Source organism: Brevibacillus sp. FW301-21C12A (assembly GCF_058788915.1).
In genome coordinates, this window is the sequence record NZ_JBYTBG010000004.1 from 1 (window position 1) to 57,671 (window position 57,671).

General features: G+C 54.3%; 55 protein-coding genes and 2 pseudogenes (1 of these 57 running past the window's edge). 6 read left to right on the forward strand and 51 right to left on the reverse strand.

What is annotated here, in order from left to right:
- Positions 1–366 precede the first annotated feature (366 nt).
- Positions 367–807 carry a hypothetical protein gene (locus AC3WQH_RS03960; RefSeq protein WP_100228564.1) on the reverse strand — a complete coding sequence of 147 codons (441 nt, stop codon included), beginning with the start codon at positions 805–807 and terminating at the stop codon, positions 367–369.
- Positions 808–1,037: 230 nt separating this feature from the next.
- Here AC3WQH_RS03960 and AC3WQH_RS03965 point away from each other — a divergent pair.
- The 3 genes and pseudogenes from AC3WQH_RS03965 to AC3WQH_RS03975 all read left to right on the forward strand — a co-directional run.
- Positions 1,038–1,205 (forward strand): annotated as a pseudogene (locus AC3WQH_RS03965) (IS3 family transposase); the annotation flags it as partial.
- A gap of 43 nt (positions 1,206–1,248) precedes the next feature.
- Positions 1,249–2,139: pseudogene (locus AC3WQH_RS03970) on the forward strand (aminotransferase-like domain-containing protein); the annotation flags it as partial.
- Positions 2,140–2,596: 457 nt separating this feature from the next.
- Positions 2,597–3,556 (forward strand): carbon-nitrogen hydrolase family protein, encoded by a 960-nt coding sequence (locus tag AC3WQH_RS03975; RefSeq protein WP_005834566.1) that lies wholly within the window; start codon positions 2,597–2,599, stop codon positions 3,554–3,556.
- A gap of 123 nt (positions 3,557–3,679) precedes the next feature.
- On the opposite strand, the gene AC3WQH_RS03980 is transcribed toward AC3WQH_RS03975, so the two are convergent.
- The 4 genes from AC3WQH_RS03980 to AC3WQH_RS03995 form a co-directional block, all read right to left on the reverse strand.
- Entirely contained in the window at positions 3,680–4,798 is a 1,119-nt protein-coding gene (locus tag AC3WQH_RS03980; protein WP_026557105.1) for a YheC/YheD family endospore coat-associated protein, read from the reverse strand.
- Between the two features lie 59 nt (positions 4,799–4,857).
- The gene (locus AC3WQH_RS03985) at positions 4,858–5,766 is read right to left on the reverse strand and encodes an RluA family pseudouridine synthase (protein WP_007785344.1); all 909 of its coding nucleotides are present in this window, start codon (positions 5,764–5,766) and stop codon (positions 4,858–4,860) included.
- Positions 5,767–5,795: 29 nt separating this feature from the next.
- Positions 5,796–6,143, reverse strand: a complete 348-nt coding sequence (locus tag AC3WQH_RS03990; protein WP_005834571.1) for a thioredoxin family protein — start codon at positions 6,141–6,143, stop codon at positions 5,796–5,798.
- Positions 6,144–6,236: 93 nt separating this feature from the next.
- Positions 6,237–7,124 carry a LysR family transcriptional regulator gene (locus AC3WQH_RS03995; protein WP_007785346.1) on the reverse strand — a complete coding sequence of 296 codons (888 nt, stop codon included), beginning with the start codon at positions 7,122–7,124 and terminating at the stop codon, positions 6,237–6,239.
- A gap of 115 nt (positions 7,125–7,239) precedes the next feature.
- On the opposite strand from AC3WQH_RS03995, the gene leuC reads away from it, so the two are divergent.
- Together leuC and leuD are read left to right on the forward strand one after the other, a co-directional pair.
- Positions 7,240–8,670 carry a 3-isopropylmalate dehydratase large subunit gene (leuC, locus tag AC3WQH_RS04000; RefSeq protein ID WP_025845610.1) on the forward strand — a complete coding sequence of 477 codons (1,431 nt, stop codon included), beginning with the start codon at positions 7,240–7,242 and terminating at the stop codon, positions 8,668–8,670.
- Complete coding sequence (gene leuD / locus AC3WQH_RS04005) at positions 8,667–9,260, forward strand: 3-isopropylmalate dehydratase small subunit (protein WP_005834576.1); 594 nt, start codon at positions 8,667–8,669, stop codon at positions 9,258–9,260. The genes leuC and leuD overlap by 4 nt, the downstream gene beginning before the upstream one ends.
- Before the next feature lie 228 nt (positions 9,261–9,488).
- Here the strand turns inward: leuD and AC3WQH_RS04010 are convergent, their stop codons facing one another.
- The 38 genes from AC3WQH_RS04010 to AC3WQH_RS04195 form a co-directional block, all read right to left on the reverse strand.
- A complete protein-coding gene (locus AC3WQH_RS04010; protein WP_025845614.1) occupies positions 9,489–10,001 on the reverse strand; it encodes a GNAT family N-acetyltransferase in 513 nt (170 codons plus the stop codon).
- Positions 10,002–10,110: 109 nt separating this feature from the next.
- A complete protein-coding gene (locus AC3WQH_RS04015; protein WP_492331916.1) occupies positions 10,111–11,769 on the reverse strand; it encodes an AMP-binding protein in 1,659 nt (552 codons plus the stop codon).
- A 119-nt stretch (positions 11,770–11,888) separates the two neighbouring features.
- A complete protein-coding gene (locus AC3WQH_RS04020; RefSeq protein WP_005834582.1) occupies positions 11,889–12,371 on the reverse strand; it encodes a hypothetical protein in 483 nt (160 codons plus the stop codon).
- A 93-nt stretch (positions 12,372–12,464) separates the two neighbouring features.
- Complete coding sequence (locus AC3WQH_RS04025) at positions 12,465–12,956, reverse strand: YajQ family cyclic di-GMP-binding protein (RefSeq protein WP_005834584.1); 492 nt, start codon at positions 12,954–12,956, stop codon at positions 12,465–12,467.
- A 45-nt stretch (positions 12,957–13,001) separates the two neighbouring features.
- Entirely contained in the window at positions 13,002–13,790 is a 789-nt protein-coding gene (locus tag AC3WQH_RS04030) for an SDR family oxidoreductase (protein ID WP_238500603.1), read from the reverse strand.
- Positions 13,791–13,920: 130 nt separating this feature from the next.
- Positions 13,921–17,016, reverse strand: a complete 3,096-nt coding sequence (locus AC3WQH_RS04035; protein ID WP_310669797.1) for an efflux RND transporter permease subunit — start codon at positions 17,014–17,016, stop codon at positions 13,921–13,923.
- Between the two features lie 3 nt (positions 17,017–17,019).
- A complete protein-coding gene (locus AC3WQH_RS04040; RefSeq protein WP_310669798.1) occupies positions 17,020–18,243 on the reverse strand; it encodes an efflux RND transporter periplasmic adaptor subunit in 1,224 nt (407 codons plus the stop codon).
- A 255-nt stretch (positions 18,244–18,498) separates the two neighbouring features.
- The gene (pepF, locus tag AC3WQH_RS04045; protein WP_007785361.1) at positions 18,499–20,310 is read right to left on the reverse strand and encodes an oligoendopeptidase F; all 1,812 of its coding nucleotides are present in this window, start codon (positions 20,308–20,310) and stop codon (positions 18,499–18,501) included.
- A 153-nt stretch (positions 20,311–20,463) separates the two neighbouring features.
- A complete protein-coding gene (locus AC3WQH_RS04050) occupies positions 20,464–21,750 on the reverse strand; it encodes a UDP-glucose dehydrogenase family protein (RefSeq protein WP_005834593.1) in 1,287 nt (428 codons plus the stop codon).
- A gap of 9 nt (positions 21,751–21,759) precedes the next feature.
- Complete coding sequence (locus AC3WQH_RS04055) at positions 21,760–22,836, reverse strand: glycosyltransferase (RefSeq protein WP_005834594.1); 1,077 nt, start codon at positions 22,834–22,836, stop codon at positions 21,760–21,762.
- Positions 22,837–22,861: 25 nt separating this feature from the next.
- Positions 22,862–23,812, reverse strand: coding sequence for an NAD-dependent epimerase/dehydratase family protein (locus tag AC3WQH_RS04060; RefSeq protein WP_005834596.1), 951 nt, complete (start codon positions 23,810–23,812; stop codon positions 22,862–22,864).
- Positions 23,809–24,612 carry a glycosyltransferase family 2 protein gene (locus tag AC3WQH_RS04065; RefSeq protein WP_007785367.1) on the reverse strand — a complete coding sequence of 268 codons (804 nt, stop codon included), beginning with the start codon at positions 24,610–24,612 and terminating at the stop codon, positions 23,809–23,811. Before AC3WQH_RS04065 ends, AC3WQH_RS04060 begins: the two co-directional genes overlap by 4 nt.
- The gene (locus AC3WQH_RS04070) at positions 24,609–25,655 is read right to left on the reverse strand and encodes a glucose-1-phosphate thymidylyltransferase (RefSeq protein ID WP_007785370.1); all 1,047 of its coding nucleotides are present in this window, start codon (positions 25,653–25,655) and stop codon (positions 24,609–24,611) included. Before AC3WQH_RS04070 ends, AC3WQH_RS04065 begins: the two co-directional genes overlap by 4 nt.
- Before the next feature lie 122 nt (positions 25,656–25,777).
- The gene (locus tag AC3WQH_RS04075; RefSeq protein WP_221842113.1) at positions 25,778–26,956 is read right to left on the reverse strand and encodes a glycosyltransferase family 4 protein; all 1,179 of its coding nucleotides are present in this window, start codon (positions 26,954–26,956) and stop codon (positions 25,778–25,780) included.
- Positions 26,937–27,365, reverse strand: a complete 429-nt coding sequence (locus AC3WQH_RS04080; protein WP_005834604.1) for a hypothetical protein — start codon at positions 27,363–27,365, stop codon at positions 26,937–26,939. Before AC3WQH_RS04080 ends, AC3WQH_RS04075 begins: the two co-directional genes overlap by 20 nt.
- Before the next feature lie 111 nt (positions 27,366–27,476).
- Positions 27,477–28,160, reverse strand: coding sequence for a DnaD domain-containing protein (locus tag AC3WQH_RS04085; RefSeq protein ID WP_005834606.1), 684 nt, complete (start codon positions 28,158–28,160; stop codon positions 27,477–27,479).
- A gap of 116 nt (positions 28,161–28,276) precedes the next feature.
- Entirely contained in the window at positions 28,277–29,566 is a 1,290-nt protein-coding gene (asnS, locus tag AC3WQH_RS04090; RefSeq protein WP_005834608.1) for an asparagine--tRNA ligase, read from the reverse strand.
- A 191-nt stretch (positions 29,567–29,757) separates the two neighbouring features.
- The gene (locus AC3WQH_RS04095; protein ID WP_005834611.1) at positions 29,758–31,773 is read right to left on the reverse strand and encodes a WIAG-tail domain; all 2,016 of its coding nucleotides are present in this window, start codon (positions 31,771–31,773) and stop codon (positions 29,758–29,760) included.
- Positions 31,774–31,784: 11 nt separating this feature from the next.
- Positions 31,785–32,195, reverse strand: coding sequence for a hypothetical protein (locus AC3WQH_RS04100; protein WP_005834613.1), 411 nt, complete (start codon positions 32,193–32,195; stop codon positions 31,785–31,787).
- Positions 32,196–32,376: 181 nt separating this feature from the next.
- Positions 32,377–33,891, reverse strand: a complete 1,515-nt coding sequence (locus AC3WQH_RS04105; protein ID WP_005834615.1) for an AAA family ATPase — start codon at positions 33,889–33,891, stop codon at positions 32,377–32,379.
- On the reverse strand, positions 33,884–34,411 hold the full coding sequence (locus AC3WQH_RS04110; protein ID WP_007785387.1) for a hypothetical protein: 528 nt from the start codon (positions 34,409–34,411) through the stop codon (positions 33,884–33,886). The genes AC3WQH_RS04105 and AC3WQH_RS04110 overlap by 8 nt, the downstream gene beginning before the upstream one ends.
- 159 nt (positions 34,412–34,570) lie before the next feature.
- The gene (locus tag AC3WQH_RS04115; RefSeq protein WP_007785389.1) at positions 34,571–35,050 is read right to left on the reverse strand and encodes a cell wall elongation regulator TseB-like domain-containing protein; all 480 of its coding nucleotides are present in this window, start codon (positions 35,048–35,050) and stop codon (positions 34,571–34,573) included.
- A gap of 30 nt (positions 35,051–35,080) precedes the next feature.
- Positions 35,081–35,776 (reverse strand): hypothetical protein, encoded by a 696-nt coding sequence (locus AC3WQH_RS04120; RefSeq protein ID WP_005834620.1) that lies wholly within the window; start codon positions 35,774–35,776, stop codon positions 35,081–35,083.
- 374 nt (positions 35,777–36,150) lie between these two features.
- Complete coding sequence (locus AC3WQH_RS04125) at positions 36,151–37,455, reverse strand: amidohydrolase (protein ID WP_005834622.1); 1,305 nt, start codon at positions 37,453–37,455, stop codon at positions 36,151–36,153.
- A gap of 15 nt (positions 37,456–37,470) precedes the next feature.
- Entirely contained in the window at positions 37,471–38,094 is a 624-nt protein-coding gene (locus AC3WQH_RS04130; protein WP_005836584.1) for a redox-sensing transcriptional repressor Rex, read from the reverse strand.
- Positions 38,095–38,108: 14 nt separating this feature from the next.
- The gene (locus tag AC3WQH_RS04135) at positions 38,109–38,999 is read right to left on the reverse strand and encodes a ComEC/Rec2 family competence protein (RefSeq protein ID WP_025843805.1); all 891 of its coding nucleotides are present in this window, start codon (positions 38,997–38,999) and stop codon (positions 38,109–38,111) included.
- 41 nt (positions 39,000–39,040) lie between these two features.
- Entirely contained in the window at positions 39,041–41,941 is a 2,901-nt protein-coding gene (gene dinG / locus AC3WQH_RS04140; protein WP_007785394.1) for an ATP-dependent DNA helicase DinG, read from the reverse strand.
- A gap of 92 nt (positions 41,942–42,033) precedes the next feature.
- On the reverse strand, positions 42,034–43,515 hold the full coding sequence (locus tag AC3WQH_RS04145) for a tetratricopeptide repeat protein (RefSeq protein WP_327990758.1): 1,482 nt from the start codon (positions 43,513–43,515) through the stop codon (positions 42,034–42,036).
- Between the two features lie 83 nt (positions 43,516–43,598).
- Entirely contained in the window at positions 43,599–43,982 is a 384-nt protein-coding gene (gene panD, locus AC3WQH_RS04150) for an aspartate 1-decarboxylase (RefSeq protein WP_007785399.1), read from the reverse strand.
- Positions 43,983–44,043: 61 nt separating this feature from the next.
- Positions 44,044–44,907 (reverse strand): pantoate--beta-alanine ligase, encoded by an 864-nt coding sequence (gene panC, locus AC3WQH_RS04155; protein WP_005831229.1) that lies wholly within the window; start codon positions 44,905–44,907, stop codon positions 44,044–44,046.
- Positions 44,904–45,758: a 3-methyl-2-oxobutanoate hydroxymethyltransferase gene (panB, locus tag AC3WQH_RS04160; protein ID WP_005831230.1), complete on the reverse strand. Its 855-nt coding sequence runs from the start codon at positions 45,756–45,758 to the stop codon at positions 44,904–44,906. The genes panC and panB overlap by 4 nt, the downstream gene beginning before the upstream one ends.
- Positions 45,759–46,025: 267 nt before the next feature.
- A complete protein-coding gene (locus AC3WQH_RS04165; RefSeq protein WP_005831232.1) occupies positions 46,026–47,009 on the reverse strand; it encodes a biotin--[acetyl-CoA-carboxylase] ligase in 984 nt (327 codons plus the stop codon).
- The gene (locus tag AC3WQH_RS04170) at positions 46,999–48,228 is read right to left on the reverse strand and encodes a CCA tRNA nucleotidyltransferase (protein ID WP_327990760.1); all 1,230 of its coding nucleotides are present in this window, start codon (positions 48,226–48,228) and stop codon (positions 46,999–47,001) included. The genes AC3WQH_RS04165 and AC3WQH_RS04170 overlap by 11 nt, the downstream gene beginning before the upstream one ends.
- 158 nt (positions 48,229–48,386) lie before the next feature.
- Positions 48,387–49,502: an N-acetyl-alpha-D-glucosaminyl L-malate synthase BshA gene (gene bshA / locus AC3WQH_RS04175; protein WP_005831236.1), complete on the reverse strand. Its 1,116-nt coding sequence runs from the start codon at positions 49,500–49,502 to the stop codon at positions 48,387–48,389.
- 20 nt (positions 49,503–49,522) lie between these two features.
- Positions 49,523–50,224 (reverse strand): bacillithiol biosynthesis deacetylase BshB1, encoded by a 702-nt coding sequence (gene bshB1 / locus AC3WQH_RS04180; RefSeq protein WP_007785406.1) that lies wholly within the window; start codon positions 50,222–50,224, stop codon positions 49,523–49,525.
- Complete coding sequence (locus AC3WQH_RS04185) at positions 50,221–50,631, reverse strand: methylglyoxal synthase (RefSeq protein ID WP_005831238.1); 411 nt, start codon at positions 50,629–50,631, stop codon at positions 50,221–50,223. Before AC3WQH_RS04185 ends, bshB1 begins: the two co-directional genes overlap by 4 nt.
- 50 nt (positions 50,632–50,681) lie before the next feature.
- Positions 50,682–51,434, reverse strand: coding sequence for a 4-hydroxy-tetrahydrodipicolinate reductase (gene dapB, locus AC3WQH_RS04190; RefSeq protein WP_005831240.1), 753 nt, complete (start codon positions 51,432–51,434; stop codon positions 50,682–50,684).
- Positions 51,427–51,774: a nucleotide pyrophosphohydrolase gene (locus AC3WQH_RS04195; protein WP_005831242.1), complete on the reverse strand. Its 348-nt coding sequence runs from the start codon at positions 51,772–51,774 to the stop codon at positions 51,427–51,429. Before AC3WQH_RS04195 ends, dapB begins: the two co-directional genes overlap by 8 nt.
- Before the next feature lie 232 nt (positions 51,775–52,006).
- On the opposite strand from AC3WQH_RS04195, the gene AC3WQH_RS04200 reads away from it, so the two are divergent.
- The gene (locus tag AC3WQH_RS04200) at positions 52,007–52,864 is read left to right on the forward strand and encodes a YitT family protein (RefSeq protein ID WP_005831244.1); all 858 of its coding nucleotides are present in this window, start codon (positions 52,007–52,009) and stop codon (positions 52,862–52,864) included.
- 90 nt (positions 52,865–52,954) lie between these two features.
- On the opposite strand, the gene AC3WQH_RS04205 is transcribed toward AC3WQH_RS04200, so the two are convergent.
- From AC3WQH_RS04205 to AC3WQH_RS04240, 8 genes are all read right to left on the reverse strand, one after another.
- The gene (locus tag AC3WQH_RS04205) at positions 52,955–53,770 is read right to left on the reverse strand and encodes a sporulation protein YpjB (RefSeq protein WP_026557099.1); all 816 of its coding nucleotides are present in this window, start codon (positions 53,768–53,770) and stop codon (positions 52,955–52,957) included.
- Between the two features lie 49 nt (positions 53,771–53,819).
- The gene (locus tag AC3WQH_RS04210) at positions 53,820–54,419 is read right to left on the reverse strand and encodes a DUF1405 domain-containing protein (RefSeq protein ID WP_005831247.1); all 600 of its coding nucleotides are present in this window, start codon (positions 54,417–54,419) and stop codon (positions 53,820–53,822) included.
- Between the two features lie 75 nt (positions 54,420–54,494).
- Positions 54,495–55,292 (reverse strand): menaquinol-cytochrome c reductase cytochrome b/c subunit, encoded by a 798-nt coding sequence (locus AC3WQH_RS04215; RefSeq protein ID WP_005831249.1) that lies wholly within the window; start codon positions 55,290–55,292, stop codon positions 54,495–54,497.
- A gap of 29 nt (positions 55,293–55,321) precedes the next feature.
- On the reverse strand, positions 55,322–55,993 hold the full coding sequence (qcrB, locus tag AC3WQH_RS04220) for a menaquinol-cytochrome c reductase cytochrome b subunit (protein WP_005831250.1): 672 nt from the start codon (positions 55,991–55,993) through the stop codon (positions 55,322–55,324).
- Between the two features lies 1 nt (position 55,994).
- Positions 55,995–56,513: a Rieske (2Fe-2S) protein gene (locus AC3WQH_RS04225; RefSeq protein ID WP_005831251.1), complete on the reverse strand. Its 519-nt coding sequence runs from the start codon at positions 56,511–56,513 to the stop codon at positions 55,995–55,997.
- Between the two features lie 222 nt (positions 56,514–56,735).
- Positions 56,736–57,161: a DUF2487 family protein gene (locus AC3WQH_RS04230; protein WP_005831253.1), complete on the reverse strand. Its 426-nt coding sequence runs from the start codon at positions 57,159–57,161 to the stop codon at positions 56,736–56,738.
- A gap of 88 nt (positions 57,162–57,249) precedes the next feature.
- Positions 57,250–57,465, reverse strand: a complete 216-nt coding sequence (locus AC3WQH_RS04235) for an IDEAL domain-containing protein (RefSeq protein ID WP_025843796.1) — start codon at positions 57,463–57,465, stop codon at positions 57,250–57,252.
- Between the two features lie 9 nt (positions 57,466–57,474).
- Positions 57,475–57,671, reverse strand: partial view of a hypothetical protein gene (locus tag AC3WQH_RS04240; protein WP_492331917.1) — the 3' portion only. Its footprint extends 922 nt past the window's final position; the window shows 197 of its 1,119 coding nt (coding positions 923–1,119); the start codon falls outside the window, past its right edge; the stop codon is at positions 57,475–57,477.

Sequence of the window (57,671 nt, forward strand, 5' to 3'; positions counted from 1 at the left end):
AAAAAGCATCGTAGGTGGTCAACTCGAAGATGAGCGTTTGCTCCAAAAATGGTCAACTTTTTGATTAGCATTCACAGATGTTATCCAAATGGATAAGGGTGAAGATACAGCTTGACAAGATAAGGGGGGATGACTCAAATCAAATTTCGGGGCTTGAATATTTGGCACTACTATCTTCAACTATCGAATCCAGTTAACTAACCAAAAGCTGCCGTTAAAACTTAGGCAGCCTTTTCAATTCTTCTGTTATTCTTAGCTTGTTTTTTATTGTATTCAATTTTGTGAGGGAATAATAATTTCTCTCCAGAAACATCTTGATTAATTACGTTAAATAGAAAATTACGAATGATTTAAGTCTCTTTATAATCATCCAACGTAATCCTCAATCTCAAGTAGACAGGAAAGTTCATAAGACTGAATACCATGTACTTCGTTCTCAAAATCCACTTCACATTTCATCGACATTCTTATGGAGCGATCCGTTCTCTCCCCGAATTCCATGTTAGTAACGCAGACTGGACTATGGTAATAGGACAAATAAATTGACGCATCAGGCATAGGAACTTCGTAATCCTCGAAAGCGACGTCGGTAAACTCGTAAGCCTTATTCTCCAAATCCCTCCAACTCCGAACACCTGGCAATTCACGAAAATCAATACTGATCTTTGTATGTATTGGGTTATCTATACATTCATTTCCTTCCAGCTCAAATGGGCTCAAATTTACTTCGATTGAATGATATAACTTCCCATCAAATAAATTTGAGGAGTATTTACCACCAATTGCTACTAGTTTTACAGGTTTCATGACTACCCCCAGCATTTTCACGATTTTTTTGCAGTAATTAGTTTGATTATACATCCAAAAGTTGGATTTTTCATCAGATAAAAAACGCTCACTCTGGCTAAAAAATGAAAGTTTAGCGCAAGGCCGATGCACACTTGTTTAATGAAAAAAGTGGATCAGCTACACTAAATTGGATAGAAAAATAAGGGCTTGGAGAATAAACCTATCATGTTACGGAGCGGAACTCTACAATGCCAAAACAACGACGACGTACCTTTACCTCAGAAACAGAGTTTGTGAATCAGATGAACTCGCAGAATCTCCGTCATCTGGAGCTGGAATTATACGATTACGTGAACTGGTTTAACAAGCATCGCATTCACGAAACCTTAGACTACATGACGCCTGTTCAGTATCGCCAAGAAGCCCTAAAAAAATTGTCTGATTTGCTGTTGACAATCCACCTCTGGAGCACAGCAGGCTCTATATTTAATTGTCCAGTGCTTGCTTCAACCAGGGGATGCAGTTGCGATTGAAGATCCTTCATATTGCTATTCGCTGCCCTTATTTAAATCAGCTGGACTAAGACCCTTTTTGTTACCTGCTGATAATCATGGGATTAATCCGGATGATATCGTGCAATTGCATAAGCAGCATCGCATAAAAATGGTATTTCTTAACCCCAATTTTCAAAATCCCAATGGGTCGTTACTCGACCTGGAACGTAGAAGAAGGGTACTGGAAATTTCGTCTTACTACGGAATACCGATTATTGAGGATGATCCATATAGTTTAACTGCTTTTGATAAAACACATATTTCAACGTTAAAATCCATGGACCAAAATGGTACCGTTCTCTACGTCAGTTCTCTAAGCAAAATCGTCGCGTCAGGATTGCGAATCGGATGGATTTTTGGCCCACAAACAGTAATTGAACGCTTGGCGGATGCAAAACAACAAATCGATTTTGGACATAGCATTATTCCTGAATGGATCGCAACCCAGTTTTTATCGTCTGAGGATTTCTCGATACATATGCACAAGCTTCGTGACTCACTCGCATTGAATAGAGACAAAATCGTTTTCTCGTTATATGACCAACTTGATGACCAGGTAGAGTTTCTAATACCTGAGGGAGGCATTCATATCTGGTGCAAAGTGAAGGAAGACGTTAGCGAACAACAATTATTTAAGGAGGCAATCAAAAGAGGAGTTGTTTATGTACCTGGAAGTGTGTTCGGGACACAGAAAGGATATGCTCGCTTTACATTCGGCCGAGCTAAGGAAGAACATATACATGAAGCAATTTCTCGCTTTGCAGATGCATTACGTAGTTTCAAAAAAGGCAAATGATATCTCATAAGCAAGGGCTGCCCAAAAGCAGGTTTTCTACTGGCAGGTAGCAGCCATTTTCTTTATCGCTTTGTTGAACAGGTAGGTTGTGATTGCAGTGGATGGTTTAATCGATATAACATTGGATGGTTTGTTTTCATACTTTTTCTTTTATCATAGATAGCAAGTCGGGATTCATTGAGGAGTGATCGTACTTGACTATTTAAGACAAAAAAGAATCCAAGATCAAAATGCTCAAACGACCAGAGGGTGCTCAGCCTGAGTTGTTACTGCATTTCGAATTTGCTAGAAACAACGGTTATTATCTGGAGATTAAAGAAGGATATTGGCGGGCCGAAGCATGGAAGGAGGAAGGGCTCAGGCGAATATTAGCCCATGAAAACGAATGGATGCCATGATTGCAACGCTTTCCCATTATTACTCTGAAAAAATTTAAAAATAAGGGGAACTTACTAAAATGAATAGAAGAGCTATATGTGTAGCAGTTGTCCAATCCGCACCTATTCTTTTTAACAAGCAATCATCCTTGGACAAAATTGTAAGGATGACGAAGGAAGCTGCTGGAAAAGGAGCGAATTTAGTTGTCTTTCCGGAAGTTTTCTTGCCGGGTTATCCGAGAGGGTTATACTTTGGTACACGTGTCGGGAGCCGGAATACCGCTGGACGAAGTGACTGGGAACGATACTGGGAAAATTCGATTGACGTACCTGGCGTAGAAACGGAGCTTCTAGGTGAGCTTGCCAGAGAGACCGGAGTCTATCTAGCTATAGGCGTCGTGGAACGGGATCGGGAATTCAGTAGAGGAACTTTATACAATTCCATTGTGTATATAGGCCCGGACGGGAATGTTCTGGGCAAACACAGAAAACTCGTGCCAACAGGTTCTGAGCGACTGTTATGGGGGCAAGGGGATGGAAGCACGCTAACGGTCATCGATACTCCCTTCGGAAGAATTGGCGGTTTGATTTGCTGGGAAAATTACATGCCGCTTGCTCGAACAGCCATGTACGCTCAAGGGATTGACATCTTTATTACTCCTACGGCAGATGCCCGAGACACCTGGCAGGCCACTATACAGCATATTGCCTGTGAAGGGCGTTGCTTTGTTATTTCCTGCAACCAGTTCGTGACTAAAGATACGTATCCGACAGACTTGGCTTGTTACGATGACATTAGGCAGGACCCCGACATTTTATGCAGAGGGGGCAGCGCCATCGTTGGACCACTTGGGGAATATATTGTGGAACCTCTTTATAATCAGGAAGGCATTCTGATTGCAAATCTGGATCTTTCCTTGGTCACGCAAAGCCGATATGATTTCGATGTGGTAGGCCATTACAGTCGTCCTGATGTATTCCAATTAATCGTCAATCGTCAAAAACAGGACATTGTTCGGGTTTCAAAAATGGATGAGTGACGGCATACTGTTTGGAAAGAATTTTTGGAGATTTCTCCCAAAAACTTCCTACTGCCTCCCCCCACACGCACACCAAACAGCCGATGCTTTATCAGCTCGGCTGTTCCTACGTTTGCGTCTTCCCTACCGACTTGCCACTTTACGCTTCAAAAAAGGCTCCCGTCCTTCGCGCCCCTGCGTTTTTACCAAATAGAGCGCGTACTCCAGCGGCCGCCGGATCGCCTGTCTGTACTGCTCGGTCGCGCCCATCTCGCGAAAAATTTCCCGCGCGGGCTTTGGGTTCACTTCGATCAGCCAGGCGCGTCCATCCACGTCAATCCCGATATCCAGCCCAAACTCGACCATGCGGCCAAAATGTTCCTCCAGCGTCAACGCTGTCTGATAGGCCAGCTCCTCGCAGTCGCGGACAATCCGGGCAGCGTGGTCCTCGCCGAAGCGCGGGCGCAAGAAATCAAACACCGGAACCGCCTTGCCTCCCCCGTGCAGGTTCGAGGTCGCGCTGCGCTCCCCGCCCACACGGATGCCATGCCCGGTGATGCTCCACTCGCCCTGCCCGTTTTTCTGGATCAGCAGCCGCATGTCCACGGCGCGCGATGGCACCAGTTGCAGATACAGCCCCTGCTGGACGATAAACTTTTCCTGCCTCGTCCAGCGATCGGCCCAGCGCTGGACGGCGGAAATGTCCGTGAAAAAGCTCTGGACCTTCGCCCGCTGCTTGTCGCGTCCCAGCAGCCGATAGCCGCCCCCGCGCTTCTCGATGGAAAAAAGATTGCGCCCGCCCGTCCCGTTCAGCGGCTTGACGTACAGAAACGAATGTTTGCCCAGCATTTGGACGAGGTTTTTTCTGTTATATAACACAGTTTCCGGCAACCAGCGATGCATGCGCGAATCGCGGTGCAGCACTTCGTGGACGCGCCACTTGTTTGCCAACCGATTGTTTGCGTATAAAAAATCGCTGGTGCGGCGAAAAGCGACGTAGTCTTTGAACGCTTGCGTCGGCGTATAGCGGTAGCGGTCGAACACGGCGTCCGGGCGAGGGAACAGGCGTCCTTGCCATTTGCCCTGCGCATCCAGGACGTATCCTCTCACCTGCTTGCCCGAGGCCAGTACATCCTTGGGCGAAAACAAAAAAACGGTGCAGCCCAGTTCTTGTCCTGCCTTGAGCAGTCGCCGGAAATAGGTCGGCTCTGCGAAGCGTTTGCCCTCCCGCCAAGTCAAGATGCCGATTGTGGGTCGTTTCATTCTTCCACCCTCTCTCGTTTCCTCCTTGGCAGTTTATTCAGCAGCGGGGCAAATGGCGCTTATCGCAGCTTCTTTTCCAAGGCGAGCAGATCGAGCGGAAGCGGCGCGTACGCTTCCACGGCTTCGCCTCCAAACGGATGCGCAAGCGTGAGAACGGCCGCGTGCAGCGCCTGTCTTTTGACCAGATCGCGCTTGCCGCCGTACAGCTCGTCGCCGAGCAGCGGATGGCCGAGATGGCTCATGTGGACGCGAATCTGGTGCGTCCGTCCCGTCTCCAGCCTGCACTCCACCTTTGTCGCGGTCTTGTAGCGCTCCTTGACCTCGTAATGGGTGATCGCGGGGTCGCCGTTTGGAGCCACTCGTCTGCGTGTCGCATGATACCTGTCCTTGCCGATTGGCTCGTTGATCTTTCCGCTGCCCTTGGCCATTTGCCCCGAGACGAAGGCGATATACGTCCGCTTGATTTTGCGTTCGCGCAGCATTTCGTCCAGCAAGGCAGACGCCCAGGCGTGCTTGGCGTACAGCACCACCCCGGACGTATCCTGATCGAGCCTGTGGACGTGGCGCACCTTCGCTTGCAACCCCGTCCGGAAAAAATGCCCCGACACCAGATGGTCCAGCGTCAGATGATGGTGCGGCTCGGTTGGATGCAACAGCATGCCCGAAGGCTTGTTTACGATTAACAGATGGTCGTCTTCATACAACACTTGCAGCGACTCGCTGGCAGGCGCAAGCCCCAGCGGCTCCGGCGGACACATTCGCAGGCGAATCTCTTGCCCCTCTCTTACCGGCACATGCTGGGCGACAGGTGCGCCGTCTACGAGCACTTCTTTATGCTGAAACAAAAGATGGACCTGCTTGCGCGGCAACTTCCACACCTCGCGCAGCAGGTTCCCGATCGGGATGGCGTCGTCGTCCGCCTGCAAGCGGGCAACGAGCCATTCTCCTTCCTTTTTCATCGATCGCATGGTCAATCTCCTGCCTTGTGTTCGTGCTGTCACGCCTCTGTGAGTCCGCTATTCACCTGAACGGCGCGGTCGAGAAAATGCTCGATCTCCTCGCGGCTTTTTCCGAGCTTGCTGACGAAGCGGATCAGTTCTTTGCCCTGGCTGAACGCGATGAAGCTGGGGATTCCGAACACATCGTATTTCTGCGACAGGTCTGGCAGCGTATCGCGATTGACCGCAACCATGTCCAACTGGTCTTTATACTTTTCTTCGACTTCCGGCATGAACGGATCAATCCGGTGGCAATCCGGGCACCAATCGGTGAAAAACTTCACCACAACGGGCTTGCTGGAAGCAATCGCCTGTTCAAATTCTGCTTCTGTCTTGATTTCTCTCATTTCGGGATCTTCCTTCCTACCTAGAATGATTTGGCAATAGTGTAGCACAAAAAATGCGCGTTTGTCGCACGAGGCCGACACTTCTCCTGTAAGCTACAGGGCGCCGCCCTGCTCCACCAAACATCGCACAAACGCTTCTGCCGGGCGAGACAGCGGCTTGTCCTTGCGATAGGCGACGACGAGCGTCCGATACGGCCTTGTCGCAAGCCGCACGTAAACAGGCGGCTCCAGCGTGCCCGGCGCGAGCGTAATCATTTTCGGCGCAAACGACAGCCCCATCCCCGCCGCCACGAGCGACTGGACTGTCTGGATGTTGGTGCTCTCAAACACGATGCGCGGACGGAAGCCAGCCTGCTCGCACAGCCGCAGAGAGATCGTCCTAAAGCCTTGGCCTTCCTTGAGCAAAATAAACGGTTGATCCGCAATCTCCGCCAGGTCTACCTCCTTTTTGCCCGCCAAAGGATGCTGCGGTGGAACCGCGAGAAAAATTTCTTCATTGATGGCCGGGATGATCGCAAGCGAAGGATCGCTGATCGGCATCGTCAGCAGGCTGACATCTATTTTGCCCCGCACGAGCAATTGCTCCAGATGGCTGGACGTTTCCTCCATCAGTTGCAGTTCGACTCCCGGGAACTGCTTGGTAAACGTCGGCAGTACGCGCGGCAGCACATACGCGCCTGTAATCGGCAGGCTGCCTACCAAAAGCCGTCCGCTCTCTCCGACCGCATAAGCGCGCATCTCCCGCTCCAGCCCTTCGGACATGTCCACGAGCGTTTGCGCGACCTGCACGAACCGTTGGCCCGCATCCGTCAGCTCCACATGCTGGGGCAAACGATGGAACAGGCTGACCCCGAGTATTTTTTCCAGTTTGGCAATCTGCTGGCTAAGCGACGGCTGAGCCAGATGCAAACGGTTGGCTGCCCGCGAAAAGCTGCGTTCCTCCGCAACCGCAAGCACATAACGAATCTGTCGTAACTCCATAAAAACCTCCCGATAGGCAAAAGCTATCCTTCTCATAATTATTATATCTTTGAACTATTTCCTTTGCCATGATACAACCTTGTTAAGAGTTTTCGCACGAAGGAGGAAATCATTGATGAAACCCCGCACGATGTTTGAAAAGATTTGGGACAATCACGTGATTCACGAGGAAGCCGGCAAGCCGACCTTGTTGTACATCGACCTGCACCTGGTGCACGAGGTCACTTCCCCGCAGGCGTTTGAAGGACTCCGCCTGGCTGGCCGCAAAGTACGCCGTCCTGAGCTGACTTTTGCCACCATGGACCACAACGTGCCGACAGCGGACCGCTTCAATGTCAAAGACCCGATCTCCCGCCAGCAAATGGAGACGCTGACCGAAAACTGCCGCGAATTTGGCATTACGCTCGCTGACCTGAACAGCCCGGACCAAGGGATCGTCCACGTCATCGGCCCGGAGCTTGGCCTGACCCACCCCGGCAAAACGATCGTGTGCGGCGACAGCCACACTTCTACGCACGGTGCTTTCGGCGCTCTCGCCTTCGGAATCGGAACGAGCGAGGTCGAACACGTTCTCGCGACACAGTGTCTGCCGCAGTTGAAGCCAAAAACGATGGAAGTCCGCGTGAACGGCGAGCTGCCCTTTGGCGTCAGCGCAAAAGACTTAATTTTGGCGATTATCGCAAAATACGGAACTGATTTTGCTACCGGCTATGTCGTGGAATATACGGGCGAAGCCATCCGCAAGCTGACGATGGAAGAGCGCATGACCGTCTGCAACATGACGATCGAGGGCGGCGCACGCGCCGGGCTGATCGCTCCGGACCAGACGACGTTCGACTACCTGAAAGGCAGACGCTACGTTCCGCAAGGCGAAGATTTCCTCGCAGCCGTAGAAGCGTGGAAGCAACTGTGCACCGATGAAGGCGCAACCTACGACACCTGTGTCGAAATCGACGCGGCTACCATCGCGCCGCAAGTGACCTGGGGAACAAGCCCTGGCATGGGCACCAACATTACCAGCACCGTTCCAGACCCCGAGTCTTTTGAAACAGCAGCACAACGCAAAGCGGCTCAAGACGCGCTCGCCTACATGGATTTGGCTCCAGGCACGCCGATGAGCGAAATCAAGATCGACCGCGTCTTCATCGGCTCCTGTACAAACGGTCGGATCGAAGACTTGCGCAAAGCAGCGGAAGTGGCAAAAGGACGCAAAGTCTCCCCTAACGTGCACGCCATGGTCGTCCCTGGTTCCCAGGCTGTCAAGCAGTTGGCAGAAGAAGAAGGCTTGCACCTCATCTTCCAGGAAGCCGGCTTTGACTGGCGCGAATCCGGCTGTTCCATGTGCCTCGCGATGAACCCGGATGTCCTGTCGGAAGGAGAGCGCTGCGCTTCTACCTCCAACCGCAACTTCGAAGGCCGCCAGGGCCGCGGCGGACGCACGCACCTGGTCAGCCCGGAAATGGCGGCAGCGGCAGCGATTGCAGGCCACTTCGTAGACGTACGTGAATGGAAAAGAGAGAGCGTAAGCAAGGAGGTATTCCAATGAACCCATTTGTCGTCCATACCGGACTGGTCGCACCATTGGACCGTGTCAACGTAGATACAGACGCCATCATCCCGAAACAGTTCCTCAAGCGCATCGAACGCAGCGGCTTTGGCCAGTTTTTGTTCTACGAATGGCGCTTTGCGGCCGATGGCACGCCGATTGACTCGTTTATTTTGAACACGCCAGCGTACAAAGATTCGACCGTGCTGCTCGCTCGCAACAACTTCGGCTGCGGCTCGTCGCGCGAGCACGCTCCCTGGGCCTTGCTGGACTACGGCTTCCGCTGTGTGATCGCTCCGTCGTTTGCGGACATTTTTTACAACAACTGCTTCAAAAACGGCATCCTGCCGATCAAGCTCAGCGAAGAACAGGTAGATGAACTGTTCCAGCGCGCGCAAAGCCGCGAAAATTACGAGCTGACCATTGACCTTGAGGAGCAGGTAGTGCGCGACAGCGAAGGTCTGTCCTACCCGTTCGAGGTCGATCCGTATCGCCGCTACTGCCTGCTGAACGGCCTCGACGATATCGGCATCACGTTGCAGTACGAAGACAAAATCGCCGCTTACGAGGCAAGCCGTCAAGCTCGTTAAGCTGGCCCACGAAAAAAAGTCCGTCTCATAGCGAAGCGAAGGCATGCAAGCTGTTCATGCCTTCGCTTTTTTGCTTGGATCCGCTGTTTTCCCCCGATGGGGCACCAAGGTCGGACGGAGGTTCGCATCCCCCCGCCTCCACCAACCGATGGGGGGAGACTGTCACATGCACGGGGCCATGCGACCCGCGTGGCCGCTTCGGCGTGCCGTCATCACGTACGGCAACTGTCAATCGTGCAACAGCATGTACATATGCGTCTCGTCGACGTAGCGCTCCCCTGTTTTCAACGCCCGTTTTTCCAAGCCGTACGGCAAAAAGCCCATTTTTTCGTAAAAGCGCACCGCGCCGGGGTTTGTCGTGACAACGGCAAGCTGTACCTGGTCGATGTCGCCCCGCTGTCTCAAATAGGCCAGCTCTTCTTGCATCAGCGCGGCCGCAACTCCTGTTCCGCGATGCGCTTCGCGGACGTACATGGATACGACGGAAGCTTTGTGTCTCGCTTTCAGTCCGCGGTGCCGGAAATAGCCGATGATGCCCGCCAGCTCGCCCCCGACAAAAGCGCCGAAATAGCCGCTGTCGCCCTCAGGCCCCTGGGAAAGCCGTTCCTGCCATTCGGCCATCGGGCGCTTGATTTCCTCTTCATAGGTGGCGCCGAACGCGTCCGGGTCGGTTTGCAGCCCTTCCAGCCTTACTTTGACGAACGCTTCTGTATCCTCTGGTCCCAGTCGTCGAACTTCCATCTTTTGCTTCCCCTCTCCTAGCATTTCCACTCATCATAGTAAAGAGTTGCTAGGTTGTAAAGGATTGCCACAACAAAACGCCAGGAAAATATCCTGGCGCTTCGTTTGCTTACGCTAGCTCGGTCTGGGCGGGATCTGTGAGGCCAAACGTCGCCAGCGCCTGTTCACGCAGCTTGAATTTTTGAATTTTGCCGGACGCCGTCATCGGGTATTCGTCCACAAACTGAATGTAGCGCGGCGTCTTGAAGCGGGCGATTTTTCCTTCGCAGTATGCCAGCACTTCCTCCTCGGTCAATGTCTCTCCCGGCTTGACGCGGATGCAGGCCAGCACCTGCTCGCCGTATTTGGCATCCGGCACGCCGACGATCTGGACGTCTAATATTTTCGGATGAGTGTACAAAAACTCCTCGACTTCGCGCGGGTAGATGTTTTCGCCGCCGCGAATAATCATGTCCTTCAGCCTGCCTGTAATCCGGTAATACCCTTCCTCGTCTACGGTCGCCAAGTCTCCGGTATGCAGCCAGCCCTCTTCGTCGATCGCCTTTGCCGTCTGGTCCGGCATGTTGTAGTAGCCTTTCATCACCAAATACCCGCGCGTGCACAGTTCGCCCTGTACACCAGGGGGGACAATCTCTCCCGTGGCAGGGTTAATGATTTTCGCCTCGACCCCTTCGTGCAGCCGGCCGACGGTCGATACCTTGCGCTCGATGGAATCCTCCGGCCGCGTCTGGGTGATGACAGGCGAAGACTCGGTCTGTCCGTAGGCGATCGTAATGTCGCGAATGCCCATTTTGTCCACGACTTTTTTCATCACCTCGATCGGGCACAAGGACCCGGCCATAATGCCCGTGCGCAGCGAGCTGAGGTCGCGCTGTTCAAAAGTCGGATGGTTCAGCTCCGCGATGAACATCGTTGGCACCCCGTACAGCGCCGTGCAGCGCTCGGCTTCGACAATCGACAGCACCAGCCCCGGATCAAAGGCGATGACCGGAACCATCGTCGCTCCCGTCGCAACGCAGGCGAGCGTGCCCATCACGCAGCCGAAGCAGTGGAAAAACGGCACCGGGATGCAGACGCGATCGTCTACCCCGAGTCCCTGACATTCCGCGACCTTGATCGCGTTGTTGACGATGTTGACGTGGGACAGCATGACGCCTTTCGGAAAGCCTGTCGTGCCGGACGTGTACTGCATGTTGATGACGTCATCGAAAGACAGCGACTCCTGGCGCAAACGCTGTTCTTCCTCGTTGACCAGCTCGGCTCGCTCCAACAAGTCTTTCCATAAAAACATGCCGGGCTGGCGCTCTTCGCCCAAGTAGACGACATTTCGCAAGTTCGGCAACCGCTTGGACACGAGAGCGCCGGGCTCGCACGTCGCAAGCTCCGGACAAATTTCCCGGATCATCTCCAGGTAGTTGGCGTCGCGATAGCCGTCGATCAAAAGCAATGTCGTCGACTCCGACTGGCGCAGCAAATATTCCAACTCGTGAACGCGATAGCTCGTGTTGACCGTCACCAGCACCCCGCCCATCTTGGCCGTCGCAAATTGCGAAATGACCCACTCCGGTACATTGGTGGCCCAGATGGCGATGTTTTCGCCTTTTTGAATCCCGAGCGACATGAAGCCTCGTGCCGCCCGGTTGCACACCTCCTGAAACTGGGCGAACGAATAGCGGAGCGATCGCTCCTGATAGACCAACGCTTCCTTGTCCCGATACAGTCTGGCTGCCTCATCCAGCAAGTTGCCAATCGTAATCATTCGCAGCATACAAGCACCTCCAAAACATTCAGACTATTCCATCTTTATTAACTAGGATTCGTTCCTTCCCATCATATTCCTTCTCGATAGAAAAAAGAAAAGCGTCCCCCAATCGGAACGCTTCCCGTTTACTTCACGACAATTTTTTGCGTCGCTTCCACCTTGTACGGCAGATGGTTGCTGTAGTTCAGCTCGACGCGAATCTCATGCTCGCCCTTCGGCAACTTTTTCAGCATGAACTCCGGATGGTAGATCATTCCTTTGGACTCGCCATCGAGGTACAGATGGGCGTGGCCTTTTCCATACACCGGCGTTTGCCCAAGCTCGCCGTTTTCCTGCACGAACTCGAAGTTTTGCGTCAAAAGCGATACTTCCGCTGTCGTTCCATCCACCTGTATATCCATGTTCAACGACGGCTTGGCTGCCCCTTCCGGCTGGGTCAACGGAGCACTGGCATTGGTCGTGGCCGGAACACTCGTGTCACCTGGACGATAGGAGTCAGAGACGTGCAACGGATCTTTGACCAATAGCACGATGCCCGCCACCAGAACAACCAGAAAGACGATTCCGCCCAAAATGAGATTGCGCATACTGATAATAAAGACCTTCATGTCTCTACTCTCCCTTTCGCAAGTGCTTGTCACTTATTTGTACATGCATATGCGAGAGGAAAGAGAGGTAGAAGCAAAACTTTGCTATAGCCGTCAGCGGTAGTTGATAAATTGCACCTCGAGCGGCAAATCCGCCTTGCGAATCGCACTGATGACTTGCTGCAGATCATCCTTGCTTTTGCCTGTCACGCGAATTTGATCGTCCTGAATTTGCGTCTTCACCTTCAGGCCGGCATCCTTAATAATGCCGTTGATCTTTTTGGCGTTGTCCTTGTCGATGCCCTGCACCAGCTTCACCCGTTGGCGCACGGTGCCGCCCGCTGCCGGCTCGACTTTTCCGTAGTCCAAATTTTTGATCGGCACGTCGCGCTTGACCAGCTTGCCCAGCAAAATGTCCTTGACCTGGCTAAGCTTGAAGTCGTCGTCGGAAACGAGGACGAGCTCGTCCTTTTCCAGTTTGATGCTGCTCTTGCTCCCCTTGAAATCGAAGCGGTTCTCGATCTCCTTCAAGGCGGTTTGAATGGCGTTGTTCACTTCGGCCAAGTCTACTTTCGAAACGATGTCAAACGAGCTTTCCTTGCTCATGCGTAGTTCCTCCTTCGCTTTTGCCTGTTTGGCGTTTTTTCGCTGCTAGATCGCCCGAACCAGTCCTCCGTCCACGAGGAAAGACTGCCCCGTGACATAGCTGTTGGCTGGCGATGCCAAAAACGTCACCATGCGCGCGAACTCATCCGGCTGGCCGTACCTGCCGACCGGGATTTGTTTTTCCCAGTTTTGCCGGACTTCCTCTGCGCTAATCCCTTGCCCCTGCGCACTCAGCCCGTCCAGTTGCTGCACCCGGTCTGTCGCAATTCGTCCCGGGCCGATCGTGTTGATGAGAATGCCATCCGGCCCCAGCTCAGCGGAAAGCGTTTTGGCCAGCCCCAGAACCCCTGTGCGAAACGTGTTCGACAAGATCAAGTTTTCCAGCGGCTGCTTGAACGAGGAAGACGCAAAGTTGACGATTCGCCCGAACTGCTTGGCGCGCATGTGCGGCAAAACAGCGCGGATCGCCCGGACGTAGCTCAACAGGTTCAGCTCGAAGGCCGAAATCCACTGCTCGTCCGTCAACTGGTCGAACTTGCCCGTCGCAGGTCCGCCCGAGTTGTTGACCAGTATATCTACGCTGCCGAAGTGGCGAACCGTTTCCTGCACGACTCGCTCGATGTCTCCCGGCTTGGTGACATCCACCGGAACGGCCAGAGGCGACTGCCCCGCTGCCTGCTCAATTTCGGCGCGCACGGCTTCCATCGCCTGCTCGTCTCTGCCGCAAATGGTGACATTCGCTCCCTCCTGCGCCAGGCAGAGCGCGGTCGCTTTGCCCAAGCCTTTTGACGAGGCGAGCACGAGGGCTGTCCTGCCCTGCAATTGAAGATCCATGTTCAACGCTCCTTTCGAGGTACGGTTTTGGTTTTGTATGTATCATCCTTGCTTTATATTCTACAGAACTTTCAGACGAACGAAAAGCAAAGAGAAGGGGAAAAGCACACTCCCCTTCTCTTTTTCGCCGTTACATCTCTTTGTGAGACGTGTTGCTGTTTTTGTTTTGCTTCGCGGTGCGCTTTGCCTCTCGTTTGGCCTGACGCGCTGCCTTGCGGGCGAGCCGTCTTTCTTTGGCTCCTTCAAACAACGAGTACAGCACAGGCACGAGCACCAGCGTCACCAGCGTGTGGAAGATCAAGCCGGAAATTACGGCTGTCGCGAGCGGTGCCTCCAGGTCGGAGCCTTCCGCCATCGCCAGTCCCATCGGCAGCATCCCCAGAATCGCCGTCAGCTTCGTCATGATAACCGGGCGGACGCGGTCCTTCGTGCCTTGTACAATCGCTTCGGCGGTAGCCATCCCGCGATTGCGCAGCAGGTTGATCCGGTCGATCAGCAAAATCGCGTTGGACACGACGATCCCGACCAGCATGATAATCCCGATCATCGCCATTTCGCCAAACGTTCGTTGTGTAAGCACGAAGCCCATCACCACGCCGACCAAGGCCATCGGAATCGTCAGCAAAATAATGAACGGCTGCGAGAGACGGCCAAACTGCGCGACCATGATGACGTAGATCAACGCGAGCACGCCGACGAAGACGAAAATCCCTTGCGCGAGGTTGGCGCTTTGCTCTTTCAGCTTCCCGGCGATCTCCACCTTGTACCCGGCAGGAACGACCAGGCCCGGCAGCTTCTCATTGATTTCACGGCCAACCGTCCCCAAGTCGCTTCCTTGCATCTCGGCAGATACCGTTACGATCCGCTCGCCTTTTTCATGGATCAACGTAATCGGAGACTTGCTGTAGTACCAGTCCACGAGGTCAGCCAGCGGCACCTGGGCGCCGTCCTTGGCTGTCACCATCATTTGCTTGAGCTGTTCCGGGTGCTTCAGCCAGTCGTCCGGCATTTGGGCGACGACATCCACCTCGATTCCATCCTTCGTGATCGACGTGATCTGCTGGCTGCCAATCCATACGCTCAACTGCTGGAGCAAGGAGCGGTGGTCGACGTTCAGTCTGGCGAGCGCCTCCTGCTTCGGAATGAGCGTTACTTTTTCCTTGCCTTCTTTAAAGTCGTTGCGAATGTTGGTCAAGCCAGGTACGGTGGACAGCATGCCTTCCACATCGGTAGCGATTTTGCGCATTTGCTCCATATCATCCCCGATGATGTCGAGCTGGATCGGCGCCGAAGCCCCTTGCTGCCCGAACGTCATCGAGATGGATTCAATGCCCGGGATCGAGTTGAGGCGATCGTTAATATCGGCCGTCAACAGTTCTTTGTCGCGCGTGCGCTCTGATTTCGGCACGAGCGAAATGAAAATCTCCGACCCTGTGCTGGAGGAGAAGAAGAACACGTCTTTTACTTCCGGGATGCCGCGCAGCGCTTCCTCTCCGGTCAGTGCCGCCTTCTGTGCCCGCTCCAGGGTGGAGCCGGTAGGCATCTCCAGCGTGGCAAAAATGAAGTTTTCATTCGGGTTAATGCCTTGCCCCATCTTCATGAGCGGCATGAGGAAGCCCGCGCCGACAAACATCAGGAGCGCGACGATAATCGTCTTGACCCGGTGGCGCAAGGCCAGTCGCAAGAGGCTGTTAAACAACCGATTAACCACATGCTCTTTTCCTTCGCCTTCCAGCGCGACGTGTTTGTCTTTTTGCAAAAAACGATCGGAAAAGACGGGAACGAAAAAGAAAGCGGCGATGGTCGATGCGATAATGGCGGAAGATACCGTAAAGGCAATCGTCGCCAAAATCGGTTTGAGCCAGTCTTCAAAGTCAGCAAAGACGAGCGGCAAAAAGACGATGATGATCGTGAGCTGCGAGGTGAAGACCGGCGTCAAAACCTCTCGCGTTCCTTTGATAATCGCCTGCTTGAGCTCCTCGCCTCTTTCCCGGAAGTGGTAAATGCTCTCCAGGACGACGATTGCGGCGTCGACAATCAGGCCGACAGACAAGCTAAGCGAGAGCAGACTGACCATGTCGATGTTGTAGCCGCCGATTTTCATGGCGATAAACGTCATGAGCGCGGACAGCGGCAGCGTCGTCGCGATGACGAGCGTCACCCGCCAGTTGCGCAGGAACACGAACAAGATGATGATCGCCAACGCGCCACCGATCAAAACGTCACGGCTGAGATTGGTCACCGCATGCTCGATGTACGAAACGGCTTCGAACATGACTTTCATCTGGTATTTGCCATTCGCTTCCGCATTGATCCCGCGGACGACTTCCTCGACTTTGCGCTGGGTCGTAATCAGGTCGCTGCCATCCGCGCGCGAAACGCTCAAGTGCACGAATACGTTTCCGTTCGTCAGCGCTACCGAATCTTTCACTTTTCCACGCAAGTCCTCGACCGTCGCGAGCTGTTCCAACGTAACCGTGCCGTTTGGCGTCACAATCGGCAACGCGTTCAGTTCCTGAACCGAGTTGAACGTGTTGTCAATCATGACGACGGTGTCAAAGCCCGTGTTTTCCAGCGTGCCGATCGCTTGCTTCCAGTTCGTCTCCTGAAGCTGCGAGATCACCTCTGACGGGGTAGTCCGATACGCACTCAGCCTGTCTGGACGCAAAGTGATGGCGATCTTGTTTTCGAAGCTGCGGTCCGATACGGCGACTTCCTTCACCCCGGACACTTCCTCGATCCGGTCCTTGATCGTCGTTTTCGCCAGGCTGAGCATCGCCTGCGGATCGGCTCCGACCAGCGCGTAGTCGATCATTTGTTCATTCCCGAAGTTCATCTGGTTCACGCTGACGCTGTCAACGGCTTTCGGGAACCCGTTGCGCAAGCGGTTCACGGCATTTTGCACGTCCTGCTTGACTTTTTCGCCTTGCCCTTCCGTGGCCGTAATCTGCACGTTGACGTAGCCGGTACCTGTCGTAGACGAAAATTCTTTGATATCCGCAATCGATTTCAGTTCCTGCTCTACTTTTTTCGTAATCTTCTCTTCCATCTCTTCCGGAGGCAGCGCCCCACCTGAGATGTTGACGGAGAGCACGGGGAAGTTCGTTTTCGGAACCAGCTCAACGTTGAAGCTGAGCAGGGAGCCAAGACCGGCGATGACGAGCAAAAAGGTAAACAGATAGACGATCAGGCGCCGCTTCAGCAAAAAGAGAATCATCTTGTTCATGCGCTATTCTCCCTTCGCCTCTACTTTTTGCCCCTCGACGTAGAAAGTAATACCGCTGCGCAAAAGCTGGTCGCCTTCTTTGACACCCGAGAGAATCTCGATTTGATCGTCGACAATTTGTCCGGTTTTGACTTCCTTTTTCACGGTCAGGCCGTTTTCCACCGCCATGACGTAATGCTGGGTAGAGCTGACTCCGACGCTTTCCAGCGGTACGAGGAACCCGTTTACTTTGCGCGGCGCCTCAATCGTCGCAGCCATTCCCCCGCGCCAGAAGCCGTCTGGGTTCGGAATCGTCACTTCCACGCGGTACTTGCCCGTCTCCTTGCTCAAGACAGGCGAGACGAAGGTAATCGTGCCCTCGCTCTTTTTCCCGTCGTCAGATACTGCCTGCACCTTCGCCTTTTCCTGGAACTGGCTGATGAGATCGTTGGTGACGTCGAGCGTGACCTTCACTTCCGTCAAGTCGACCAGATGGACGATTTTCTCGCCTGGAGAAGCCTGCTCGCCAGTCTGCTTGTAAACGTCTACGACCGTTCCGGCAAAAGGCGCTTGAATTTTCGCATCATCCAGACTCTTTTTCGCCCGCTCCACCTGTCCGGCTGCCGCCTTGATCGAAGCGTTCGCCATCGCGATGTCCTCTGGCTGCGCTCCGCGTTGCAGCTCGGTGAGCGACAACTGGGCGTCGCGGGCGGAAATTTCCGCTTGGGTCAGGGCGCGGCGCAAATCATTTATTTCGGTTTGCGAAATAGCGCCTCCCGCGAACAGCTTCTCGCCTGCTGCGAGGTCTTGTTTCGCCTTTTCCAGACGGCTCTGGGCACTTTGCACTTGCAGGCGCTGCTGCTCGATCGCTTCTGCTGTCGCGCCCTTCAGCGCTTTCGTTTTGCGGGCGGCCGCCTCTTCTACCTGGCTGGCAGCGGCTTCGACTTCTTTTTGGTAGTAGCGCGAATCCAGTGTCGCCAAAAGCTGTCCTTGTGCAATCTTCATCCCTTTGCTCACCTGGATGGCCGAAATCGTTCCCCCAGTGCCAAAGGGCAGTTCCGCGTCGCGCTTTGCTTCCACCATTCCCGTTACCCGCAGGAAAACAGGTTGTGCTCCCTTCTGTACTTTGACGACCTCCACGACTTTCGCTTTGGCTTCCACCTGCGCCGGAGGCTCTGGTGCCGGTCCTCCGCAGCCGGCTGTAACCAGCAAGAGAGAGGCCATAATGATCGATGCCCGTTTTTTCACAATGATTCCTCCAAATGTTCACAATCATTCCCTTGCGTAATTGTGCCAGTTTTTACCTTTCCTGCAAAACAGTCAGTGGTTGGAAATTTGCCTCAGCCCCGAGACGGAGAACACAATCCCCACCAGTTCATAAGTATATACGAACAATATGCAGGACCGTTACCTTTTTTTGGACTTCTCGCTAAGATTTTGTAAAAAAAAGGAAAAGGCAGCCAAGCCCGATAGCTTGACTGCCTTTTCATGCGGTGACGCTGTTTAGTTTTCTGCGAGAAGCTGTTCCATTTCGTCCAGCAAGCCTTTGAACACGCTCAACGCTTCCGCGATCGGAGCCGGAGAAGCCATGTCCACGCCCGCCTTTTTCAAGAGATTGAGCGGATAGTCGGAGCTGCCGCCCTTGAGGAATTGCAGGTAGCGGTCCACAGCCGGCTGGCCTTCCTCCAAAATCTGTTTGGACAAGGACGTCGCGGCCGAAAACCCGGTGGCGTACTTGTAGACGTAGAAGTTGCGATAGAAGTGCGGGATGCGCGCCCACTCCAGGTCCACCTCGCTGTCCACGACCATCTCCGGTCCGTGGTAAGCGACGTTCAGCTCGCGGTAAATCGCGCTGAGCGAATCGGCTGTCAGCGGCTCTCCCTGCTCCTCCTTCTCGTGTACGATCTTTTCGAACTCGGCAAACATCGTTTGCCGGAAAACGGTGCCGCGGAATTGCTCCAGGTAGTAGTTGATTAAGTACATCCGCTGCTTTTTGTCTGTCGTGGTCTGCAGCAAGTGGTGCATCAGCAACGCTTCGTTGAGCGTCGAAGCCACTTCGGCCACGAAAATTTTGTAGTCCGCATACGTGTACGGCTGCGCCTGGTTGGAGTGGTAGCTGTGCAGCGCATGGCCCATCTCGTGCGCCAGCGTAAACATGTTGTTCACGTTATCCTGGTAGTTCATGAGCACGTACGGATGGGTCGTGTACGCGCCCCACGAATACGCCCCGCTCGTCTTTCCTTCGTTTTCGTGCACGTCGATCCAGCCGTTGGAAAAGCCTTCGGCAAGCACGCGGCCGTACTCTTCGCCGAGCGGATGCAGCGCTTCCTTGATCGTGGCTACCGCCTGGTCGTACGGGATTTTCATGTCGACCTCGGGCACGATCGGCACGTACAGGTCGTACATGTGCAGCTCCTCTACGCCGAGCAGCTTTTTGCGCAGAGCGATGTAGCGGTGCATGAGCGGCAAATGCTCGCGGATCGTCGAGATCAGATTGTCGTACACGGACAAGTCCACATTGTCCGAGAAAAGAGCCGCGTACAGCGCGGACGGATATTTGCGCGTCCGGGCGTAGAAGACGTCGCCTTTGATCGCAGAAGTCAGCGACGCCGCGATCGTATTGCGGAACTTGCCGTACGTGGCGTACAGCGCCTGGAAAGCTTCCTTGCGCACGCGTCTGTCCTTGCTCTCCATGAACTGCGTGTAGCGCCCTTTGGTCAGCTCGACCTCTTCGCCGTTTTCGTCCGTAATCATCGGGAACTTCATGTCGGCGTTGTTCAGCATGCCAAAAATTTTGGTCGGGGCAGAAGCCAGCTCGCTCATGTTCGCCAGAAGCGCCTCTTCTTCCGCGGAAAGCGTATGCGGCTTGAAGCGCGTAATCTCTTCCAGCAAAATCCGGTAATGCGCGAGTCCCTCTGTTTCCTTGATCCACTTCTCCAGCTCTTCTGTCGGGATCGCCAAAATCTCCGGCTGTATGTACGCGATTGCCCCGTACACTTGCGTGCTGAGGCTGGTGGCACGGTCAGTCAGTCCCTGATACGTGCTGTTCGCATTGTCCTCGTCGCGGCGCATGCGCGCGTACACGTACACGGTATCGAGCGTCTTCAGCAGCTCGTCCTGCAAGGTCAGCGCTGCGAGCAACTGCTTCCCGGACTGCGCCAGCGTCCCTTTCAGAGCGGCAATCTGCTCGGTCAGTTGCTTCGCCTTTTGCACATCCTTTTCCCAGTCCGCGTCGGTCGCGTAAATATCCTCCAACCGCCACTTGTATTCAGCGGGGACGTCACTTCGTTTTGGCAATGTTTTGCTTTTGTTCACCGCGATCACTCCCTCGTCATTTGCACAAGAATGGTCAAATCATTCATATGTGACTATCCTACCGTATTATGCCATCTTGTTCAAATCATTAGCACAGTTGGCACCTGCTTTTTCGCGGCAAAAGAAAAAAGCTGAGCTTCTCCTGCGGAAAAGTCAGCTTTTTCCTACGCCCACATAGCGAAATCCGGCTTCCTTGACGATTTTGGCCGGCCACGCATTGCGTCCGTCCAGCAAAACGGGCTGGGCCATCTTTTGGTAGACCTGTTCCCAATCGAGCTGCACGCACTCTTTCCACTCGGTAATTAAAAGCGCGGCATGTGCGCCTTGCACGGCTTCTTCGGCTGTCTTGGTGTACGTAACGTTCGGAAACTTCTGCCGCACGGCGTCGGTTGCGATCGGATCGTAGGCGAAAACCGCAGCTCCCTTTTCCTCCAGCGCTTGCAGGACGGCCAGGGACGGCGCCTCGCGAATGTCGTCCGTATCCGGTTTGAACGCCAATCCGAGTACCGCGATCCGCTTGCCGCGACAGTCCGGAACGAACGGTTGCAACTGCTGCAAAAACCAGACGGGCTGCGTGGCGTTGACTTTGCGCACTTGCTCCAAAATACCGAGCGAGATGCCGTTTTGCGCAGCGAGCTGCAGCAAGGCAATCGTGTCTTTCGGAAAACAGGATCCGCCATAGCCGACGCCCGCCCGCAAAAACTCCGGCCCGATCCGGCTGTCCAGCCCCATGCCGTGCGCGATCGTCACGATATCGGTTCCCAGTGCCGCGCTCAGCCGCGCCAGCTCATTCATGAAAGAAATGCGCGTCGCCAAAAAGGCGTTGGAGGCGTACTTAATCAGTTCGGCGTTCGCGCGGGTCGTGACCACGCGCGGAGCGTCCACCCCCTTGTACAGCTCCTCCATGACCTCTCTCGTTTCCGGCTCGCCCGCTCCAATGACAATCCGCGAAGGCGCCAGCGCGTCGTACAGCGCACTGCCCTCTCGCAGAAACTCCGGATTGGACGCGACCGACAGCTCCCCGCAGCCGCTGAGCAGCTCGGCAACCTTGTCGCCCGTCCCCACTGGCACCGTGCTTTTGACGACTACGACTCGCCTTTTCGGGGAGGCTTGATGCATCTGTTCGATCGCAGCTACGGCACTGTACAAATAGCGCAAATCGGCGGTCCCGTCAGCCGCTTCCGGAGTGCCGACGCAAACAAAGAAAACGTCCGCGTCTGCTGCCTCCTGCAGCTTCGTGGAAAAAGCGAGGGTGCCGTTTTCCAGCACCTGTTTCAGCGCTTCCTCCAACCCGGGCTCGTAGATGGGCGAGATTCCTTGCCTCAGTTTGACAATTTTGGCTTCGACCAGATCGATGCCGATCACCTGATGGCCGTTCATGGCCAGGGAGACAGCGGTTGTCAGCCCTACGTAGCCGGTACCGATAACGGCAACTTTCATCACTTCACCTCATCGTTTTTTCATCACACGCAAATAAAGCTCCTCCAGTTTGAGACGCTGCTGGTGAATATCGTGGTTTTTCTCCACCTTCATCCTCGCCCGCGCCGTCATTTCCGGCCATTCGTGCGCGGATGCGAGCACGTGGTTTATCATCCGTCCGAGCTTCGCCGGAGAGCGCTCCGGGACGAGATAGCCGGACTCCCCGTGCTCCACCAGTTCGGGAATGCCCGCGTGATACGTCGAAATGACGGGCCTGCCGGACGCCATCGCTTCCATCAGCACGTTCGGGATGCCTTCCTGGTCGCCGTTTTTGGCCGTTTTGCAGGCGATGACAAACAGATGGCATCGCGCCAGCTCGCGCTGCACCGCTTGATGCGGCAAAGCGCCCTTGAGGACGACTTGCTTTTCCAGCTTGTATTTTTTAATCATGCTGCGCAGCTTTTTCTTTTTCTCGCCGTCGCCGACGATAATCAGCTTGGCCTTCGGATGCTTTTTGTGCACCTGCACGAACGCCTGGATTAACGTGTCCATGCCTTTTTTCTCCGTCAGGCGGCCAACGCTGAGCAGCCGGTACTCGCCATCGTGGACCGGCTGGGGCGGCAGCATCGGAAATTTGCGCAGATCAATGCCGGAGCGGATCAGCGTGATTTTGTCGCCCGAGCAGCCCAGGCGGATCAGCCGCTTTTTCATATGATTGCTGACGACGGTAAACGCCTTGCCTTTGCGAAACAGTCGCTTCAGCGAGCGGCGATAGCCCGGATTTTCCCGCACGCGCTTGGTCGCATCGAAGCCGTGAAAAGAAGTAATCAACGGCAGTCCCGCCTTTTTGGCGTACGGAAGCAGCTCCAGGCCAGCCGGGCCAAACCGCGCATGCAAGCATTTGATCTTTTTTCGCTTCAGCCACCCGGAGAGGCCCGCCATTGCCTTGCGCACATAGACCGGCGAGTACGGAAACTGTTTGCGGTTGAACGGCCGCTGTCTGGTCAGCACGACAGGTTTGACTCTCTGGTGCCCAAGCAATTGCTCGTAGATGAAGGTTTCGCTTCGGGGCAGGAATTTTCTCCGATAGACGAGGACCCGATGCATGCAACTGGCCTCCTATTTTCGAGTTTTAGCTCCTCGGCTGAAAACGCATATCCGCCAACTGCCGACGAAGCCCCTCTTCCAAGGAAACTTGCGGACGGTAGCCCAGGCGCTGCTCAGCCAGCCGAATGTCCGCGCAAGTGCGCAGCGAGTCGCCTGCCGGACCGGGCTGAAAGCTGATTTTCGGCGAGATGTTCATCAGCGTGCCCATGATGTTCAGCACGTCGATCAATTTGACTTCACGATTTCCACCCACATTAAATATCTCGCCGGGTGCAGCGTGGCGCCCCGCCAATATGTTTGCCTCCACGGCGTCCGTAACGTAGGTAAAGTCTCGCGATTGCTGCCCATCTCCGTAAACGACGACGGGATCTCCCTTCATCATTTGCCGGAAAAAGCGGTGAAAAGCCATGTCCGGCCGCTGTCTCGGGCCGTACACGGTAAAGTAGCGCAGCATCGTGATCGGCAGTCCGTACGCTTTGACGTAGACGGAGCACACCTGCTCCATCGCTTCCTTCGTGATGCCATAAGGCGATACGGGACGCAGCGGAGCAGATTCGTCCGTTAGCGTCCCTTGCATCGTGCCGTACACAGAAGAGGAAGAAGAGACGACGATGACAGGCGGTTTTGGCCTTTGCATGCACGCCTCCAGAAGCAGTTGGGTAGCCAAAATATTGTGACTGACGTACTCCGCGAATGCCTTGCCCCAACTGTTCCGCACGCCGGGCAGCGCAGCCAGGTGATAGACCACATCTACTCCGTCCAGCCAGTCTTTCCACCGCTCTGCCTGCAGCATGGTTGAATGAAAAGTAAAGGCGGGATGGCTCCCGATCTCTGCGAGATTGCGGAGTTTGGCAGCAACGTCGTAGTTATCGACGAAGCCGTCGATGCCGATCACTGTCACCCCGTCATTTAGCAAGCGCTGGGTCAGATGCGACCCGATAAAACCAGCACAACCGGTGACAAGTGCTTTTGTCATCGCTTCCGCCGCCTCACTTTCTTCAACCGTTTAATGACGAGATAGCCATCCTTGTAGCCGTAGACCGCTTTGTATTTGTTGCCCCAGCGTTTGAGGTAATAATTGAACGTTTTTTTGCGTAAATGATTGCGTCTCCGCTTCATCTTGTTGTCGGTAAGCTGTCCTTTGTGCTTCGTCCGGTTGTACAGCTTGCGATTGATAAACCGGACGCGGTATTTTTCAATCAGCCGCAAAATGATGCGCCGATCCTCCATGATTCGGCCTTCGTATTTGTCGGAGGTATCCCAACCTCCGACCTCCCGAAGCGCTTCGACCCGATAGCAGCGCGGCGCCACCATCCAGCGGTTGTACTTCAAAAACTGGTATTTGTTGCGAAAATGCTTGTGCTTGACGAGAAACGGGTTGTAGTATTTCCCGCGCCGCACTCGCCATATTTTGACGTTGCCGTAGTAGAGCGCTGTACTTTTTTTACTCTTGCGAATGTACTTTTTAATGACAGCCAGCGTCCGTTTTGGCAGCCAATCGTCCGAATCAAGCTGCAAAAGGTATGGCGTGTCGACCATAGACAAGGCCTGATTCATCACTTTTCCGATGCCGGAGTTTTGTTCCATCCGGTAGTACATGATGTTCGGATGGTACAAATACTTCTCTACCTTTTTCCTCGTCTTGTCGGTAGAGGCATCGTCAATGATTAACAGCTTCCAGTCTTTTGTCGTCTGCTTCAAGACACTGTTGATCGCTTTGCGGATGAACTTGGCGCGATTGTACGTCGGGATGACCACAGTAAAGGTTGGGTTCATGTGTCCTCCCTCTTCACGGCTGGAATGCGAATCGATGACTTGTCGCTTAAAATGAAGACACCGCTCGAATTGGCTGACTGTCCTGTCAAATGAGACGACCTTCCGAAAACGCTGTCCGTAACGCTCCAGGCGACGTCCATGAGCGAGCTGTTTTCCAACAGGATGCTGTTCTCAATGTGCGCACAATTTTTCAGATGCACCCCGTTTTGAATCGAAACGTACGGACCGAGCCGGCAATTTTCAATGTGACAGTCTTCCCCGATCAGCACAGGTCCGATAATCTCACAGTTTGTGACGACGGACCTTTGGCCAATCTGGTGAGTCTGACCCAAATCTTTTGCCAGCATCCAACGGTTTGCCTCCAGCCAACGATCAATAGTTCCCACATCGGAATACTTGCCGCTCGTAAGTGCATGCGCAATATGAAAACCGCGATCAATCATGGACTGGATCGCATCCGTGATTTCATATTCACCACGGGCGGATGGCTGCAGTGTAGCAATCGACTCAAAAATGGGTGGGGTAAACAGGTATGCGCCAATGACAGCCAGATTGCTCTTCGGCTGACGAGGTTTTTCTTCCACGGAGACCAGACGCCCTTCCTGTACTTCGGCAATCCCATAATCCTGTGGTCTCTCCACTTCACTTAGCATCACAACACCGTCTGATTTTTCACTGGTAAACGCACGCATTAGCCCGTGCAGCGAATCCATCAACAAGTTGTCACCAAGTAACAAGATAAACGGTTCGTCTTGCAAGAACGGGTGCGCTAAATGGACAGCATGTGCGATTCCAAGCGGCACCTCCTGCTCGATAAAAGTAATGGTAGCCCCAAATTGACTACCATTGCCCACCAAGGGAGGAATCTGCACTTGGGAAGGGTGGATGACGATGCCGATGTCATGCACACCCACTTCACGCAGTTTGCTGATGCAGTAGTGTAATACCGGATGATTGGCCACAGGGAGGAGGGTTTTTGGTTGCGAATAGGAAAAGGGGTGCAGTCGCGTACCACGTCCAGCACACAAGATTAACCCTTTCACAAGTATCACTCCCCAGTTGTGCTCTGCGATACTTATAAGGTATGCGCCTCATGATATCTGGACAGGGCAGACGTCCACCTGGCACAAAAAAAGGGCAATAACCTAGCGGCTGGACAAGTGAATCATCCCGTTTTGAGCAGCGGCTGCTTTTCTTTTGGCTGCTTGCCGACCACGCTTTCAAACACATTCAAATAGCCTTGCGCCGTGGCGTACCAGGAGAATTGCTTTGCGCGAAGCAATGCCTGTTTGCCCATTTCCGTGCGCACGTGCGGCGTGCTCCAGAGCAGCTCCCAGATGGCGGGCAGTTCTTTTTCCCACTCTTTGGGCGGAATCAGGAACCCGCTGCCTTGATGGGTGACAACCTCCTTGATCCCGCCCCGCGTCGTGGAAATGACAGGCTTGCTCGATGCCATCGCCTCGAGGTTGACGCGGCAAAAGGCCTCCTTCCAGATCGAGGGTGTCGCCACGACATCGCCAATCTGGTAATACAGCGGCATCTGCGCGCTGGGGACGAAATTGACGAAGCGTACTTTGTCGCCGAGCGGCTTCGCCAGCCGTTTCAGCTCGCGCACGTACGGATTTAAGCGATTGCTGCCGTAGCCGGTTCCGCCGACGATGACGAGCCGCGCGCGAGGGTCTTGCTTGCTGACCTGGTGAAACGCCTTGATGAGAATGTGGACGCCTTTTCCCCGCATGAGCCTTCCCGCGTAAAACAAAACGCGGTCATCCGCTGCTAGGCCGATCTGTTTGCGCAGCTTTTTGATCGTGTAATGCAGCTTTGCCACCTGGTACGGCGACACGTCTACCCCGAGATGCACGGCGTGAATTTTGTGTGGAGGAATTTTGCACGCCTTGATAAAATGCTGGCGCAAAAACTCGCTGTTCGTAATAAATCCGGACGACAGCCGGACGACCCGCTTCATTTTTTCCTTGCTAATCATGGCGGGAGAGCCGTAGACGTGCGAATGCATGTTGACGAAAACTGGAATTTTGGGAAAATGCTTTTTGAGTTGCAAGACGTAAATCGGCCGATTTTCGACGAGAATGACATCCGGTTTATGCTTGCGAATATGCTTGATGATCTTGCGCAAATAAGGCGTTGGACCATCGTAGGGGAAGCGAATGAACTCCCGGTTGTCCTCCACGGACGACGTTGGGTAGGTCGTACAGCGCCGGGTGTAGATCGTCACTTTGTGCTCGGGATCGATCATCTTCGTCACTTCGTCGATGTCGTGCTCCACCGAGCTGCCTTTGACGGGTGGCACGGAAAAGGGCCCCGGGCTAATTATGGCGATGTTCATTACGCTCGCTCTCCCACTCCTTTTTCAAGGAAAGAACCACCTGATACAAATATTGCCTTTCTTTGGCCTGCTCTTCCTCGGCTTTTTTCCACCGTTTTTCCCAGGCGGCAAGCGACTCCTTCAAGGCGGCAACCTCCTGCTCCAGCTTCTCCAGTTGCTCGGTCGTCACCACGTCGGTTTCTCTCATCATGATCTCGAACTTCGGCTCCAGCACCAGCTCTCGCGCCTCTGCGGGCTGCTCGCAAGCGGTCTGTTCCGTCGCTGTCGCTTTTTCCACGGCGGCCTCCTGTCCTTTTTCACCGGGTTTCACAATCGAGATGCGCTCTACCGCTTCATCGACCACAAAATGGCCAGAAAAGACTCCTGGCGTGACCCAATGCGGCAGATCCCATTTTTTGCGTTTTTCCATAAGTCTTCCCTCCTGCAACGTGCTTCTACGTAATATGCTATGACAAACGCGGAAAATGGGTACGTGTACATAGGAGACAGACAATAGAAAAAACCGCCTTGATAGCTGGCATCAAAGCGGTTGTCGATAGTCTTTGGATTGGTTTTGTCTGCGGAAGTTCAGGCTGTACAGCCGTGCCTGCTCGACCGTGGTAATTTGCTGTTTTTGCCACTCCAGAAGGATTCTGTCGATGTAGCGAATGTGAAGCTTGCCTACGGTTGCGGCTTCACGCAATGCTGTTAAAATCAGCTCTTCCTGATAACCGTCCTGCTCTGTCCACATGTGGATGCTCTCCAATTCAAAAGGAGACAAGGGCCGACCAAAAGCCTGCTCAAACCGGGAGTAAATCGCCACCGGCTCGGAATCTACCGTGGCCGCGGCTTCGTTGAACGGCGCCAGCATCCGCGGATCGGCCTGCTGCTCGCGCCAGGTCTGGTACAGCTTTTTGTACAACGGGGTCAAATTGTACTGCTCGTGGCGCAGCCCCGTATGCGGGTCGATAAACTCGTCGATGCTGATCCAGTCTTCCTTCAGCAGCTTTTGCAGCGATTGGATCAATCTCATGCTGGACATGGACATGCGTTCTTCCAGCTCAGTCAAGGTCGGAAAACGGTTCCCCTCCTGCTGAAAAGAAAGCAGATGAATGAGCAGCATCATTTCGTCGTCTGCCAGGGACATTCGTTTGTACATCTTCAGAAGAAGGTTGGAGACGGATGTTGCACCTTCTTGCAACAGTTGCAATATATGGGAATCCATAACGCATGTTCACCTCTGGGTTGGATTAACAAAGGAAGGGCGTAAAACGCGCTGCCATACAATAGGAACACCCTGCTGCCCTCTCGCAACAGGGTGTATGGAAAAAACGAAAAACCTTACGGGTAGAGACGGTACAGCATGCGCGGGAACGGAATCGTTTCGCGCACGTGATCCAGTCCGCAAATCCAGGCAATCGTCCGCTCAAGGCCCAGACCGAAGCCGGAGTGAGGAACGGTACCGTATTTGCGCAGGTCCATGTACCAGCGATAAGCTTCCTCGGACAGCTCATGCTCGGCGAAGCGCTTCGCCAACAGCTCCGGATCGTCGATGCGCTGGCTGCCGCCGATGATCTCGCCGTAGCCTTCCGGGGCGATCATGTCCGCGCACAGCACCACTTCCGGACGCTCTGGATGAGGCTTCATGTAGAAAGCCTTGATCTCGGTCGGATAGTGCGTGATGAACACCGGCTTGTCGAAGTGGTCAGCGATCAGCGTCTCGTCCGGCGCACCGAAGTCGTCGCCCCACTTGATCTCGCTGCCTTTTTCCTGCAACAGCTTGATCGCATCATCGTACGTGATGCGCGGGAAGGAGCCCGTCACGTTTTGCAGTTTGGTTGTATCGCGCTCCAGCGTTTTCAGCTCCTGCTGGCAGTTTTTCAGGACGGATTGCACCACGTGGGACACAAAAGCTTCCTGAATGCGCAAGTTTTCCTCGTGGTCGACGAACGCCATCTCCGGCTCGATCATCCAAAATTCGATCAGGTGACGACGGGTTTTCGATTTTTCCGCACGGAAGGTCGGTCCAAACGAGTACACGCGGCCCAGTGCCATTGCCGCCGCTTCCATGTACAGTTGGCCGGACTGGGACAAATACGCATCTTCATCAAAATATTTGGTGTGGAACAGGTTCGTTGTTCCTTCTGCCGAAGTCGGTGTCAGGATTGGCGGGTCTACTTTGACAAATCCATTTTCATGGAAAAACTCGTAAACAGCGCGAATCACTTCAGAGCGAACCGCCATGACCGCACGTTGACGAGGAGTGCGCAGCCACAGATGGCGGTGATCCATCAGGAAGTCTACCCCGTGCTCCTTGAGCGAAATCGGGTATTCCTGGGCAATCTGAATGATCTCCACGCCTGTTACCGTCAGCTCGAAGCCGCTTGGAGCACGGTCATCTGCGCGAACAACACCGGTTATGTATAAAGAGCTTTCCTGGGTCAGTTGGGATGCTTTTTCCCATACGTCTTCCGCTACTTCTGCTTTTACTACTACGCCCTGGATGAAGCCGGAGCCGTCGCGAAGCTGCAGAAACTGAATCTTGCCGCTGCTGCGCTTGTTGTACAGCCAACATCCAATGCGCACTTCTTGTCCAACATGCTGCCCTACCCGGGCAATCGTCGTCAACATCGAATAATTCCCTCCATTTACCATGCCACACTACAGACTAAGTGTACCCAACAATTATACTATTGGGGAACGGCAAATTCAATGAAAGTCTCCCCGTCCGGTGATTACCATAATTTTATTATGTAAACAAACGCAAGGGAGATCGTCTGGCTTGCTCGCCAATGACCTCCCCTGCCCTCCGGTTTTGCAAGCTAGCCGTTCACGTCGTCTGTATCCTCTGTGTCGCCAGCCGCTTCGCCGTCGAGTTCGCCCCCTTCTTCTTCGCTGTGATCTTCATCGGCTTCGTCGTCGCTCTCGTCCCACTCATCCTCCAGGACGTTTTCCTCGTGTCGGTGCAGATGCAGGGCAGAAACCTCATCGTGCACAGGCTCTCCCTTTTCCCCGACTGCAATCCATTGCAGCACTCCGCTGTCTTCCTGCTCTGTCTCATGGCGAAAAACCGTCAGTACGGCCGACGTGCGCTTTGTGTACTTCAGCGAAACCGACACTCCTGCCTGATTCGTCATCGCCACCAGGCAATAGTGCGTATCGGCATACGGTAGCGGCACGCGCACGGTGACATCTGCCGTCTGGCGCTGCGCCGGGATGCGGAACGGGACAAAGCCGAATTGCTGCAACGTCGTCCCGATGCGGCCTAGAGTCTCTACGGCTTGAAAAGCGAGCTTTTCCTGCGTGATCGACTTGTCGGCAAGGTGCTCTTCGGCAATCGCCCGCGGCGCAATTTTCGCTTTCGTGACCGCATGATCGGCCAGCTTTTCCTCGCTGACAGCGTGCTTTTGCAGATGCTGCCCCTCGATGGATTGCGCAGCGAGATGTTCGCCAGACAGCGTTCCTTTCGCGAGATGCTCGCCGTTCAGGCTGCCCTTTTCTACATGCTTGCCTGTGATCGCATGCAAATCCAGCTTGCTTCCGTCGACAGCGTGATCGGCCAGCTTGTCGCGGGTGACGCTGCCCTCCTGCAATTTTTCCTTCGAGATCGCTTTCGGCTGGATGTGCTCGTTCTGCACGGATTGATTGGCGAGATGCTGGGACGACACCGCTTTTTCCGCGATCTTCTCGCCCGTGACGGCTCCCTTGCCCAGATGCCTCGCCTTGATCGCGTCTTTCGCCAGTTTGGGGGCAGTCACAGCAGCATCGGCGAGCTTGTTGGCGGTGATGCTCAGATCGGTCACCTTGTCTGTCGAGACGGACTCCGGCGCAAGCTTCGAGGTAGTGACGACGTGCTCGTGCAAATGCTGGGGTTGAATCGCGTAATCCCGCAGATGGTTGCTGCCGATGACGCGATCGGTCAAATGCTGTTCTTCAATCGAGCGCCGCGCTATTTTTTCCGCGCAGATGGCCCCGTCTGCCAAATGCCTCGTGTTGACGCTCTCTTCGATCAACTGCTGGTCGCCCACGCTTCTGTTCGCCAATTTATCGACCGTGACGGCCCTGTCAGCGATTTTTCCTGTCGTGACCTGCTGCTCCCCGATTTTTCGCGCGGTCACCTGCCCATCCTGCAAGTGGCTCGTCTGGATGCTGCCAGCCTGAATGTGTACGCTGCCAATCGATTCTTTGGCGACTTTTTCCGACGTGACGCTCGCATGGTCGAGATGCTCGGTCAGGACGGCATACGGGCTGATTTTGTCGCTGGTGACCGCCTCCGACTGCAGATGCTGGCTGTAGATGGCGTGAAAGGCGATATGCTGGTCCGTTACGCAGCCGAGCGCGATATTGTCGCCATCCACGCTGTTCTCCGCCAGATGATGACGCAAAATAGCCCTTTCGCGAATATGCTGGGACTCGACTGCATCTTCCTCCAACTTGGTCGAGGTCACCGCCCCGTCGCGAATTTTGTCCGTCGTGACTGCGCCGTCCTCCAGCTTGACGGAGTTAATCACGTAATTGGCGAGGTTCCGTGTCTGAATGCTGCCCATCTTGATTTTATCCGAGGTGACAGACTGGTCCTGGAGCAGCTCTGTCGTAATCGCCTGCTCCTGGATATGCTTGGTCTGGATCGCTGCTTCGGCAAACTTCATCGAGTCAATCGTCTTGTCAGCGAGCTTCTCGGAAGTAATGCTGTTGTTGACCAGCTTTTGACCGCTAATCGAATGGTCCTGCACATTGTCGCTCGTGATGACATGGCGCCCCAGATGTTCGCCCAAAACGGCGCCGGGCGCAATTTTGTTCGAGGTCACGCTCTTGTCCGCAAGCTTGGTACTGTCCACGGCGTAATCTTTCAGCAGCGCGGTATCAATCGTCCCCGGTTTGTTTTGGAGGAATCGACAGCTCGATTGGCGATTTTCTCCGTGGTGACAGACTGATCCGTCAAGTCGTCGGTGTAGACAAACGATTGTACCCTGTCGTCGTTGCGCTCCTTGATAATTTTCGAAAAGGTCGTCTGATTCGAGGACGCCCCCTGCTTGGGCATTTTCTGCAGCGGCTGTTGCAGTGGACTTTTGGCTGCGTGGGCGCTTGGCTTCGCGCTGTTGACAGGTTCGCTCTCCGAAAGCTCCAGCTCCAGTTCCAGATCAGCCACCCAGTCGCGCTCCACCGTAGAAGAAGTTTGCATCAGCGGAATTTCATGCAGCGTCTGCCGAAATGTTTTTCCCAGACCTTTGCTCGTTTTTTTTCGGTTCACATTCGCCATAGAGTCTCCTTGCCTCCTGATGTCATTCCCGTATCATTGTGTAACATATTCACCCCATAGGCTTTTGGCACCGCTCCGCGAAATTTGTTTCCCCACGCGCGCTCGCCACGCATGCCAAAAAACCTGCCAAACCAACGGCAATCGTTGGCTGGCAGGTTTTTGGTAACGCATCACGCTCTGATTACGACACAGCCGCTTCCTGTCTCGTCTGGGACAAAAGGGCTCTAAACTCATCGCCTTGCAGGACTTCCGTTTCCATCAGCGTGCCCAGACCTGTCTGGAAAACAGCGTCATACTGTCTGAGCAGGCTGCGCGTATCCTCCAGCAGACGGGAGAGCAGCCGATCCACTTCGTCGTGAATCCGGTTTTTGTCGACGTACTGCAAATGCACGATCCCGAGGTCGGACATCCCGCTCGAAACGATTTCCTGCGCCATGCCCAGCGCTTGTTCGAAGTCGTTTTTGGAGCCGGTACTGCGTCCGCCGTAGTAGATTTCTTCTGCAACCGCTCCGGCCAGACTGACCATGATCTGTTTTTCCAACGCTTCTCTGGTGTACAGATAGCGGTCTTCCATCGGATTTTGCCGGACGTAGCCGAGCGCCTTGCCGCGCGGGCTCAGCGTGACTTGCGAGACTGAGCCTGGGCGCACCACTTCGCTCACGATCGCGTGGCCCAGCTCGTGCAGCGCTACCCGCTTTTTCTCTTCCTCGGAAGCCTGGCGGTCGACTTTTTCGCCGAGCATGACCTTGTCTACGGCGTAGGCAAAATGCTTCGCCATGATCTTGTCGCTTTTGTCGCGCATAGCGTAAATCGCTGCCTCGTTCGCGACGCTTTCCAGTTGCGCACCGGAGAAGCCGAACGTCTCTTGCGCCACTTTTTCTAAAACGACATCTGGTCCAAGCGGCTTGTTCGCCGTATGAATGGTCAAAATCTGCTCGCGTGCAGGCTTGTCAGGCAAATCTACGGTAATGTGACGGTCAAAACGGCCTGGTCGAAGCAGCGCTGCATCGAGCATGTCTTTGCGGTTCGTCGCAGCCATGACCAGAATGCGCGGCTTGTCACTCGTCGCCACCCCGTCCATCTCGGTCAAAAGCTGGTTCAAGGTCTGGTCGTACTCCCGCTGCTGCTGACCATCCCGTTTTCCCCCGACGACATCAATCTCGTCGATAAAAATAATCGCGCTGTCCTGTCCATTTTTCTCCGCCATCGTCTTCGCTTCTTTAAACAGCTCGCGCACGCGCTGCGCCCCGACCCCTACGTACATCTCCACGAACTGGGAGCCGGAAGCCGCCACGAACGCCGAGTTGGTGTAGTTCGCTGCCGCTTTTGCCATCAATGTTTTCCCTGTACCGGGAGGCCCGGTCAACAGCACGCCTTTGATCGGGCGAATGCCGTACTGCTCGATCTTGTCTTTGTACACGAGAAAGTCAAGCGATTCCTTCAGCTCTTTTTTGGCCCGCTCCTGTCCGCCGATGTCGGCAAACTGCACGTCCGACTTCGGAATTTCGTGCTTGTTCTGCTTTCGTTTGCCGCCGAGCGCGACATTGCCTCCCTGTCCGCTTTGCTGGCGAACGACGAGGAAGTAAATCGCGCCCAGCACAGCGGCGAACAGCACAAAGGGCGTAATGTTCACTCCTAGAAACACGAGAAAAACCAACACCGCAGGAACGACGCCGATCAGCAGCTCTTTACCCACGTGCCGTCACCTCTTTTGCCTCGGAACGGGGAATGATCGTGTAGAAATCTTCCGTTCCTTTTTTCAAGTAAACGTAAATGTTTGCATCATCCATCAAAGCAGACGCTTCATCCAGCTTGTTCGCCTGTTTCCACTCCTCGATCAGAGAAGGGATGCGGCTGTATTGGTGCAAGTCCATCGCTTCCGTGAACACAAACTGGCCGCTTTTCCAAATGTCTGTCATCGCTTCGGACTGGTTCGCGACTACGATCGCGACCTGCTTGTTGCCTGCAATCTTTTCCGTTTTGGCAACGAGGTTGCGGTACTCCGCCGGAAACGTCTCTGGATTGGTTACTTTCAAATCTATTTGAATTTTGTCTTTGCTCACATGGAAATGGCCCAAGGTGGCGGATTGCATCTGACCGATTTCTGCGCGGATAGGCTCCTCAATCTCTATCTTCTGATACAAGAACCAGCCTCCGAACAGGAGAGCAAGTGTCGCCAGCAAGGACAATCCGATCGCACTTTTTTTCAACTGCACTGCTACTCCCCCCATATCGCGTTCTCGTTGTTCTCTCTTGTCAACAAAACCAGTATATCACATGGGTATATCAATTTTTTATACAGATGTTGGATCGCATGCCAAACAGGCCTTTTCCTCAGCGGAAAAGACCTGTCCTCCGTTCTTTTTATGAAGCGATCATGTAGGCGACAATACGTAAGAAGCGAGCAAAGCCCCACTGAACAAATCGTAGTGCAAGTAGTGGTAGCGGCCGTTTGCGTCTTTTACCGTGACTTCCCAAAATTTCTTGTCCTTTTCAAGTCCGGGGACGATATGCGTTATCTCTGATTGCGGAAACGCCTTGCTTACTGCTTCCTCGACATTTTTGCGCGGCACAGCGAGATCCATTCGATCAAACGCTACTTTTTCCGCAGTCATCCAGGCGACGACAGGCGTACCGGCGTTGTTTTTGCCGATGACGACCGCGTAACTCTCCGTCCCGCGGTATTCGTCGATCGACTCGATTTCGTCGATCGTCGTCCGCGCCTGTACCCACTCGCGGACAGTCGCCTCGAACTGGTTGCGCTCTCCTGCTACGGAAGCAGTCAGATGATAGGCGAATCCCGCTCCTGTCACCAAAAGCGCGATGATCGCTCCCACAATGATTCTCACTAGCACGTTCCCGTTAACTCCTTTATGCGGTTGACATTACAAACGGAAGCGAAGCTGGTCCTGTTTGACGCCAGCCGCCGTCCTGATTTGCATTTCCAGCTCCAACTGGCGAAGCGTGCCTGTATCCGGCTCATACCATAGCTGGTACTCGATGCTGATCCCGCGCGCCAGCTCAGGCGTGATGTCAGCGATCGGAAAAGACGGCCCGAGCCACATCGAAAGCAGCGACGTCACCTTTTCCGGCGGCACCGCCAGGCGATAGCCGCTCCAGTCGCTGCCCGACGTATCCGCAATCGGCTGGGGCGAGACGGATGGCAGCACACTTTTCAACAGCGTCGCATGTTCATACGGCGTAAACAAAGCGTAGGGCAAGGCAGCGTGATCCTGCACCTGTCCGTCTATTCTTACGGAGACCGGCTGCTCGTGGTTACGGCTGATGGCCAGCTTGTGCCCCCCGATTTCCCCGTCGAGACTGAACGTCTCGCGTACATAGCGCCCGTTCAATGCCTGGTCGTGCATGTAAACGAGAAACGCCCGCTCTTCGTCCTGTGTCAATTGCGCAAGCAACTGCGGCACCGAATACGGCTCCTGTTTGGCTGCCGACACCTGATCGCCCCCTGTCCCGGCAGCCGAATGAATCCATTCACCTGCAGAACCGAGCGCCATCCCCAGACCAAACAGACCGAGAAAGATCGGGAAAAGCCACCACAGCTTTTTGGGCCGGATGTACATCTCCGTCCCCCCTGTCCCATTTTTGTCTCTAGCCTATGCTATACGGGAAGGTTTTAGAACGACACGGAAAAGTTGCTAATCATAGCTCGGGGCCGGGCGGTCATACTACTTATACACCCGCAAGGAGGTGAGCGCGTGAAGTCACCGCAACAAAACGCATCTCCTGACATACTTGGGTTTTTGCTACAGGAATACCGCGTCTCCTGGGCTGGATTGTCTTCTCCATTGCGTCAACTGTCGCACACACCCACACTGCATTTTCGCCATCATCCCCTGACAGAGCTGTGGCGAAAATGAGCACGGCATGTAGTACCCATATTCCCCTACCTACACCTACACTCCCTTACTCCTGTCCCACACCAGACAGGAGCCTTTTACCGTTTCAACTGCTGGAACACGCGGTTCGCTTCGTAAATCGCCCGCTCCTCGTCAATCGTGAGCAGCTTGTGGTTGCGCATCAAAAATTTGCCCGCAACAATCGTATCTTTGACGTCGCGGCCATTTGCGGCATAGACGACATGGGAAATCGGCTCATGCGCCGGGTGGAAATGGGCTTGATGGCTGTCGAGAACGATCAGGTCAGCCTGCTTGCCTACCTCGATGCTGCCGAGCGTGTCCGCCTGGAATACGCCGTCTGCGCCGTAGCGTGTCGCCATGCGCAGCGCTTCCTCGGCTGGCACCGCAACCGGATCGTTGTTTACACCTTTGTGCAAAATCGCCGCGAGCTTCAGTTCTTCAAACAGGTTGAGGTTGTTGTTGCTCGCCGAGCTGTCTGTGCCAAGCGAGACGCTCACGCCTTTTGCCAGCATTTTTGGCACAGGCGCAACCCCGCTCGCCAGTTTCAGGTTGCTCACGACGTTATGGGAAACTTTCACTTGATAGTTTGCCAAAATGTCAATCTCTTCATCCGTCAAATGTACGGCGTGCGCAACCAGCGTAGGACGGTTGAACATGCCAAGCTTCTCCAGGTGAGCGACTGGACGCAGGCCGTAGTCTTTCTCGTTTTGCCCGACTTCCCAGGCAGTTTCGGACATATGAATGTGTAGCGGCAAGGACAGCTCGTCCGCTTTTTCGATAATTTGCGTAATGAACGCAGGCGAGCACGTGTACGGCGCATGCGGCGCCATCATGACGGTGATGCGGCCGTCTGCCTGGTTGTGCCATTCTTTGGCAAACGCAGTCGCGTCGCGCAACTTGGTTTGTCGCTCTTCCTCGGAGCACAGGCCGATCATGCCGCGGCACAGGCGAGCGCGCATGCCGGACGCCTCGACAGCCTTGGCTACCTCATCCATGTGATCGTACATATCCACGAACGTAGTGGTCCCTGTGCGGATCATTTCGATCAGCGACAGTTGCGTGCCCCATTTGACGGAATCGGCGGTAAATTGCGCTTCCAGCGGCCACATTTTTTCTTCCAGCCACTGCTGCAGCGGCAAATCGTCGGCATAGCCGCGCAGAAGCGACATGCCCGCGTGTCCGTGCGTATTAATCAGACCTGGCAGGATGAAGTCGCCTTTTTGGTCGATGACTTCATCGTAGCCGGCGTCGGAAAGATCCTCAGGCGTCGGTCCTACATACGTGATCTTGTCGCCCTCGAAAGCGACCGCTCCGTCGTGGATCACTTCATTTTGCTCGTTTACCGTAATCACTGTTGCGTGGATGAGGATAGTTTTTTTCATGGTTACACTCCATTCTTACGTTAAGTAATAGGCCAGGCTCTGCAAATTGGATGTCACATCCGCATAGTGAATGCGCACATCTTTTTTCGCGCGAATTGTCGTAGGAGCAAAATTCAAGATTCCCTTGATACCCGCTTGAATCAACAGATCACATACGGATTGCGCTGCCGGCGCAGGGACGGTAATGATCGCCAACTTGATCTCTTTTGCTGCGATCGTGTCCGCCAGCTCGTGCAAGGGCTGGATCGGGATACCCGCCACTACTTTTCCCAGCTTGCCGGGATCGTTGTCAAAAATGGCCGCAATCCGCATGTTATCTTTTAAATAAGCGTTGTAGTTGCTGATCGCATGCCCCAAATGGCCTGCTCCTACCAGAGCGACGCGAACTTCCTCTGTCAGCTTCAAAATCTGCCGTATTTTTTCCACCAGGTAATTGACGTCGTAGCCAATCCCTTTTTTCCCGAAATCGCCGAAGGTAGCCAGGTCTTTTCGGATTTGGGCTGGATTCACATCCAAATTTTTGCCCATTTGCTGGGAGGAAACAGTGGTCACCTCGTTTTGCTGCAAATAGCTGAGGTAACGCAGATAAATCGGCAAACGGCGGACGACCGCTTCCGAAATCTTTTCGTGTTTAGCCACGTTCGGTCTTCCCCCTATTTCTTTTGCTTGAATACCCTGTAATCTTTCCCATTGGACAAAATGACGATCGAGCCGTCCCTGCCTGTTACATACGTCTCCGCCCACGATTCGCCCAACCGCTCCAGCACCTCGGACTGGCCGACCTCGCTGCGCTCCTTGCCTGTCTGGATGACCGCAATCTGGGGGTCGACCCGCGTCAGAAACGGCTGAGAGGTGCCTTGATTGCTCCCCTGGTCGCCGACCTTGAGCACTTCCGCCTTGAGCTGGTCCGGATGGCGCTCAATCAGGCGTTCCTCGGCTTTTTCGTTGATCCCGCTCGCAAACAAAAACCGCAATTGGCCGTGCTTGAGCAAAAAGACGAGCGAATTGTTTTGCGGAGACAAAAACAGCGGTTCGCTCGGCAACAAAGCCTCCAGCGTGACGTCGGTATCGAGAATGAGCTCCTGATTTTCCTCCAGCTCTTTCTGCTTTGGAACCTTGTGGAGCGGGACGAACTGGCGGATCGAGGGCGAAATCAGCTTGGGCAAAATGACCGAGTCGATGATGATTTGCTGGCTTAAAAAAGGGTATCCTCCTGCATACTCGGGCTGATCGTTCGTCAAAACGAGATAGTCGAGGCGCGTCACCTTCGCGGCAGACAGATGCGCGGACAACGTGCTCCAATCCTCCGCGCTGCCTGTATCAATCAGCATCGTTTTTCCGCCCGGCATCCGCACCAGCGTGCTTTCGCCATGAGGAAGCGCCCAATACGTAATGACAAGACCCGTAAACTCCTCCACGCGCTCGGTAGCAAACGGGTCGTCTACCTTCACGGCTTCCTGCAAATGGTTGTCGATCGAGCACGAGCACAGCAAAGCCACACACGTGACGAGCAGCAGCCAGGCCCGCTTTTTTTTCCATAACATTTATTTTATCACCTAAATCCCTGCTAGACTATTGCTTCATTTTATGAATCTGACAAGGATTGCATACTAAGGAACGGCGCAATCCGCTCACGCAGCGTCGCCCAGGAGCCGGTTTCGACCTGGAACGGCGGGAGCGATTGCAAAAACGAACGGCCGTAGCGCGATTCGACGACACGCGTATCGAACACGACCACGACGCCGCGGTCCAAATGGTGACGGATCAACCTTCCGACCCCTTGCTTGAACAAAATGACAGCCTGCGGCAGCGACAGCGACATAAACGCGTTTTTCCCCTCGGCCTTGAGCGATTCGGCGCGTCCCTGGTAGACAGGGTGATTCGGCGGCGTAAACGGCAGCCGTACGATGACCAGACTGCTCAGCCACTCGCCCTGGATGTCCACGCCTTCCCAAAAGCTGCTCGTCCCAAGGAGCACGCTTCTCTCCATCGTCCGAAACAGGCGCACCAGCTTGCTGCGGTTGTTGCTGTCGATGCCGTGTCCGAACAGCGTGTACGGCTCTGCCTCCTCGGCCAGCCGCTCCTTCATGGCCTGGTACACCAGCTGCAGCATCGAGTGCGACGTGAACAGGATCAACGTTCTGCCCTTCGACGCCACGACGATATCGACACAGCCCTGGACAATCGCATCGAGATACGCCTGATCGTTTTCTTTGCCGGGCGCCGGAAAATCGGACGGGATCAAGAGCAGCCCCTGTTCTTCGTAATGGAACGGAGAAGGCAGCGACAGCGTGCGCACCCGTTCGGCCGGCAATTTGTCCAGACCGAAGCGGCTCATGACGTAAGAAAAGCTGTTTTTGACAGTCAAGGTGGCCGAAGTCATAATCAGGCTGCGCTTTTGCGAAAACAGCGGTTCCTGGAGCGAATCGGCCACGTTCAGCAAGGCCGCAGACAGATGCACCTGCTTGCGCGCCGCGCGCGACTCGACTTCCATCCAGTAGACGTATTCTTCGTCTTGCACGAGTAAAAAGAAATGCAGAAGCTCCATCATCTGCTGCCATTCCTTCACCAGCCCGAGCAGATCGGTCTGCAGGCTGCGGATAGAAAACGGCGGCTTCTCTTCCTGGGGAATGCTTTGTACCATTTGCTCCAGATGGAGAGCAAATGCCGTCATGCCATCGAGCAGCTTTTTCGTCACCTTGCGGATTTTCTCATGCTTTCCGGTGAAGGAAGCTACGCGGTAGCGCACTGTCTCTCGGCCGGCATCCGTCGTCTCTTCCGCGCGCTGCGAGGCCCATGCGAACAAAAACTGGGTCCACTGCTGGGCCTTCTCCCGCAAGGAAGCAGACAGCTTCTTGCATTCGGAGAGGTGCGCGGACAGCTCCTGTGCGACTGCAGGCTGCCAGCTTTCCAGCTCCGCTGCGAAGCGTGCGATCGCGCCGCCGTCCTCCACGGAAGCCCGATCGAGCAAAAACAGCAGTTGGGTCGTCGTCAACTGCTTGCCCAAATGCTGGGTCGCCGCATCTTCCAAATGATGCGCCTCGTCGATAATCGCAACTTCATAGGGCGGCAAAATCCGGTTCTCTGCTTGCAGGTCGCTGATGAGCAGGGCGTGGTTGACGATGAGGACATCCGCTTCCTTTGCCCGTTCTTTCGCCTGGAAGTAGTAGCAGCGGCTAAACCACGGACAGGCGCGGTTCAGGCACGAGCTGGTGTCGCTTTTGACTTGCTGCCACAAAAGCTGTCCGCTCGGCGGCATGCTCAGCTCCTCCACGTCGCCCGTCTCGGTCTGCGTCAGCCAGGTGAGCAGTTGCCCTTTTGCCAGCCGCATTTCCTGGCTGCTGCCTTCCACCGGCTCCTCCAGCGCCTGCTCGAACTTGCGCAGACACAAATAGTTGCCCCTGCCCTTCAGCGTGGAAGCCGTAAACGCAAACGGCAGCGATTGCTGCAAGGTCGCAATCTCTTTATGGAACAACTGTTCCTGCAACTGGATCGTGTTCGTGCTGACCACCAACTGCTCCCGATTCTGGTGCGCCCAGATGATGCCTGGCAACAAGTAGGCCAACGACTTGCCCGTACCTGTCCCTGCCTCCACCAACAGGTGCACACCGTCTTGCATCGCGTCAAAAACGGCGTGCATCATCGCTTCCTGCGCTTCCCGCCGCTGAAAGCCGCTCATGCTCACCTGTATCTGTCCCTGCTCGTCCATCAGCTTTTCCAGTTGCTCGCCGAATGCTTTTGCCCGGACCAGATCGCCCTCGGGCCGCTGGAAGCTCGCTTTCAGCTTTTCCTTGCGCTTTTTTATGGCGAGCTGGCGATAAATGTCCCACAACTGCGTGTTTTCCTCTGCCGACTCAGCCCCCAGCTCGGGCAGCTCCGTGAGCTTTTCCATCTCCATTTGCCGCAAAAGGACGTGGATGTCCGAGCGAAACGACGAAACAAGCATTTGCAGCCGTTGAATGGTCACGAGCGGCAATTGCTGCAAAATATCGAGCAAGTGCAAAAAAAGTTGGGCCGTTGCCAGCGCGTCACTGTCGGCCTGGTGAGGATTGTCGTGCTCGATGGCCAGCTCTGACGCCAGCTCCCCGAGCCTGTAGCTGTTTTGCATCGGCAACAGCAGGCGGGACAGTTCCACCGTGTCGAGCACGTATCCGTCAAACGCATAATAGCCCTGACTCAGCAGGGCTTCTTGTAAAAATTGGAGATCAAAGCTTGCATTATGGGCCACAAAGACCCGTCCATCCAATAGTCGCAAGAATTGAGGAAATACCTCTTCCAACGTCGGGGCATCGGCCACCATCTCGTTAGTAATTCCCGTTAGCTGGGTAATAAAAGGGGGGATGTCCTGTCCGGGATGAATCAGAGTCGAGAAGCATTCTGTGATCTGGCCGTCGTCGATGGCCACAGCGCCGATCTGAATGATGCTGTCTCCCTGCCGCGGATGGCTCCCCGTCGTTTCAAAATCTACTACAAGTAATCGATTCAAGCGTTGTCACCTCGTAACCTGAGCGGGAACCTGTCATCCGCACTCATTCACATTCGGCAACGATGCGAATGATTCCTGCTTCCAGGCTGCAATTACGGCTGCACAAGCTCGCTTTCTGCCGCTTGCCCGCCGAGCTTGCTCGCGCACAATTGCAAGTAAATAGGGATTTCGCGGAACTGGTCGGCATGCGGAAGCGTCCGTTGGAAATACTGCTCGGCCAGCCGCCAGTTTTCCTCGATCATCGCCAGTCTGCCTAAATGAAAATAGCCAAGGGAACGGATATACGGGTCTGAATCGTCCAGAAACTGCTTGGCCAGCCGCTTTGCTTCCCGCGTCTCTCCCACTTTTTCAAAAGCGGAGATCATCCCCGACTGGCCGAGGCGATTTTCGCTGTCTTTTTCCAGCATGTGGCGAAACGCTAGGATGGCGCCGGGGATGTTCCCGTCAAACAACTGCATCCAGCCGTAGCTGAAGACGAAGTCGTCCTGCCCCGGCGCCAGGCTGATCGCTTTTTTCATCAAGGTCAGCCCCCGTTCGCTGCCTGCGATCAGCCAGGTGTTCCATGCCAGTCCGTGCCACACCCAGCCTTCTTTTGGCAGGCGCTCGGTCAAAAAATGATAGCAAATCTGCGCCCGGTGATAATTGCCCACCGCTTCGTACAAATGCGCCATTTCCTGCAGCGTCTCGCTGTCCAGCTCGCGATTCGGCAACGTCAGGCTGGCAGGCGGGGCAAGCTCAGCCGTCTCGTCCATCTGAAACAGCAAATGGGCGGCGCGCAGCCAGAGCAACTGCGCTTCCCAATCGTGCTCGTGCTTTTGCAAATAGCCTTCGATTTCATCGAGCGCTTCCTGGGCATCTCCGTCCATCAAGTAGCAGAGCGCGAGATTGTACCTGGCTTCTTCCTGGTCGGGCTTTGCCTCCAGCGAGGTTTTGAAGGCTTGCGCCGCCTCCAGCCACTGCTTTTCCTCGGCGAGTAGGCAGCCGATCGCATTGTAGCTGATGGCGACGACGGTCGGAGAGCTTGCCGACTTGGCGAGCAGGCGAAACTCGCGAAAAGCCGTTTCCATCTCGTCGCAAAACAGCAGGCTGTAAGCGTAGTACAGCCGCCCGCTCTCCCAGTCCGGCGACTCCTGCACGAGCTGGGCGAAGCATTTTTTGGCGTCCTGAAACATGCGCAAATGGTAAAAGCCTTCTCCCCGGCGAAAGACAGGCTCATACGCGTGCATTTCTTGCGGAAGCTTGCCGTGTTTGACCTCACTGCCCGCTTCTTTTGCAGCCGTTTTGCCCGCCTCTTTCTGAACGAGTGCTTCCCCTTCTTTTGCCATGGCCGTTTCGGCCTGTTCCTCTTGCGTTGCGGCCGGAAGCTGCCCTTCCATTTGCTTGATATGGCGGATGGCGTTGGACAGCTTTTCCTCAAACTGCAGCCACAGATCTACGACCGTATCGCTGACCTGGCGCAAGTAAAACAGTTGGTCGGCGAGCTGAAGCCGCTCCTGTTCCGAGGCTTCCTTCCACCGCTCTTCGATGCTCTGCGCTTTGGTACGCAGCGTCTGAAACCAGTCTTCGATTTTCACGAGAAAAGCCACCCCCTTGTGAGGCATGAGTAGTTTCATTGTCTCACAAGGCAGGTGGCTCTATGCGTACAAGCGGCCCTCGCCTAGACGATGGTCCCGTGCACTTCCTCGCCGAGCATTTCCTTGATCCGGTTGTGCTCGTCCATAATCGCCACGCGCGGCTTGTACGTGCGCGCCTGCTCGTCTGTCATCATGGCGTAGGCGATAATGATGACGATGTCGCCTTCCTGCACGAGACGGGCGGCTGCGCCGTTCAGGCAAATCACGCCACTGCCTGGCGCCCCTTCAATGACGTACGTTTCCAGGCGGGCACCGTTGTTGTTGTTGACGATTTGCACTTTTTCGTTCGGCAAAATATCCAGTGCATCCAAAATATTTTTGTCGATCGTAATGCTGCCCACGTAGTTGAGGTTGGCTTCCGTCACGGTAGCGCGATGAATTTTCGCCTTCATCATAGTGCGAAACACAGGCATTTCCTCCTTTGGCGTTCTCGAAAATAAGTATCCGCTAATCGCCTGTCCCTATCGGTCAACGGATCGCGGCAATCAGATTGTCAATCAGGCGCGTCTTGCCAAAGCGAACGGCCAGCGCCACGATAATCGCTTGTCCCGGCAGTTCGGTTTCTACAGGCTGCAAATCGGGATAGCGCAAAATCTCTACGTAGTCGATCTCGGCGAGCGGTTTGTCTGCGATCATCTGTCTGATGCGCGCTTTGATCTGTTCCAGCGGCAGCCCTTCTTCCAGCCATGCCGCCGCCTGCCGCAAGCTTTGCGAGAGGACGAGAGCCTGTTCGCGCTCTTCCGCCGACAAGTAGACGTTGCGCGAGCTCATCGCCAGCCCGTCCGCTTCCCGGACGATTGGGCACGGGATTACTTCGACTGGAACGGACAAATCGTTGACCATTTGCGTGACGACAGCCACCTGCTGGGCGTCTTTTTGCCCGAAAAAGGCGTAGTCAGGCTGGACGATGGAAAACAGCTTCAGCACGACCGTCGATACCCCGTCAAAATGGCCCGGACGGGAAGCGCCGCACAGTGGTGTCGTGACATTTGCGACCGATACCGTCGTCAAAATCGGCCTTGGGTACATTTCTTCCACGGACGGGGTGAACAAGAGATCGACTCCCGCCCCCGCCGCCATTTGGCTGTCGCGCTCGATATCGCGCGGATAGCGCTCAAAATCTTCGTTTGGGCCAAATTGCAGCGGATTGACAAAAATACTCATGACCACCAGGTCGCATTTTTCCCGGGCCGCTTTGACCAGGCTGAGGTGCCCCTCATGCAAAAAGCCCATGGTCGGCACGAAGCCGATCGTTTTTCCTTGCAGCCGTGCTGCCTTTATTTGAACGCGCAATTCCTCGATGGTGGATATTTGCTGCATCGTTTGAATCATGCCTGGGTCACTCCTTCCCCGTACAGCTCCTTGATCGTTTCTTCGGACGCGTGGAAAACGTGATCGGGTCCAGGGAAACGCCGAAGCTCGACTTCTTTAATATACGCGGCGACCGCTTCGCGGATGGACGTGCCGATGTCCGCGTAGCGCTTGACGAATTTCGGGGTCAATTGGGAAGCGTAGCCAACCAGGTCGTGGAACACCAGCACCTGACCGTCGCAGCCTGCCCCGGCACCGATGCCGATGACCGCGATCTCCAGTTTCTCGGCGATCATTTTCGCTACTTCTTCCGGCACGCATTCCAGCACGATGGCAAAAGCCCCTGCCTGTTGAATCGCCAAGGCGTCGTCCAGCAATTTTTTCGCCGCCTCCAAATCTCGTCCCTGCACCTTGTAGCCGCCAAGCTGATGCACGGACTGCGGCGTGAGGCCGATGTGCCCGACAACGGGAATGCCTGCCTGCACCAGACGGGTAATGAGTGGCGCAAGCTCGCTTCCGCCCTCCAGCTTCACCGCTTTCGCCAGTCCCTCCTGCATTAGTCTGCCCGCGTTTTTCACCGCTTCCTCAATCGTTCCGTGGTAGCTGAGAAACGGCATGTCCGTGACGACAAAAGCGCGCTTGGCCGCTCGCGTGACCGCCTTCGTATGATGGAGCATGTCGTCCATCGTCACCGGCACGGTCGAGTCGTAGCCCAGAACGACCATCCCCAGCGAGTCGCCAACCAGGATCATGTCCGCGCCTGCTTCTTCCACCAGCTTCGCAGATGGAAAATCGTAGGCTGTCACCATCGAAATCGGGATGCCCGCTTCTTTCTTTTTGCGGATGTCGGAAGTCGTGACTTGTTTTGCCATTTGCGTCTTCTCCTCTTTCGCGCCAAGGCTTCGTGGATGGAGAGGAACAAAAAAACCTTCTCGCTCAAATGCGGAGAAGGTTGTCCATGCCAAAGAGACATACTTGTCTTGTCATAAACGGATTCCTTCTGTCTCGGTCCACAAAGGCTCTGAGCAGATTTTTGTCCTTGCACTATTGCCTTATTGATACACCAATCATGCCAAAAATACTCCGGGAGTACCGTTCTGCCACAGATACAGCCTCCCATTTGGAGTATAGCAAATCATCTACACATTTGCACGATAATTGACGTCGGCCGAATACACTTTATGAATTTGTCCGGCGCGATCCTCGACCATCAGCACGCCTTCTTCATCGAGGCCGATTGCCTGGCCCTCCAGCTTTTGCGAGATCGTCTGCACCGTCACCCAGCGGCCGATCGAGTAGGAGTTGGCTTCCCATTCGTCTTTCACCCGCTGGAAGCCCTCCTGCAAGTAATGGTCGTACTCTTCCTCGAAGTTTTGGCAAAAGCGCTGGATGAACGCGACGCGCTTGACCGGGGTGCCCGACTCGATTCGCAACGACGTGGCGATCGAAAGCAGCTCTTCCGGGAAGTCAGCCTGTACACTGTTGGCGTTCAGCCCGATGCCGATAACCAAATAGTTGACCCGGTCTGCTTCCGCATTCAGCTCGGTCAAAATTCCGCACACTTTTTTATCGCCAATGAAAATGTCGTTCGGCCATTTGATTTTGACCGTTAGTCCGGTTTCTTCCCGAATCGTCCTCGCGACGGTCACCGCCGTCAGCAAGGTCATCTGCGGCGCTTTCGGCAACGGAATCGCAGGACGGACGATCAGACTCATCCAGATGCCTGTCCCTTTCGGAGAGTGCCACGGACGTCCCAGCCGCCCTTTGCCGCCTGTCTGCTGTTCCGCCAAAACAAGCGTGCCTTCCTGCGCCCCTTTTGCCGCCGCCTCATGCGCGAGCGGCTGCGTCGAGACGACCTCGTCGTGGGCGATGACGTGCTGTCCGATCCTTGTCGTGGCAAGCCCTGCCATAATTTCCGCGGCTGACAGCCGATCCGGCGCGGCCAGCAGACGATAGCCCGACTTGCGCACCGCCTCGACCTCGTAGCCGTCCCGCCGCAACTCTTCTATATGCTTCCAGACGGCCGTTCGCGAGCAGCCGCACGTCTGGCTCAATTCTTCGCCAGAGATAAAGCGCCCTGGCTGGTCGCGAAATGCTTGAAGAATGACCTGTTTAATGTTCATCTTGCGCTACCTCTTTCTTTGCAGCTTCGATTAGAGCCTCCGGCGTGTTCGGCAAGCCGTGGAGAGCTGTCTGCGCAAGCAGCGCCCGAAGCACGTGGACAATCCACTCGCCCGCTTTCTTTTGCAGCGCGACTTGCAGGTCAAGCCCTGTCACCGCCAGCTCCTTCATCGTTTTCACAGGCATGGCCCGATACTGTTCGACCAATGTCTGCATCAGGCTGTGCGTCTGCGCTGGCTGCTTCCACCAGCAGCTTTGCAATATCCCGGCAAGCTGTTCGCACGTGTCCCAGCCGGCATCAAGCAGCAACTGTCCCCACTCGACAGTCTCGGGCGCGTCCCATTTTGGCTGGATGCGCTCCAACAGCTCCACAAAGCCGACGATCGTCTCCGTCTCCCGTTTGGACATCCGCAGCGACTGGCAAAACGCTTTGGACTCCGCCGCAGTAAAACGCGCCGCATAGAGCAAAAGCGACCATTTTTGCGCCAGACTCTCCACATGGACAGCCCGCCAAAACTCGGAAGCCGCATCGCGAAACAGCCGCTGCAAGCCAGGAGCGTACCCGAACAGCCCTGTTTCGTTAATCAACGCGCAGCCGATTTGCGGCGAATCGCTGGCGAGCATTTTGTTCAGCTCTTCGCGGACGCGCTCCACCGCGATATGCGACAGGAGCGGAGCCGTCTGTTGCATAGCGGCAAGCGTCTGCGCCTCGATGGAAAAGCCAAGCTGGGAGGCGAACCGTACCGCCCGCAACAACCGCAGCGCATCCTCGCGAAAACGCTCCAGCGGCTCGCCTACGGCCCGCACCAGCTTTTGCGCGATATCCGCCCGCCCGCCAAACGGGTCCTGCAGCTCTTTTGCGCGGTTCATCGCCATCGCATTCATCGTAAAGTCTCTGCGTTCAAGGTCCAGTCTCAGCTCGGAAACGAACTGGACATCAGCAGGACGGCGGTAGTCTTCATACTTGCCTTCCGTCCGGTACGTCGTCACTTCAAAAAACTGCCCTTCGATTCTCACGGACACCGTTCCATGCTTGAGTCCGGTCGGGACGTGATCGGGAAACAAGCGGATGACGTCGCTAGGATGGGCATTCGTACATATATCTATATCGTGCACCGGCCGAGACAACAGCCAATCGCGGACGCAGCCGCCGACATAATACGCTTCAAAGCCGTGCTTCTCCAACGTTTCCAGAATCCGGTTAGCCAGATGGAGCGTCATGCCACTTCCCCCCTTTCTCGCATGGTTCACCTGATTACATAAGGAGGCGATACGCATGAGATTTTTGTATGGGCTCTTTATTTTCGTATCCAAACTGCATCAACTGGCGAAAAGCAATCTGTCCCGCCAGTGAGCGTGACCGTTTGCGGCAAAAAAGCTTACCCGAGCAACTTTGTATAGAGAGCCTCGTACTGGGAGGCAATCGTCTCGTGACAAAACGTTTTGCAGGAGCGCTCGATGCTGTTTGCGGAAAACTCGCGGTACAACGCTTCGTCTTGCAACAGGCGAATCGCTGCCTGCGACATGCCTTCGACATCCCCAATCGGGCGCAAAAAGCCATTGACGCCGTCGACCACGACTTCGGGTATCCCGCCGGCAACCGTCGCCACAACAGGCACGCCGCAAGCCATCGCTTCTAACGCAACGAGCCCGAAGCTTTCTTTTTCCGACGGCAACAGCATCAGGTCGGCCATGGACAACACTTCCGCGACGTCTTCCTGCTTGCCGAGAAAACAGACATCGTCCGTCAAATTTTGCTCGGCAATCTGCTTGCGGACCGCCCCCATTTCCGGCCCTTCGCCAATCAGGATCAACCGGGCAGGCATTGCTTCCTTGACCCGCGCGAAAATCTCAATGACGTCCGGGACACGCTTGACCGGGCGGAAGTTGGAGATGTGCATGAGAATTTTTTCACCATTCGGCGCGAACACCTTTTTCAGCTTCTCTACTTCTTTTGGATAGTAGCGGCGCTTGTCGACGAAATTGTACACGGGAACGATTTCTTTTTCGACGTGCAGCAGCTCTTTTGTCTGCCTGATTAAGTCTTTGGACACAGCCGTCACCAGATCGCTGCGCTCGATGCCAAAGCGGATCATGTCACTCAGGTTCGAGTCATAGCCCAAAACGGTAATGTCCGTCCCGTGCAAGGTCGTCACGATTTTCAAATGATCCCCGACCATCTGCTTCGCTAAAAACGCGCACAGCGCATGCGGCACGGCATAATGTACGTGCAGTAAGTCCAGGTTTTCCGTTTTGGCCACCTGCGCCATCCGGTTTGCCAGCGTCAAGTCGTAGGGAGGGTATTTGAATACATCGTAATGGTTCACTTCTACTTCATGGTAAAAAATGTTCGGGTGGAAGGCACCGAGGCGAAAAGGCATCCCGCCCGTAATGAAGTGCACCTGATGCCCCCGCTCCGCCAGCAGCTTGCCTAGTTCCGTCGCAACGACCCCGGACCCTCCCAGCGATGGATAACACGTAATCCCGATCTTCATTTCTTAGGTGTCACTCCTTCTCACAAGCTGGTCAATACATACGGCGCAGCGCTGACAAACCCTTCGGCATAACGGACGCCTGCCTGCTGCCCAAACAACCGCTCGCGGTACTCGACGGATTCGAGATACCCGTTCGTGAGCGGTGTTTGCACGCTGCCTTCTTCCAGCTCGAACTGGCTGCGGTAGCAACGGAGGACTTCCATTTTTTGCGGAAAAACCGTAGTAATATCGACCACGACCTGCGGCGTTACCGTCGAATTAATAAAATAGTACAGAAATTGAGCGGGACGATACGCCGGCAGCTCCGGATCGGGCATGTACTTGCGGATGCCCGCGTTGAAGATGGCTTCGCGCACGATGCGGCTTACGCTCTCATGGTCGGGATGGCGATCGGAAAAATACGGGGCGAGTACGGTGCGCGGACGCGTCTTCCGAATCAGCTTCACCACACGCTCGATCGCTTGCTCCCTGACAGCTTCCAGCCCGCGGTCAGGCAATCCGAAATTGTAGCGCGCACACACTCCGAGCAGCTTGTCGGCCGCAGCCGCTTCCTGCTGTCTGCGCTCCACCGTACCGTTGGACGACAGTTCAGCGTAAGTCAGGTCGAGAATCGCTGTCCGTTTGCCAGAAGCTGCCGCCAATAGCAGGCTGCCTGCCGCCCCGATCTCCACGTCATCGGGATGGGCGCCAATCGCCAAAATGTCGAGTTCGCGTGTACTCATGCTTCGTTCTCCTTGTGCAGCACGTCACGCCAAGCCAGCTCTCCCCGTTCCAGCGCCTTGAGCATAATCTCCGCAGAGCCAAGGTTGGTGGCAAACGGAATTTTGTGCACATCACACAGTCTCAAAAGCGCGATAATATCCGGTTCGTGCGGCTGGGAGGTAAGCGGATCGCGCAAGAAAATAATCAGGTCCATCTCGTTTTTGGCAATCATCGCGCCAATCTGCTGATCGCCGCCTAATGGGCCGGACAAAAACCTGGTGAGTTTCAGCGAAGTGGCATCCATGATTCTTCCGCCCGTCGTTCCTGTGGCGTACAGCTCATGCTCCGCCAGGATGGATTCGTAGGCCATGGCCAGTTGGACAATCTCTTCTTTCATTCGATCATGGGCAATCAATGCTATTTTCACGAGAAACTCTCCCTTATGTCTCGATAGAGATCGCTTTTTTAATCAAACGTTTAATCAATCAGATGTTCCAAACCGTAGATCAAGCCATACATACTCATGACGGCCTTAATCGCCAAATTAACGCCTGGCATAAACGACTCGCGGTTGATCGAATCGTGGCGAATGGACAACGTTTGCCCGGTCGAACCGAACAGCACTTCCTGGTGAGCGACCATTCCCGGCAAGCGCACACTGTGGATGCGGAAACCTTCGTACTCCGCTCCCCGTGCGCCGGGAATCGTCTCTGCTTCTTCCGGGTGCCCCTGCTTCAGCTCCTGGCGTACCGCGGCGATCATCTCCGCTGTCTTCAACGCTGTACCGCTCGGCGCATCCAGCTTGCGATCATGGTGCAGCTCGATGATTTCCACATGCGGCATATATTTGGCTGCCATCGCGGCAAATTTCATGCACAAAATAGCGCCAATCGCAAAGTTCGGAGCGATGATGGCACCAAGCCCCGCCTCTTTGTAGCGATCTGTCATTTCCTGCAACTGCTCTGGAGTCAAGCCCGTAGTCCCGACCACTGGCCGCACCCCATGGGCCAAACACAGCTCCATGTTTTTGTAGACGCTGTGCGGCGTGGTAAAATCGACGAGCACATCCGGCTTCATTTCTTCCATCTGTTTGTTGATTTCTTCGCTGCCAAGGCGAGTATCCAAATTTCCGGTGTAGATCAACTGCGCGTCCTGCGCCAGCATTTTCACTACTTCCTGGCCCATGCGGCCATTTGCGCCTGCAACCGCTACGCGAATCTGTTTATCCATTTTGCTTGTTCTCCTCAATTCTTGTCCAGCGATCTTTATCACGTGTGTTGAATTTGTGCATAATACGATCAAACGCTTCCTGCAGGTCGATGCCAAGCGAGTTCGCGAAGCAGATCACGATAAAGAGCACGTCTCCCAGCTCTTCCTCGACGGTTTTCTCGCCTTCGTCTTTCTTCTTTGGCTTTTCGCCGTAAAAGTGATTGATCTCCCGCGCCAGCTCCCCGACTTCTTCGGTCATGCGCGCCAGCATGGAAAGCGGCGAGAAATACCCTTCCTTGAATTGCGATATGTATTGGTCCACTTCCTGCTGCATTTCCTGCATGGTTTTTTGCCGTTCCATCTGCCCACTCCTTTTGTTTTTCATCCTTCTCTCTTTCACCTATCGTACACAAAAAGGCTGCGTTTGCCAAATCTCAATACTTCGTCTTCCAACATATGGACAATCAAATAATCGTTCATTTATAATGGCTTTCGGATGGCCCTCAGGTATTGAGTATTTCGCCCGCACTACTGCACAACATGTCGGACGATCAACAGCGTCATTTTTCGCTCCGGCAAAACAGGAGGACACTATGAACATACGTTGGAAGAGCATCATCGCTATCATTATCGGTTCTGCCATTATGGGATTCGGCATTAACGCCTTCAATATCCCCAACCACCTTGCCGAGGGCGGGATCACGGGGATCAGCATTTTACTCAAGCTGTTGTTTCCCGCTATCGACCAAGGGATCGTCTTCTTCGCCCTGAACGTGCCGCTGTTCATTTTAGGATGGAAAATTCTCGGCCGCACTGCTTTTTTCTATACTATTTTAGGGACCGTTTCGCTCTCTGTCTTCCTCTCGGCGTTTGATGGCGTGCTGCCGCTCGTGATGCACGATCGTCTGCTCGCATCCTTGTACGCCGGCGTGGCTGTCGGTGTCGGTTTGGGCATTATTTTCCGCTACGGCGGAACGACTGGCGGCGTTGACATCATCGCCCGATTGCTGCAAAAGTACATGGGCGTGAGCATGGGAAGAACGCTGTTTTTCGGCGACATCCTCGTCATCGGCGCTTCGCTCGTTTACTTGAACCTGGAGAGCGCGATGTACACGCTCGTCGTCGTGTTTATTGCCGCCCGCGTCATCGACTTTTTACAGGACGGTGCCTATGCCGGAAAAGCGCTGACGATCATTTCCAACCACGCAGAAGAAATCTCCCGGCAAATTCTCGATTTGGGCCGAGGCGTAACGCTCCTGGCTGGTAAAGGCGCATACTCCGGCGAAGAAAAGAAAGTGATCTACGTCGTCGTTGGCCGCAACGAGGTCATGCGCTTCAAAACGATCGTGCAGGAGATCGACCCGCACGCATTCGTCATCGTCAACGATGTTCACGAAGTGCTCGGCGAAGGCTTTACGCTTGATGAAAACAAGAAGCCTTTGCATGACTAAGCGTGACGCGAGTAAGGAAGGCCGACATTGCACCAAAAATAAAACCTTGCCTGTTTTTCGGCAAGGTTTTTTTGTATGCGCTTCGCTTCATTAGGCAGAACGGATTTCCCCGTTGTATTTTTTCCAGGCCACGTACGCCAAGGCAGCGACCAACGCAATTGAGATCGAAAACAGGATCGCCAGTGGCGAGTCAGGCCGCATCATCAGGCGGGCAAACGTACTTTTCTCCTCGCCGACAAACGCTGTCTGGATCGAGCCGTTCAAATCGCGCAAAGCTTCCCTGACGAGCTGCCAATCCATTTGCGCGTTTCGCATCTCTTTGGAGATGACGTCATACGCCGCAGAGATGGAAGCGAGCTGATCCTCGGGGAGTTGGATGCTCATTCCCGGTTTGATCGCCAAAAACAGGCGGTAGTTTTCATCAAACTGCTCGCGGAACTGGTTGTAATTGCGTTCCACGGCGGATTGCTGCAAATTTTGCACCTGTGTCACAAGGGATGGATAATAGCTGCGCCACATCGGCTGATGCTCGTGCGTCAGGGAGTCAATCGCTACACGAACCTGCGTGGCGTGCCACAACAACTGCTGCTCGCTTACGTTCGTGGAGGCAAAGCTTTTTTTAGCCGCCAAAATCGATTGGGTAACCGCGTTCAGACTTTCAATCCGAATCGGATAGGTCAAATGCTGGTTGGGAAACTTCTCAGCCAGTTGGATAATCCGCTGCTGCGCTCCTTCGAGATCCCCTTTTTTGGCGTAGGTCAAAAATTCATTCGCGATCTGATCCAGTGCCACTAGCTGCTGCTCCTCGATCGGCTGGTTCAGCTTCGAGTACAGGCTGTGGATCGGCCACGACAAAAACAGCCCGATCGCGAGAAAAAACATTAAAAAGCGGATGTTTTTCTTCAACGCAAAAAACCCCCTTCCCCTAGTACAGCCTATGGAAAGGAGGACAAGATTAGACCTTGTTTATCGTGTGCTTTGTGTTTACGAGCCAGATGACGGATATGGAAATCAGGCTGAGAAGCACGGTAAACAGTCCCACAAAACCTTCGTACGGGTCAAGCACACTCGGCAACCACGGATGGATGTCCATGACGTAATCCAAAAAGTCGTTGTTCAGTGTCCACAAGGCAGCGATCCCCACTGGCAGGATGCTTAATTTGTAAAAGCGTGCATACAAAACTGATTCAACCGCCATGCCTGCATGGGAAAAGATTAACATCACATCTGTCCAACGCACTTCATTCCCCATCATCCAACCCGCTAAGATGATGCAGACGGCCCATACACCGTACTTGAAATTGGTGATTCCTGCCAACGCTTCTAGTACCGGGATATGGCGACCCAACAAATAAGTAAGGAGTACCAGCGTGAATAGTCCACTACCTGTCGGGCTGTCTGGAACAAAAGGAGTCAAGTACGCTGGCGTTTCTGCCAGTTGGTTTTTATACCAGATGAATCCGTATATAGTTCCCAGCAGGTTTACGATAAACAGCGTCCATAGAAACCATCTTTTCCCCAAAGAATGTATAAACCACTCCCATATCCAGATCATGTTTATCGTCTCCCGCTGTGTACGCCGCTAAAGAAAAAGCTGACCGCATCGTCAGCCAGCTTTTTCCTTATTAGCTTATTTCAAGGTTGCCATGTATTCAGCAAGCTTAGCGATTTCCGCATCATCCTTGATTAAGCCGCCTGGCATTCCAGGTGCTTTCCCGTTTTTGATGATGTCGGCAATCTGCGTTGCATCGTATTTTTCACCGATCTTCTGGAGATTTGGCCCCATGCCACCCTCCATGTTTTTGCCGTGGCAACCCATGCAGCTTGTTTGCGCTTTCCAAACTGCATCTGCTGTAAAGCTGGTATCAGCAGGTGCAGGCGCAGCCGCGCTGGAGCCGCCGTGACCAGCACCGCCACCATCTTTGCTGGACGGATGGTTGAGGGAGTGCTCATGATCGGCTGCCCAAGTGAGGTAGAAAATCCCTACGAGAGCTGTCAGCATCAAGCCTGTAGCAACCGGACGCTTGGATGGACGACGCTCTTTGCTGGTGTCCAGCCAAGGCGCGAGCAGCAAAGCACCAAATGCGATACCTGGTACAACGATGGTCCCGAAGACTACCCAGTCACCCGCAGCCCAAGGGTATTTCAGCATTTGGTACAGGAACAGGAAGTACCAGTCTGGCAATGGAACGAATGACGTATCATTCGGGTTTGCCTTGTCAGTCAGCGGCGACGGATGGGAAACCGTCAGCACGAGGAAGCCAACCAAGCAAACTGCTGCCACCATCCACTCTTTCAGCAGGAAGTTAGGCCAGAACGGCTCATTTTTTCCCGGAAAATCGGAGTAGGATGGAGAAATGTTAGGGATACGCTTCGCCGATACTCGGGAATCTCCGACGAAGGTAGCATCTTTGTCTTGTTTTGCCATGCTATTTCCTCCTTTTTATCGAAGACCGATTATAGTGGACCCGAGATACCTTGCGAACGAATCATGACAAAGTGTGCTCCCAAAAGGCCGAGCAATGCGCCAGGCAGGAAGAACACGTGAATCGCGAAGAAGCGGGAAAGAGTTTGTGCCCCTACGATGTCTCCGCCTGTCAGCAACATTTTCGCATATGGACCGATGATCGGAACGGAGTTTGCAATCTCCAGACCTACTTTTGTCGCAAAGTATGCGGTGTTGTCCCATGGCAGGAGGTAACCTGTGAAGCCAAGTCCCAGCATGACGAAGAAGATCAGCATGCCCACAACCCAGTTCAGCTCGCGAGGCTTTTTGTATGCACCTGTAAAGAAAACACGCAACGTATGTAGGAACATCATCACGATGACCAAGCTCGCGCCCCAGTGATGCATACCGCGTACGATTACCCCGAACGCTACTTCGTTCTGCAGGTATTTGACAGATTCGTATGCGTTAATAATGTCTGGCACGTAATACATCGTCAAAAACATACCAGACAAGATTTGAATAACGGTAATAAAGAACGTTAGGCCCCCAAAGCAGTAAACGAACGCAGAGAAGTGGTGTGCCGGGTTCACGTGCTCAGGTACTTCGTGGTCGGCCAAGTCACGCCACATTGGAGTGATATTCAGGCGCTCATCGACCCAATCATACATTTTTTGCAACATCTTAGCCGTTCACCCCCGGACGAGGATTTGCCTTTACTTTACCCAAATACAACTTGCCGTCTTTCACTTCTGTTTCATACTCATCAAGAGATGCCGTTGGTGGTGTCCCCAGAATGTGTTCGCCGTTAATGGTATAACGGCCCAAGTGGCATGGACAGAAGTACTGGTTCGGATGATCGGCACTTTCGTTCCAGTTTACTGTACAGCCCAAGTGCTTACAGATCGGGGACAGAGCGAGGATTTCACCCTTGTCATTCTTCGTAATCCATGCAGATAAAGTAGATTCAGATTCATACCAACCGTCCTTGGTATGTACTTTAAACTCAACGCGCTTTGGTTCCGGACCAAACTCATCTGGTGAACCAACAGCCACTTTATCTCCACCTGCATGTCCTTGCAGTAAAGGATCAACCGCAAAACGAATCATAGGGGTAATCATACCCGCAGCAAGGAACCCGCCAGTTCCCATGAGTGCGTAGTTCAAAAATGTACGTCTGGAAATTTCGCGTTTGTCTCCCATCTCTTTTTTCCCTCCTTATCCTGTAAAATAGCGCTACGATGGCGTTTTCATACATATACACTAGGTCAATCCCAATCATAGCTAACGCCTATAAAGATGTCAAGAATGTCCAGTGGACATGTCTGAACCCAACCACCGCCTGCGGAGAGATTGTTGCCATTTTGTCAAAATTTGCTCCTTGTCCCTCCCGTTTTCCTGTAGTATTACCGGAAAACGCTTTCTCTATTGCGCACTCTTTTGCTGCCACAAACGAATAATTTCTTTGGTCAGCACATCGACCGTCACTTCAAAGCGCAACGACGAATCCAAGTCTTCCTCGCCTACCGGAAGCATGAGCGTACTTGCCTCTCCCTGATCGCCAAGCCGGATTTTGTCCCCGGAAAAATGCAGTCCAACGGAAAAAGCGAAGCCCGGCGGCGTCTTTTGCTCCTGCTCCTCCCAGGCGAAGCGATAGCTGAGCGGAAACAACAGAATCCTTCCCTTCAGGCGCTGCTCGATGCCAGCCGCCACATTCAGCAAGTAGTTCATGCGCAGCACGTGCTCTTTTACCTCGATCCCGTCCCGGTACAAATAAAGAGGGAGCAGCGCGGTGTCCACATAAGGCCGCAGCTCCTCCCAATTTTCAAACTCGTTTACATTCCATTGCATAGGGTCGTCTCCTCTTCTTCGCGTAGATTTCCGGAAACTAGCGTACCATGAATCAGCGGAGACTCGCAATATCGCTTCCTGCTAAGGTTCAGGCCTTTTCGTAGGCCATGATTTCTTTCAGTTCGTCTGTCAAGCGGATAAACAGCTCTTTGTTTTTCGTAGCCAACGCCTCATCGATTTCCTGGTAAAGCGTCCGCTTGCGGTATTGACGCATTTGCTCGTCGATTACCATCTCAGAAAGCAACCCGGATACCATTTGATTGTTCGTTCCGTACGCGTTGGAATAGAAATTTGGCCACTCCATACCCATCCCTCACTTCAATAAAATAGTCGTTTCCGTAAAGCCGTTGTATTTTCGAAGCCAAGTCTGGCTCGCATAGGTGGCAGTGTACAACCACTGTTCATGCTCGTCTTGGCCGACTCGAAGCAATCCGAGGTGCACCATCATTTTGCAGACGCGATTGACCAAAATATCTGCGGGTGCATCGTAGTAAAACTCCTTGATCCACG

Coding starts and splice junctions, on each gene's coding strand:
- AC3WQH_RS03960 (WP_100228564.1), bottom strand. CDS start 807: ATGAAACCTGTAAAACTAGTAGCAATTGGTGGTAAATACTCCTCAAAT.
- AC3WQH_RS03975 (WP_005834566.1), top strand. CDS start 2,597: ATGAATAGAAGAGCTATATGTGTAGCAGTTGTCCAATCCGCACCTATT.
- AC3WQH_RS03980 (WP_026557105.1), bottom strand. CDS start 4,798: ATGAAACGACCCACAATCGGCATCTTGACTTGGCGGGAGGGCAAACGC.
- AC3WQH_RS03985 (WP_007785344.1), bottom strand. CDS start 5,766: ATGCGATCGATGAAAAAGGAAGGAGAATGGCTCGTTGCCCGCTTGCAG.
- AC3WQH_RS03990 (WP_005834571.1), bottom strand. CDS start 6,143: ATGAGAGAAATCAAGACAGAAGCAGAATTTGAACAGGCGATTGCTTCC.
- AC3WQH_RS03995 (WP_007785346.1), bottom strand. CDS start 7,124: ATGGAGTTACGACAGATTCGTTATGTGCTTGCGGTTGCGGAGGAACGC.
- leuC (WP_025845610.1), top strand. CDS start 7,240: ATGAAACCCCGCACGATGTTTGAAAAGATTTGGGACAATCACGTGATT.
- leuD (WP_005834576.1), top strand. CDS start 8,667: ATGAACCCATTTGTCGTCCATACCGGACTGGTCGCACCATTGGACCGT.
- AC3WQH_RS04010 (WP_025845614.1), bottom strand. CDS start 10,001: ATGGAAGTTCGACGACTGGGACCAGAGGATACAGAAGCGTTCGTCAAA.
- AC3WQH_RS04015 (WP_492331916.1), bottom strand. CDS start 11,769: ATGCTGCGAATGATTACGATTGGCAACTTGCTGGATGAGGCAGCCAGA.
- AC3WQH_RS04020 (WP_005834582.1), bottom strand. CDS start 12,371: ATGAAGGTCTTTATTATCAGTATGCGCAATCTCATTTTGGGCGGAATC.
- AC3WQH_RS04025 (WP_005834584.1), bottom strand. CDS start 12,956: ATGAGCAAGGAAAGCTCGTTTGACATCGTTTCGAAAGTAGACTTGGCC.
- AC3WQH_RS04030 (WP_238500603.1), bottom strand. CDS start 13,790: ATGGATCTTCAATTGCAGGGCAGGACAGCCCTCGTGCTCGCCTCGTCA.
- AC3WQH_RS04035 (WP_310669797.1), bottom strand. CDS start 17,016: ATGAACAAGATGATTCTCTTTTTGCTGAAGCGGCGCCTGATCGTCTAT.
- AC3WQH_RS04050 (WP_005834593.1), bottom strand. CDS start 21,750: ATGAAAGTTGCCGTTATCGGTACCGGCTACGTAGGGCTGACAACCGCT.
- AC3WQH_RS04055 (WP_005834594.1), bottom strand. CDS start 22,836: ATGCATCGGGTCCTCGTCTATCGGAGAAAATTCCTGCCCCGAAGCGAA.
- AC3WQH_RS04060 (WP_005834596.1), bottom strand. CDS start 23,812: ATGACAAAAGCACTTGTCACCGGTTGTGCTGGTTTTATCGGGTCGCAT.
- AC3WQH_RS04065 (WP_007785367.1), bottom strand. CDS start 24,612: ATGAACCCAACCTTTACTGTGGTCATCCCGACGTACAATCGCGCCAAG.
- AC3WQH_RS04075 (WP_221842113.1), bottom strand. CDS start 26,956: ATGAACATCGCCATAATTAGCCCGGGGCCCTTTTCCGTGCCACCCGTC.
- AC3WQH_RS04080 (WP_005834604.1), bottom strand. CDS start 27,365: ATGGAAAAACGCAAAAAATGGGATCTGCCGCATTGGGTCACGCCAGGA.
- AC3WQH_RS04085 (WP_005834606.1), bottom strand. CDS start 28,160: ATGGATTCCCATATATTGCAACTGTTGCAAGAAGGTGCAACATCCGTC.
- asnS (WP_005834608.1), bottom strand. CDS start 29,566: ATGTTGACGACGATTGCCCGGGTAGGGCAGCATGTTGGACAAGAAGTG.
- AC3WQH_RS04100 (WP_005834613.1), bottom strand. CDS start 32,195: ATGGCGAATGTGAACCGAAAAAAAACGAGCAAAGGTCTGGGAAAAACA.
- AC3WQH_RS04120 (WP_005834620.1), bottom strand. CDS start 35,776: ATGTACATCCGGCCCAAAAAGCTGTGGTGGCTTTTCCCGATCTTTCTC.
- AC3WQH_RS04125 (WP_005834622.1), bottom strand. CDS start 37,455: ATGAAAAAAACTATCCTCATCCACGCAACAGTGATTACGGTAAACGAG.
- AC3WQH_RS04135 (WP_025843805.1), bottom strand. CDS start 38,999: ATGTTATGGAAAAAAAAGCGGGCCTGGCTGCTGCTCGTCACGTGTGTG.
- panC (WP_005831229.1), bottom strand. CDS start 44,907: ATGATTCAAACGATGCAGCAAATATCCACCATCGAGGAATTGCGCGTT.
- panB (WP_005831230.1), bottom strand. CDS start 45,758: ATGGCAAAACAAGTCACGACTTCCGACATCCGCAAAAAGAAAGAAGCG.
- AC3WQH_RS04165 (WP_005831232.1), bottom strand. CDS start 47,009: ATGAACATTAAACAGGTCATTCTTCAAGCATTTCGCGACCAGCCAGGG.
- AC3WQH_RS04170 (WP_327990760.1), bottom strand. CDS start 48,228: ATGACGCTCCATCTGGCTAACCGGATTCTGGAAACGTTGGAGAAGCAC.
- bshA (WP_005831236.1), bottom strand. CDS start 49,502: ATGAAGATCGGGATTACGTGTTATCCATCGCTGGGAGGGTCCGGGGTC.
- bshB1 (WP_007785406.1), bottom strand. CDS start 50,224: ATGAGTACACGCGAACTCGACATTTTGGCGATTGGCGCCCATCCCGAT.
- dapB (WP_005831240.1), bottom strand. CDS start 51,434: ATGGATAAACAGATTCGCGTAGCGGTTGCAGGCGCAAATGGCCGCATG.
- AC3WQH_RS04195 (WP_005831242.1), bottom strand. CDS start 51,774: ATGGAACGGCAAAAAACCATGCAGGAAATGCAGCAGGAAGTGGACCAA.
- AC3WQH_RS04200 (WP_005831244.1), top strand. CDS start 52,007: ATGAACATACGTTGGAAGAGCATCATCGCTATCATTATCGGTTCTGCC.
- AC3WQH_RS04210 (WP_005831247.1), bottom strand. CDS start 54,419: ATGATCTGGATATGGGAGTGGTTTATACATTCTTTGGGGAAAAGATGG.
- AC3WQH_RS04215 (WP_005831249.1), bottom strand. CDS start 55,292: ATGGCAAAACAAGACAAAGATGCTACCTTCGTCGGAGATTCCCGAGTA.
- qcrB (WP_005831250.1), bottom strand. CDS start 55,993: ATGTTGCAAAAAATGTATGATTGGGTCGATGAGCGCCTGAATATCACT.
- AC3WQH_RS04225 (WP_005831251.1), bottom strand. CDS start 56,513: ATGGGAGACAAACGCGAAATTTCCAGACGTACATTTTTGAACTACGCA.
- AC3WQH_RS04230 (WP_005831253.1), bottom strand. CDS start 57,161: ATGCAATGGAATGTAAACGAGTTTGAAAATTGGGAGGAGCTGCGGCCT.
- AC3WQH_RS04235 (WP_025843796.1), bottom strand. CDS start 57,465: ATGGAGTGGCCAAATTTCTATTCCAACGCGTACGGAACGAACAATCAA.